At 69.0% G+C, this 57,142-nt stretch carries 48 protein-coding genes and 3 pseudogenes (1 of these 51 cut by a window edge); 27 read left to right on the top strand and 24 right to left on the bottom strand.

Translation table 11 applies throughout. From position 1 onward, the window contains the following. The 3 genes from KIP79_RS34390 to KIP79_RS34380 all read right to left on the bottom strand — a co-directional run. Positions 1-1,179 carry the 5' portion of a lectin gene (locus KIP79_RS34390; RefSeq protein WP_250214306.1) on the bottom strand. It extends 1,689 nt beyond the left edge of the window, so 1,179 of the gene's 2,868 nt are visible here — the first part of the coding sequence; the start codon lies at positions 1,177-1,179; its stop codon lies off the left edge, out of view. Between the two features lie 123 nt (positions 1,180-1,302). After that, a complete protein-coding gene (locus KIP79_RS34385) occupies positions 1,303-2,661 on the bottom strand; it encodes a lectin (protein ID WP_250214305.1) in 1,359 nt (452 codons plus the stop codon). A 514-nt stretch (positions 2,662-3,175) separates the two neighbouring features. Beyond that, a complete protein-coding gene (locus KIP79_RS34380) occupies positions 3,176-3,946 on the bottom strand; it encodes a FadR/GntR family transcriptional regulator (RefSeq protein WP_250214304.1) in 771 nt (256 codons plus the stop codon). A gap of 140 nt (positions 3,947-4,086) precedes the next feature. Here KIP79_RS34380 and KIP79_RS34375 point away from each other — a divergent pair, with 140 nt between their 5' ends. From KIP79_RS34375 to KIP79_RS34360, 4 genes are all read left to right on the top strand, one after another. Beyond that, positions 4,087-5,364, top strand: a complete 1,278-nt coding sequence (locus tag KIP79_RS34375) for an ABC transporter substrate-binding protein (RefSeq protein ID WP_214109147.1) — start codon at positions 4,087-4,089, stop codon at positions 5,362-5,364. A gap of 70 nt (positions 5,365-5,434) precedes the next feature. After that, the gene (locus KIP79_RS34370; protein WP_214109146.1) at positions 5,435-6,355 is read left to right on the top strand and encodes a carbohydrate ABC transporter permease; all 921 of its coding nucleotides are present in this window, start codon (positions 5,435-5,437) and stop codon (positions 6,353-6,355) included. Beyond that, the gene (locus tag KIP79_RS34365) at positions 6,355-7,182 is read left to right on the top strand and encodes a carbohydrate ABC transporter permease (protein ID WP_214109145.1); all 828 of its coding nucleotides are present in this window, start codon (positions 6,355-6,357) and stop codon (positions 7,180-7,182) included. The genes KIP79_RS34370 and KIP79_RS34365 overlap by 1 nt, the downstream gene beginning before the upstream one ends. Position 7,183: 1 nt before the next feature. After that, the gene (locus tag KIP79_RS34360) at positions 7,184-8,347 is read left to right on the top strand and encodes a mandelate racemase/muconate lactonizing enzyme family protein (RefSeq protein ID WP_214109144.1); all 1,164 of its coding nucleotides are present in this window, start codon (positions 7,184-7,186) and stop codon (positions 8,345-8,347) included. Here the strand turns inward: KIP79_RS34360 and KIP79_RS34355 are convergent. Both KIP79_RS34355 and KIP79_RS34350 read right to left on the bottom strand, forming a co-directional pair. Further along, entirely contained in the window at positions 8,338-9,858 is a 1,521-nt protein-coding gene (locus KIP79_RS34355) for an arabinofuranosidase catalytic domain-containing protein (RefSeq protein WP_214109143.1), read from the bottom strand. The two genes, KIP79_RS34360 and KIP79_RS34355, sit on opposite strands and share 10 nt — an antisense overlap. Before the next feature lie 303 nt (positions 9,859-10,161). Further along, positions 10,162-10,899, bottom strand: a complete 738-nt coding sequence (locus KIP79_RS34350; RefSeq protein ID WP_214109142.1) for a FadR/GntR family transcriptional regulator — start codon at positions 10,897-10,899, stop codon at positions 10,162-10,164. Positions 10,900-11,257: 358 nt separating this feature from the next. On the opposite strand from KIP79_RS34350, the gene KIP79_RS49775 reads away from it, so the two are divergent. Next, a complete protein-coding gene (locus KIP79_RS49775) occupies positions 11,258-13,669 on the top strand; it encodes a ricin-type beta-trefoil lectin domain protein (protein WP_308170042.1) in 2,412 nt (803 codons plus the stop codon). A 207-nt stretch (positions 13,670-13,876) separates the two neighbouring features. Further along, positions 13,877-14,947: a lectin gene (locus KIP79_RS47680; RefSeq protein ID WP_250214303.1), complete on the top strand. Its 1,071-nt coding sequence runs from the start codon at positions 13,877-13,879 to the stop codon at positions 14,945-14,947. A gap of 76 nt (positions 14,948-15,023) precedes the next feature. Here the strand turns inward: KIP79_RS47680 and KIP79_RS34330 are convergent, their stop codons facing one another. Genes KIP79_RS34330 through KIP79_RS34310 form a run of 5 tightly spaced genes read right to left on the bottom strand, consistent with a single transcriptional unit; the run spans position 15,024 to position 21,694 of the window. Next, a complete protein-coding gene (locus KIP79_RS34330; protein ID WP_214109141.1) occupies positions 15,024-16,841 on the bottom strand; it encodes an RICIN domain-containing protein in 1,818 nt (605 codons plus the stop codon). A 40-nt stretch (positions 16,842-16,881) separates the two neighbouring features. Beyond that, entirely contained in the window at positions 16,882-18,588 is a 1,707-nt protein-coding gene (locus KIP79_RS34325) for an amylo-alpha-1,6-glucosidase (RefSeq protein ID WP_214109140.1), read from the bottom strand. A gap of 36 nt (positions 18,589-18,624) precedes the next feature. Beyond that, the gene (locus KIP79_RS34320; RefSeq protein ID WP_214109139.1) at positions 18,625-19,443 is read right to left on the bottom strand and encodes a carbohydrate ABC transporter permease; all 819 of its coding nucleotides are present in this window, start codon (positions 19,441-19,443) and stop codon (positions 18,625-18,627) included. Next, on the bottom strand, positions 19,440-20,414 hold the full coding sequence (locus KIP79_RS34315) for a carbohydrate ABC transporter permease (protein ID WP_214109138.1): 975 nt from the start codon (positions 20,412-20,414) through the stop codon (positions 19,440-19,442). The genes KIP79_RS34320 and KIP79_RS34315 overlap by 4 nt, the downstream gene beginning before the upstream one ends. An 11-nt stretch (positions 20,415-20,425) precedes the next feature. Continuing rightward, a complete protein-coding gene (locus KIP79_RS34310; RefSeq protein WP_214109137.1) occupies positions 20,426-21,694 on the bottom strand; it encodes a sugar ABC transporter substrate-binding protein in 1,269 nt (422 codons plus the stop codon). Positions 21,695-22,001: 307 nt separating this feature from the next. On the opposite strand from KIP79_RS34310, the gene KIP79_RS34305 reads away from it, so the two are divergent. Continuing rightward, positions 22,002-23,027, top strand: a complete 1,026-nt coding sequence (locus KIP79_RS34305) for a LacI family DNA-binding transcriptional regulator (RefSeq protein ID WP_214109136.1) — start codon at positions 22,002-22,004, stop codon at positions 23,025-23,027. A gap of 77 nt (positions 23,028-23,104) precedes the next feature. On the opposite strand, the gene KIP79_RS34300 is transcribed toward KIP79_RS34305, so the two are convergent. After that, on the bottom strand, positions 23,105-23,302 hold the full coding sequence (locus KIP79_RS34300; RefSeq protein ID WP_214109135.1) for a tautomerase family protein: 198 nt from the start codon (positions 23,300-23,302) through the stop codon (positions 23,105-23,107). 20 nt (positions 23,303-23,322) lie between these two features. Then, positions 23,323-24,981 (bottom strand): MFS transporter, encoded by a 1,659-nt coding sequence (locus tag KIP79_RS34295; RefSeq protein WP_214109134.1) that lies wholly within the window; start codon positions 24,979-24,981, stop codon positions 23,323-23,325. 158 nt (positions 24,982-25,139) lie between these two features. Between KIP79_RS34295 and KIP79_RS34290 the strand changes: the two genes are divergently transcribed. Continuing rightward, positions 25,140-25,928, top strand: coding sequence for a 2-keto-4-pentenoate hydratase (locus tag KIP79_RS34290; protein WP_214109133.1), 789 nt, complete (start codon positions 25,140-25,142; stop codon positions 25,926-25,928). 35 nt (positions 25,929-25,963) lie between these two features. On the opposite strand, the gene lexA is transcribed toward KIP79_RS34290, so the two are convergent. Continuing rightward, a complete protein-coding gene (lexA, locus tag KIP79_RS34285; protein ID WP_214109132.1) occupies positions 25,964-26,632 on the bottom strand; it encodes a transcriptional repressor LexA in 669 nt (222 codons plus the stop codon). A 376-nt stretch (positions 26,633-27,008) separates the two neighbouring features. Between lexA and KIP79_RS34280 the strand changes: the two genes are divergently transcribed. Then, positions 27,009-27,587, top strand: a complete 579-nt coding sequence (locus tag KIP79_RS34280; protein WP_214109131.1) for a peptidoglycan-binding domain-containing protein — start codon at positions 27,009-27,011, stop codon at positions 27,585-27,587. Positions 27,588-27,664: 77 nt separating this feature from the next. On the opposite strand, the gene KIP79_RS34275 is transcribed toward KIP79_RS34280, so the two are convergent. From KIP79_RS34275 to KIP79_RS34265, 3 genes and pseudogenes are all read right to left on the bottom strand, one after another. Then, entirely contained in the window at positions 27,665-30,001 is a 2,337-nt protein-coding gene (locus KIP79_RS34275; protein ID WP_214109130.1) for a sigma-70 family RNA polymerase sigma factor, read from the bottom strand. Between the two features lie 183 nt (positions 30,002-30,184). After that, positions 30,185-30,286: pseudogene (locus KIP79_RS34270) on the bottom strand (VOC family protein); the annotation flags it as partial. Positions 30,287-30,334: 48 nt separating this feature from the next. Next, complete coding sequence (locus KIP79_RS34265) at positions 30,335-31,030, bottom strand: SAM-dependent methyltransferase (RefSeq protein ID WP_214109129.1); 696 nt, start codon at positions 31,028-31,030, stop codon at positions 30,335-30,337. 282 nt (positions 31,031-31,312) lie between these two features. On the opposite strand from KIP79_RS34265, the gene KIP79_RS34260 reads away from it, so the two are divergent. From KIP79_RS34260 to KIP79_RS34210, 11 genes are all read left to right on the top strand, one after another. Then, on the top strand, positions 31,313-32,350 hold the full coding sequence (locus tag KIP79_RS34260) for an ABC transporter substrate-binding protein (RefSeq protein ID WP_214109128.1): 1,038 nt from the start codon (positions 31,313-31,315) through the stop codon (positions 32,348-32,350). Continuing rightward, entirely contained in the window at positions 32,347-33,180 is an 834-nt protein-coding gene (locus KIP79_RS34255) for an ABC transporter permease (protein WP_214109127.1), read from the top strand. The genes KIP79_RS34260 and KIP79_RS34255 overlap by 4 nt, the downstream gene beginning before the upstream one ends. An 11-nt stretch (positions 33,181-33,191) precedes the next feature. Continuing rightward, the gene (locus KIP79_RS34250; protein ID WP_214109126.1) at positions 33,192-33,932 is read left to right on the top strand and encodes an ABC transporter ATP-binding protein; all 741 of its coding nucleotides are present in this window, start codon (positions 33,192-33,194) and stop codon (positions 33,930-33,932) included. A 28-nt stretch (positions 33,933-33,960) separates the two neighbouring features. Then, positions 33,961-34,794 (top strand): hypothetical protein, encoded by an 834-nt coding sequence (locus KIP79_RS34245; RefSeq protein ID WP_214109125.1) that lies wholly within the window; start codon positions 33,961-33,963, stop codon positions 34,792-34,794. Between the two features lie 25 nt (positions 34,795-34,819). After that, positions 34,820-35,233, top strand: coding sequence for a VOC family protein (locus KIP79_RS34240; RefSeq protein WP_214109124.1), 414 nt, complete (start codon positions 34,820-34,822; stop codon positions 35,231-35,233). A gap of 3 nt (positions 35,234-35,236) precedes the next feature. Beyond that, positions 35,237-36,274 (top strand): LacI family DNA-binding transcriptional regulator, encoded by a 1,038-nt coding sequence (locus tag KIP79_RS34235; protein WP_214109123.1) that lies wholly within the window; start codon positions 35,237-35,239, stop codon positions 36,272-36,274. Continuing rightward, positions 36,271-37,764 (top strand): class I adenylate-forming enzyme family protein, encoded by a 1,494-nt coding sequence (locus KIP79_RS34230; RefSeq protein ID WP_214109122.1) that lies wholly within the window; start codon positions 36,271-36,273, stop codon positions 37,762-37,764. The genes KIP79_RS34235 and KIP79_RS34230 overlap by 4 nt, the downstream gene beginning before the upstream one ends. Continuing rightward, on the top strand, positions 37,761-38,099 hold the full coding sequence (locus tag KIP79_RS48710; RefSeq protein WP_214109121.1) for a Zn-ribbon domain-containing OB-fold protein: 339 nt from the start codon (positions 37,761-37,763) through the stop codon (positions 38,097-38,099). The genes KIP79_RS34230 and KIP79_RS48710 overlap by 4 nt, the downstream gene beginning before the upstream one ends. Next, positions 38,096-39,229: a thiolase family protein gene (locus tag KIP79_RS34220; protein WP_214109120.1), complete on the top strand. Its 1,134-nt coding sequence runs from the start codon at positions 38,096-38,098 to the stop codon at positions 39,227-39,229. The genes KIP79_RS48710 and KIP79_RS34220 overlap by 4 nt, the downstream gene beginning before the upstream one ends. 135 nt (positions 39,230-39,364) lie before the next feature. Further along, on the top strand, positions 39,365-40,546 hold the full coding sequence (locus KIP79_RS34215; RefSeq protein ID WP_214109119.1) for a pectate lyase-like domain-containing protein: 1,182 nt from the start codon (positions 39,365-39,367) through the stop codon (positions 40,544-40,546). 140 nt (positions 40,547-40,686) lie between these two features. After that, the gene (locus KIP79_RS34210) at positions 40,687-42,144 is read left to right on the top strand and encodes a B12-binding domain-containing radical SAM protein (protein WP_214109118.1); all 1,458 of its coding nucleotides are present in this window, start codon (positions 40,687-40,689) and stop codon (positions 42,142-42,144) included. A gap of 30 nt (positions 42,145-42,174) precedes the next feature. Here the strand turns inward: KIP79_RS34210 and KIP79_RS34205 are convergent, their stop codons facing one another. The 4 genes from KIP79_RS34205 to KIP79_RS34190 all read right to left on the bottom strand — a co-directional run bounded on the left by KIP79_RS34205 (position 42,175) and on the right by KIP79_RS34190 (position 45,705). Beyond that, positions 42,175-42,741 (bottom strand): hypothetical protein, encoded by a 567-nt coding sequence (locus tag KIP79_RS34205; RefSeq protein WP_214109117.1) that lies wholly within the window; start codon positions 42,739-42,741, stop codon positions 42,175-42,177. Positions 42,742-42,892: 151 nt separating this feature from the next. Next, positions 42,893-44,410 carry a flavin-containing monooxygenase gene (locus tag KIP79_RS34200; protein ID WP_214109116.1) on the bottom strand — a complete coding sequence of 506 codons (1,518 nt, stop codon included), beginning with the start codon at positions 44,408-44,410 and terminating at the stop codon, positions 42,893-42,895. Next, positions 44,407-44,859 carry a cupin domain-containing protein gene (locus tag KIP79_RS34195; RefSeq protein WP_214109115.1) on the bottom strand — a complete coding sequence of 151 codons (453 nt, stop codon included), beginning with the start codon at positions 44,857-44,859 and terminating at the stop codon, positions 44,407-44,409. Before KIP79_RS34195 ends, KIP79_RS34200 begins: the two co-directional genes overlap by 4 nt. A gap of 84 nt (positions 44,860-44,943) precedes the next feature. Then, positions 44,944-45,705 (bottom strand): IclR family transcriptional regulator, encoded by a 762-nt coding sequence (locus KIP79_RS34190; RefSeq protein WP_214109114.1) that lies wholly within the window; start codon positions 45,703-45,705, stop codon positions 44,944-44,946. A 2-nt stretch (positions 45,706-45,707) separates the two neighbouring features. Here KIP79_RS34190 and KIP79_RS34185 point away from each other — a divergent pair, with 2 nt between their 5' ends. From KIP79_RS34185 to KIP79_RS34170, 4 genes are read left to right on the top strand one after another with little or no spacing between them, the layout of a single operon-like run. Then, positions 45,708-46,511 (top strand): SDR family oxidoreductase, encoded by an 804-nt coding sequence (locus KIP79_RS34185; protein WP_214109113.1) that lies wholly within the window; start codon positions 45,708-45,710, stop codon positions 46,509-46,511. Then, positions 46,511-46,993, top strand: coding sequence for a cupin domain-containing protein (locus KIP79_RS34180; RefSeq protein WP_214109112.1), 483 nt, complete (start codon positions 46,511-46,513; stop codon positions 46,991-46,993). The genes KIP79_RS34185 and KIP79_RS34180 overlap by 1 nt, the downstream gene beginning before the upstream one ends. Then, the gene (locus tag KIP79_RS34175; protein WP_214109111.1) at positions 46,986-47,846 is read left to right on the top strand and encodes an alpha/beta fold hydrolase; all 861 of its coding nucleotides are present in this window, start codon (positions 46,986-46,988) and stop codon (positions 47,844-47,846) included. Before KIP79_RS34180 ends, KIP79_RS34175 begins: the two co-directional genes overlap by 8 nt. After that, complete coding sequence (locus KIP79_RS34170; protein WP_214109110.1) at positions 47,843-48,778, top strand: DODA-type extradiol aromatic ring-opening family dioxygenase; 936 nt, start codon at positions 47,843-47,845, stop codon at positions 48,776-48,778. Before KIP79_RS34175 ends, KIP79_RS34170 begins: the two co-directional genes overlap by 4 nt. Before the next feature lie 161 nt (positions 48,779-48,939). Here the strand turns inward: KIP79_RS34170 and KIP79_RS34165 are convergent, their stop codons facing one another. Together KIP79_RS34165 and KIP79_RS34160 are read right to left on the bottom strand one after the other, a co-directional pair. Continuing rightward, positions 48,940-50,172, bottom strand: a complete 1,233-nt coding sequence (locus tag KIP79_RS34165; protein ID WP_214109109.1) for a cytochrome P450 — start codon at positions 50,170-50,172, stop codon at positions 48,940-48,942. 75 nt (positions 50,173-50,247) lie between these two features. Then, entirely contained in the window at positions 50,248-51,738 is a 1,491-nt protein-coding gene (locus tag KIP79_RS34160) for a purine-cytosine permease family protein (protein ID WP_214109108.1), read from the bottom strand. 190 nt (positions 51,739-51,928) lie between these two features. Between KIP79_RS34160 and KIP79_RS34155 the strand changes: the two genes are divergently transcribed. The 3 genes and pseudogenes from KIP79_RS34155 (at position 51,929) to KIP79_RS34145 (ending at position 54,742) form a co-directional block, all read left to right on the top strand. Beyond that, positions 51,929-53,794, top strand: a complete 1,866-nt coding sequence (locus KIP79_RS34155) for a hypothetical protein (protein ID WP_214109107.1) — start codon at positions 51,929-51,931, stop codon at positions 53,792-53,794. 197 nt (positions 53,795-53,991) lie between these two features. Next, a pseudogene (locus tag KIP79_RS47670) lies at positions 53,992-54,171 on the top strand (DapH/DapD/GlmU-related protein); the annotation flags it as partial. Between the two features lie 64 nt (positions 54,172-54,235). Beyond that, positions 54,236-54,742, top strand: coding sequence for a TetR/AcrR family transcriptional regulator (locus tag KIP79_RS34145; RefSeq protein ID WP_214109106.1), 507 nt, complete (start codon positions 54,236-54,238; stop codon positions 54,740-54,742). Between the two features lie 42 nt (positions 54,743-54,784). Here the strand turns inward: KIP79_RS34145 and KIP79_RS50235 are convergent. Together KIP79_RS50235 and KIP79_RS34135 are read right to left on the bottom strand one after the other, a co-directional pair. Next, positions 54,785-55,475: pseudogene (locus tag KIP79_RS50235) on the bottom strand (alpha/beta fold hydrolase). Positions 55,476-55,565: 90 nt separating this feature from the next. Next, on the bottom strand, positions 55,566-57,142 hold a 1,577-nt coding region (locus KIP79_RS34135; protein ID WP_214109104.1), incomplete at its 5' end, for a helix-turn-helix domain-containing protein.

Here is a 57,142-nt window from a genome sequence, read left to right as displayed (position 1 = left end):
CGGCGACTCGGAACCGCTGCCGAACTCCGGCGGGGAGCCGGAGTCGCCGGCGTACTTGATCCACGCCGGCTTGGCCGCGGGCAGCGTGGTCAGACCGGTGTTGCGGAAGGAGTTGTTGGTCGCTCCGCCCGCGCAGTTGAACTTCGGGCCGGTGCTGTTGGCGGCGAAGTCCCACTCGTTGTAGGTCTCGCTGGTGGTGTTGCCGCCCGTGCAGTACGGCCAGCCGTAGAAACCCGGAGCGGTGATCCGGTCGAACTCCACCTGCCCGTTCGGTCCCCGGTTGGAGTTGGTCACGCCCGCGTCCGGCCCGTAGTCGCCCAGGTAGACGATGCCGGTCGCCTTGTCCACGCTCATCCGGAAGGGGTTGCGGAGTCCCATGGCGTAGATCTCCGGCCGGGTCTTCGCCGTCCCCGGGGCGAACATGTTCCCGGACGGAATCGTGTAGCTGCCGTCCGGCTGCGGCTTGATCCTCAGGAGCTTGCCGCGCAGGTCGTTGGTGTTGGCCGCGGTGCGCTGGGCGTCGTACTGCGGGTTGCGGTTGGTCCGCTCGTCCAGCGGGGAGTAGCCACTCGACTCGAACGGGTTGGTGTCGTCCCCGGTGGTCAGATACAGGTTGCCGGCGGCGTCGAAGTCGATGTCGCCGCCCACGTGACAGCACATGCCGCGGTCGTTGGCGACCCGCAGGACGACCTTCTCGCTCGCCAGGTCGAGCGTGTCATCCGATTTGAGGGTGAACCTGGACAGGTAAAGCTCACCCTTCCACTGGTCGAACTGAGCCTGGGTGCCGGTGGCCGGGGCGTCGCCGCTCGGCGTGCTGAGCCGAGGTGAGTAGTACAGCCAGACGTACCGGTTCGTGGCGAAGTTCGGATCGACCGCCACACCCTGCAGGCCCTCCTCGTCGTGGGTGTAGACGTTGAGCCTGCCGGCCACCTTCGTGTTGCCGTTGACATCGGTGACCCGCACCGTGCCGTCGCGGGCGGTGTGGACGACCGACCGGTTCGGCATCACGGCCAGTGACATCGCCTCACCCAGTTCCGCGCCGCCCGACGCGAGCGACACCTGCTGGTAGTCGGACGCCGAAATGGTCAGTGCGTTCGCCGGGGAGGCGGTGAGCGCGAAGGCTCCTGGAGTGATCAGCGCCATCGTGGTCAGCAGTCTGAGCCACGGACGTCGGGACATGAGTGTTCCTTCCTGACATATGAACTTCAGTCAGGGCAAGGCGCGCGCCGCCGCGCTGTTGCCAGTGCGCGTTCTGTCCAGAGGGGTGCCGTCTCTGGTGACCTCATCGGCCGCTGATACGCCTCAGGCGCGGGTCCATTTCTGGTTGCTGCCGCCGTGGCAGGACCAGATCTGCACCTTGGTGCCGTTGGCGGTGCCGTTCCCTGACACGTCCAGGCACTTGTTCGCGCCGACCGCGGTGATGCTGCCGTCGGAGTTGAACCGCCACTTCTGGTTGTTCTGACCGTTGCAGTCCCAGATGATGACAGCCGTGCCGTCGGCCGTCGCGGCGCCGTTCACGTCCAGGCACTTGTTGCCGTACACGCGCAGCTCACCGGAACCGGTCGAGGTCCACTGCTGGTTGTTCTGACCGTTGCAGTCCCAGATCTGCACCTGGGTGCCGTTGTTCTGGGAGACGCCGGTGACGTCCAGGCACCTGTTCGACCCCACACCCCGCAGCACGCTCGTCCCCGGCGGATTGACCGTGGGAGTCGGCGTCGGCGTCGGAGTCGGGTTGCCGCCCCCGAACTGCGCGAAGAAGTTCCACACCACCTGCCTGGTCCAGGAGTTCTCGCCGGGCTCGAAGTCGCCCGACCTTCCGTCCACGGGATTGGGGGTGTGACCCGCGTCGAACGCCGCCCACGCGACCGGATACCCGGCCCGGCATCCCGAGTAGTAGGTGACGATGTGCGTCAGGCTGCCCTGCGCCGGCTCCGGCGGGTTCTGGGCCGTACAGCCGTTGTTCCTGACGAACCTGTCACGCAGCGACCGGCCCGCGGAGATGTTGAGCACCGGGTCCCTGAGGCCGTGCAGCCCGATGTACGCGATGGGGTCGTTGCCGCCACTGCACCCGCTGAGCTGCCCGCCGGAGTAGACCGCCACCGCGCGGAAGGTCGTCGCCCGGCCACACGCGAGCGCGTAGCTCATGCCGCCGCCGTAGCTGAAGCCCAGGGCGAAGCGCTGGGCGGTGTCGACACAGAGGTCCGCCTCGATCCGCCGGATCATGTCGTCGACGAAGGTGACGTCCTCACCGCCGGAGTTGGCCCAGCCGTTGTTGAAGCCCTGGGGCGAGACAAAGATCGCGGTGTTGTTCGACAATGCCCTGAGCCCGTAGTAGGACCAGACGTACCCGCTGGTTCCGCCGGAATCGACATCATTGGCGGTGCCGCCGTTCCAGTGGAACCCGAAAATCAACCGGTAGGGGGTGTTGTTGTTGTAGTTGTCGGGAATTCTCAGGATGTAGCTGCGATTCTTCCCGCTGGTGGTAATGGACTGCGTACCGCTTCTCAGCGTCGGAGTCTTGCCGCATCCCGCGGTGGGCGCGAGGGCGCTCTTTCTGGTGAGCGACATGGTCGCGCTTTCGCCCAGCGCCGTCTGTGTCGCGGCCAGGACCAGCAGTGCCGTGGTCGCGACAGCGGTGAAGAGGGACCTATACCTCAACATCACGTAGTTCCTTTGCCCTTCTCATGGGACACCCGTAGACGGGGAAGCCGTTTTGCTCACCCCCCTTTCCCGGGGGTGCGAACGTTGGCCGTCGGCGTTTCTTTCTCCGGCCCGAGGAATGCCGGATCGACGCGGCACGGCCGCGTTACGCCGATCGAAACCCGCCGGCCGTGCGCGCATTCGCCGGCCGGTCGAGTGATGGATTGTTAACGCTCACTTAGCGCCGCCGTAAACAGGTTCTCCTTTCTTTCGGATACTGCAGGCGATGGTGCAGCGGAGCAAATATGACTTTGCCGAGGCCTGTCAAGGCCGGGCCTTTCCGATGTTGCGGGCCCTGGGCCGACACGGCCCGCCGCTCCTGCGTCTGGCCAGCGGAAGCGGCCGTGGTCACCGCCGACCTGGCGCGCTGAAACTTTCACCGATCGCTGATCGAACCGTTTCCGGGCAGGAGCAGGCGATCATGGCCACCCCTGTCCTGGCGGGGAGTGACCGTTCTCACGGGGTGACGGCGGTGCTAACGCTGCAGCCGGACGGGATCGGCCGGTCCGCTGCGGCGGACCAGCCAGGCCTCGGTGATGTGGTTGAACATCGCCTCGGCGGCGCCGTCAGGATCGTGGGCGGCGACGCGTTCGTAGATGCGGCGGTGGCCGAGGTTGGACGCCACGCACAGGGCCCGCTCGGTCCGGCCCATGTACCGGGCGGTGTTGATGACCTGGCTCTCCAGCGACCGTACGACGCCACGGGCGATGCGGTTCCCCGACGCCTGCATGATCGTGTCGTGGAAGGCCCGGTCGAAGTCGGCATACGTGACGTGGTCGTCCACGAGCTCGTCCATCTGGTCCACCAGCTCGCGCAGTCGCTGCACGGTGTCCGGCCCGGCCACGCGGGCGGCGACGTTCGCCATGTCGGACTCAAGCACCCGCCGTGTGACGACGAGGTCGTCGAGAATCGCCAGGCTCTCGTCCTCGGCGATGGTCGCGGCGAGAACGAGCTCGTCGAGCATGTCCCACATCGCCGGAGGGGTCACCATGGTGCCGGCGCCCTGGCGGACCTGAACCAGCCCCTTTTCCTGCAGGATTTTCACGGCTTCCCGGACGACGGTGCGGCTCACGGAGAAGGCTTCGCACAGCGCGGGCTCGGGAGGCAGCGGCGTTCCGGGCGGGTGCACGCCGCGAACGATGCGCTCCACCAGCTCGGCCGTCATCGCTCGGGCGAGATTGGCCGGGCGTCGTACCCAGGCCGGTGGTTCCGGGATACCGCCGGCCGTTTCCTGCGATGCCGCCATATCCCCCTCCGGTGGCCTGGCTAGGGCAGCGCCACCGCGTCAGTATACGTCACCCGCTATTGACGTGAGACGTCATACGAGTTACGTTTCGCCGCACAAGATGGCCGGGTCCATCGGCCGCTCTCGGAGAGTGAGCAGCTATGAAGCAGCGAGCGTTGTGGTCGGCCTTGGTGGCCGCGGGACTGGTTTTGGCCGGCTGCGGAAGCGCGGCACGGACGGAGTCCCCGTCCGGAGACTCGCCGCAGAAGCAGCAGAAACTCGTGGTCTGGGACTGGAAGTCCGGTGAACCGGCCGCCGCCGAGTACATCGAGAAGGCGAAGGCCGACTTCGCCAAGCGGCATCCCGATGTCACCGTCGAGTTCGTCGCCCAGCCGTTCGACCAGTACTACACGCTGCTCGGCACGGCGATCCAGTCCAGCAAGGGGCCCGACGTCATGCTCTTCAACGGCGGCGGGCAGATCCGCGACCGGGTCGACGCGCTCCTCCCGCTGGAGGAGTACGTGGCCGAGGACAGGAGCCGGCTGGCGGGCTGGGACGCGTTCACCAAGGACGGCAAGATCTACGCCGCGCCGGTGACCCTGCAGGGGCACCCGATCTACTACAACAAGACGCTCTACGAGAAGGCCGGTCTCGACCCGGCGAACCCGCCGAAGACCTGGGACGAGTTCGTCAGCGGCTGCGCCGCCATCAAGAAGGCGACCGGGGCCACCTGCTTCGCGCTCGGCAACAAGGAAGGCATCGGCATCCAGTTCTTCATGTCGGGCCTGGGATCCGGCATCCTGACCCCCCAGGAGTACGACGACTGGATCGCGGGCAAGCGCGACTGGAACTCCCCCCACGTGCGGCGGATCTTCGAGCTGTGGAAGGACGCCAACGACAAGGGGCTGAACAACGACGGCGCCAACTCCACCGCGATGTTCACCGACATCTTCGCGGTTTTCGAGACCGGCAAGGCCGCCCACATCATCGGGCTGATGTCGGACATCGGGCACTGGAAGGACTTCGGCGAGTTCCTGCCGCCCGACAAGATCGGCGTCATGCCGGCCCCGGTCGTCACCGAGGGGGCCGCCCCGAGCCTCCCGTACGACGGCGGTATCGGCTACGCGGTCGCGAAGTGGACGCAGGACCCGAAGCTGGCCGCCGACCTGGTGCGATCCCTGACCTCTACGGACGCCCTGACCGCGTTCTACGCCAAGGCCGGCGCGATCGCCTCCGACACGACGATCGACGTGTCGCAGGCCGGTCCGGCCGTCGCCGCGATCGTGCCCGAGATCAAGACCGGCAAGCCCGCCCTGCACGTCGCGCTGTCCTCCAAGACCCTGGACCTGATGGGCAGGCTCTCCCAGCAACTCCTGAGCGGGTCGACCACCGTGGACAAGGCTGTGGAGCAGCTGGCCGCCGCCGACCGGGCGCGCTGATCGCGTGCCGATCGGAAATTCGTCGCCGTTGGTCCGCCCGACCGGCTCCGGGCGGGCCCACGGATCGACGATGAAACAGCGGGGGCGCCGCAGGAAGGCTGACACGGCTACCCGGCCGACCTCCCGTGGCGCGCGCGCCGAACGCCTGGCCCCCTACGTCCTGGTGGTCCCGGCCGTACTGATCATCGTGGTGCTGCGGCTGTGGCCGCTCGTCCTTGGGATCAACTTCTCCTTCACGGGCGACGGCGAGCTCAACGGGACCCCGGTCGGCCTGAACAACTACCTGGAACTGGCCGACGATCCGTTGTTCCGCACCTCGCTGCGGAACGTCGGGCTGCTGGTGCTGCTGCTACCCGTGGCGGTGGCGATTCCGGGCCTGCTCGCGACCTTCATCTATCTGCGCGTGCCGGGTCACCGCGTCTACCGCAGCGTCTACTTCTTCCCGGCCGTGCTCTCACCGGTGATCGTCGGCGCGATCTTCAACCTCATGCTCGGGTTCGACGGCCCGCTGAACGCCCTACTCAGGGCGATCGGCGCCGGCCCGGTCGACTGGCTCGGCGATCCCGGCATCGCCATGTTCACGGTCGTCGGCGTGCACATCTGGGCGACGTTCGGCATGGCCCTGGTGGTGTTCCTCGCCGGATTCAGCACCATGGACACCTCGCTGCTGGACGCCGCCCGCGTGGACGGCGCGTCACTCCCCCAGATCATCTGGCACGTGATCATCCCGAGCCTGACACGTACCATTCAGTTCGTCTTCGTGACCACGATGATCGGGATGCTGACGTCCATGTTCGGCCTGCTCTTCGTCATGACCGGCGGTGGCCCGGAGGGGTCGACCTACCTGCCGGAGTACTACATCTGGCACCAACAGGGACAGCTGAACCGGCCGGCGCTCGCCTCGGCCGCCTCGACGGTCCTCTTCGTCGTGATGCTCGTGGTGGGGATCCTGCAGATCACCCTGCTCCGCCGCGCGGGGAGGCGGGACTGATGCCCGGCAGGCGTCTGGCCAGGTGGGTGGCCGCCGTTCCGATGGCCGTTCTGGCGCTGGCGACGATCTATCCTCTGGTGTTCACCGCCAACGTCGCGATGAAGACCCGGCGCGACTACATCCTCCACCGGTTCTCCTGGGCGGGCTCGCCGCGCTGGGACAACCTCGCCGAAGCGTGGGCCGGCGCCGGGATGGCCCGGTACTTCGCCAACTCCTTCATCGTCGTGACATGCGCGGTGGCCCTGCTGCTCCTGCTGGGGTCGATGGCGGGCTTCGCGCTGAGCCAGCTGCGGTTCCGCGGTTCTTCCATGATCTTCCTGGGCTGCCTCGCGGGGCTGTTCGTCCCGTTCCAGGTGATCATGGTGCCGCTCACCAGGGTGATGGCCGACAGCGGGCTCGTCGACACCTACCCGGGACTGATCCTGGCCTACGTCGCACAGTTCCTCCCCTTCACCGTGTTCCTGATGACCAGCCACTACCGGACCATTCCTGCGGAGATCGTCGACGCCGCCAGGATCGACGGGAACACGGTGTACGGCGTGTACCGGCGGATCATGCTCCCGCTGGGCGTTCCCGCGCTGCTGTCGGTCGGCATTCTGGACACCCTGTTCTGCTGGAACGACGTGCTCATCTCGCTGCTGATGATGCCGTCGCCCGAGCATCGCACCCTCATGATCGGGGTCAACTCGCTGCGCGGACAGTACTCCGACGACATCCCCACCTTCGCCTCGGGAGTCCTGATCGCCGCGGTACCCGTGCTGATGATCTATCTGTTCCTCCAGCGCCAGATCGCCGACGGCGTCACCGCCGGTGCCACGAAAGGCTGACATGCGGATCACGGGGTACCGGACCACGACGACGGTCCAGGAATGGGGCCGTCCCGTCGGTGACGCCAACGGCGTCTTCGCCGACGGGGCCGTCTCGGTGCCGATCGTCATGGTGGACACCGACGAGGGGATCACCGGTGTCGGTCTCGGGCCGTACGTGGAGATCGACGCCGTGTTCGCCGCGATCGAGGGCGAGGATCCGCGCGGCGTGACCGCGCTCTACGACCGCATGCTGCGGCAGACCTTCAAGGCGGGGCACGCGGGCACCGTGTTCGGTACGATCGGCGCGCTCGACACCGCCCTGTGGGACATCAAGGCACAGGCGGCCGGTGAACCGCTCTGGCGTCTGCTGGGCGGACGCGACAAGCGGGTCCCCGCCTACGCCTCGGGCCTCGACATCGGCCTGACCGACGACGAACTCGTCTCCGCCTACCAGGTCTACGCCCAGCACGGTCTGCGCGCAGCCAAGATCAAGGGCGGCCTGGACATAGGGCGTGACCGGCACCGCCTCACGCTGGTACGGGACGTCCTGACCGAGGCCGGGCACGGGTCGCGGCCGGGCCTCATGCTCGACGTGAACGAGGCCTGGACGCGCAAGCAGGCGGTCCGGCACGTCGGTGAACTGGAGCGCACCCTGGATCTCACCTGGATCGAAGAGCCGGTCCGGCGGTGGGACGCCGAAGGCCTGGCCGTCGTCGGCCGCGGGATCCGCGCCTCCGTGGCGACCGGGGAGAACCTCAGCGGGCTTGAGCAGTTCCGCCCGCTGCTGGCCGCGGGGGCCGTCGACATCGTGCAGACGGCCGCGGTCTGGGGCGTGTCCCACTTCCTCCGGGTGTCCGCCCTGGCGCACGCCCACGATCTGCCGGTCAGTCCGATCGGCACCACGCCGGTCGGGCTGCTGCACGCCGCGACGTCGGTGCCGAACCATATGGCCAGCGAGTTGCAGGACCTGCACCCGCCGCTCGGAGTATCGCTCGACCTGTACGTCGAGGACGGCGCCTTCATCCTCGGAGACACGCCGGGTCTCGGCCTCACGATCGACGAGCACGCGATCAACACGTTCACCCGCCGGCCGGACGCCAGGGCCGCCGAGGGCCCCAACATCCGGCCGGAACACGCCGGGCGACGACTGCTGGCGGTCGCCGACGGCTTCCGTCAGCGGTAGCCGGCGGCGATGACGTTGGCCTGGACGGCGTTCTCGGTGGCGTCGGTGGGGTAGCCGGCGACCATGGCCCCTTCGTAGAAGGTGCCCGCGCTGAGGTTGGCGCCGCCGTCGGGCTTGCAGCAGTCGCCGCCGCTGCCCAGGATGATGGCCCCCTGCTTTTTCATTGGGCTGTAGCCGTTGGGGAGCGAACCGTCGTACAGGGTGTACAGGCTGCCGGACTGGGCGTTGCTGCCCTTGATGGCGAACCGGGTGGTGCCGTTGTTCTTCAAGGTGGCGGTGACGAACTTGTGGGGGAAGGCCCGCTGGTTGGGGTTCCACGACTGGCTGCCGCCGGGGAACAGGCCCCACTCCAGGTCGGCCTGGACCCAGGGGCCGGTCCCGGAGCAGCCGCCGAACCAGCACTGGGTGCTGAAGTTGATGGCGTCCATGGCGCCGGCGGCGTCGGCCTTCCTGGTGGTCTCGCTGTTGCCGTAGTCGAAGCAGCAGCCGCTGTTGACGTGGGTTCCGCTGGTCACCATGTACATGCCCTCGGGCGCGCTGCCGGTGGGGACGCCGGTCAGGTGGCCGTCCCGCCAGTAGCTGTTGCCGGGGTTGATGTAGAGGGAGTAGGCCTTGCTGCCGCCGACGGTGAGCGATTCGGTGGTCGCGATCGCGGGCCTGCTCTGCGGGGAGCCGGGAACCACGCTGGATCCCTGGTACCACAGGTCGTTGCCTCGCCCGGACTGGTCGTAGACGACCGTGACGACGCACGTGGTGCCGGCGCAGAACGAGTCCTGTGCCGCGGCGTTGGCGACGCCGCCCGCGGCCAGGACGCCGATGTTCCTGGTGGTGTTGTCGGAGGAGCGCCTGACCTGGTACAGGTTGCCGTTGTACGCGCCGTAGAGCGCCCGCGTCGTGCTGTGCGCGGCCACGCACGGCGTGCCGCCCGAGGCATAGATGTCACACGGGCGCGCGCCGGGCGGCTGCGGGCTCGGCGACGAGGTCGGCGTCGGGCTGGGCTGGGCGCCGGTGGTCCATTTCTGGTTGGTGCCACCGTGGCAGGACCAGATCTGCACCTTGGTGCCGTTGGCGGTGCCGTTCCCTGACACGTCCAGGCACTTGTTCGCGCCGACCGCGGTGGTGCTGCCGTCGGAGTTGAACCGCCACTTCTGGTTGTTCTGACCGTTGCAGTCCCAGATGATGACAGCCGTGCCGTCGGCCGTCCCGCCGCCGTTCACGTCCAGGCACTTGCCGCCGTACACCCGCAGCTCACTCGCGGTGGTCGAGGTCCACTGCTGGTTGGCCTGCCCGTTGCAGTCCCAGATCTGCACCTGGGCGCCGTTGGCCTGCGAGGCGCCGTTGACGTCCAGGCACCTGTTCGACCCCACGCCCACCAGCGGCGTGGTCGCCGCCGAGGCCGGCGCCGACCAGGACAGCGCGGTGGCCAGGACGGTCGCCAGCACCGCCACGACAGACGCGACGACGGCCGGCCGCGGCGCGCGGCCTGATAAGGGGACGGATGAAGGCTGCATTGTCGTACTCCTTGGGAACAGGGCGCAAGGGCCGCTGGGGAGCCGGTCGCCGCGATGAATGCGAATCGATTCGCTAACGTGACTGAATCCGCTGAGGAGGGAGGCGGCGGTGTACGGCGAAGCACATACGACGGGCGGACAACCTGTCAAGGGTCCGGCCTGTCCGGCTGCCTGCCGGAAGCTCTTTCCGGCGGCTCTGATCGGCGATGCTCACACTCCGCCGAGATGAAAGATTCATCCGCCCCGGCTTCGTCTGCTCACGTCCCGCCCCTCCCCTGGATCGAACCGGTTCAGGCACCCGCGTCACTGGGAGGAGAAGAGACGCTGCTGGATCTCCCTGCGGTAGTCGTCGAGAGTGTTGTCGATGTGCGTGGCGGCGGCCTGGGCGGCCGCTTCGGGGTCGCCGGCGCGGATGGCCTGGTAGATGGCCTCGTGCTCCTCGACGGCCTTGGCGGCGTGCCCGCCCACCGAGCCCCGCAGCCCGATGAGGCTCGACTGCGCCTGCAGCCGCCTGGCCTCCCGCACGGCGATCTCGAGGAACATGTTGTGCGAGGCTGTGGCGATGGCGGTGTGGAAGGTGTCGTCGCCCTCGTTGAACAGCTCCTCGCGTCCGGTCTCGAAGCCATGGCGGCACACGCGGGCCGCCTCCTCGATCGCCCTCAGCTCGGTGGGGGTGGCACGGCGGGCGGCCAGCCGGCTGGTCTCCATCTCCTGTGCCCGGCGGAACTCGAACAGCATGTAGACGTGGTCCAGGTCAGTCGGAAGGAAGAAGGAGGCCCGGCGCCCAGAACCGAGCATCCCCTCGTCGTCGGCGACATACAGCCCGCGGCCCTTCTGGGCGCGCACCCGGCCGAGCGCGGAGAGTATCTTCACCGCCTCACGTACGACGGTGCGGCTGGTGCCCAACTGCTGGGCCAGCTCGTTCTCGGTCGGCATGCGGTCGCCCGGGCGCAGACGCAGCCGGACGATCAACTCCAGTAGCTGCTCCGCGGCCACCTCGTAGCCCGGCCGGTATCCGCTCTCACGCGGGGTGTCGGTCACCGTGCTTCCTCCTCGCCTTCCCTGCAAGAGTATGACTGATCGCGGTTGTCTTTCCTGAAGGCCGACGACCTCTGATCAGTACGACACATCTGAACGGTTCATACGGTGATGGTCATGCGGGCGGGCACGGTTGTGAACGTCACCACTGGTCAACAGAGCAAAGCGGTTAACTACGACCAGAGTCTCAGTGTGAGCCTGGTGAAATAAGCGTGCTTAAGGTCTTGACGGACATCAGTGTTCCGAACGTAATTGGTAGCGAGGTCCCGAAGGCGCTCCTCCCGGCTCCGTGGCTGGGATCACATGGGCGGGGTGTGAGGAGAGCGTGACCTGCCACACCCCTACCCCGAAGGAACCCACCGTGCAGTCATCTTCGCCCATCACGGCGTTGAGACCGGTCCTGACCGGCATCGTCGCCGCGGCGCTGGCCGCGGCGTTCGCCCTCGTCGCCCCGGCCACCTCGGCCCTCGCGGCCACCACGACCCTGTACGCGTCACCCTCCGGCACCGGCACCGCCTGCACCTCCGCCCAGCCGTGCTCGGTGTCCGCGGCACAGACGGCGGTGCGATCGCTGAACGGCGCCATGTCCGGCGACATCGTCGTGGAACTGGCCGACGGAGTTTACCGGCTCGCCGCGCCGCTCCGGCTGACCGCCGCCGACTCAGGAAACAACGGCTACACCGTCAAATGGCAGGCCGCGGCGGGTGCGCGTCCCGCCATCAGCGGAGCCCGGGCGGTAACCGGATGGTCAGTGGCCGACTCCGCGAAGAACATCTGGCGCGCCAACGTCGGCACCGGGATCGACACCCGGCAGCTGTACGTCAACGGCGCCGTCGCCACGCGCGCCCGCACCCAGGTGAACCGGGCCGACTTCACCGCGACCAGCACCGGTATGCGGTTCAGCAACAGTGCCCTGAGCTACCTGAACAACCTGGCCAACCAGAACCGGGTCGAGATGGAGAGCGTGAACTCCTTCACCGACCGGTACGTGACGGTGCAGAGCATCAGCGGCAACTTCATCACGATGCAGCAGCCCGGCTGGAACAACAACACCTTCGGCTACGACACCTTCACCCAGCCGCACCGGGCGGGCCCGCTGTACCTGGCGAACGCGTACGAGTTCCTGGACGCGCCGGGTGAGTGGTACATCAACCCCGGGACCGGCGTCCTGTACTACATCCCGGCGAACGGGCAGAACATGAGCAACGTCAGCGTGGAGCTGCCCGTGCTGCAGTCCCTGGTGAACATCGGGGGCACCTACGACGCGCCCGCGCACCACATCACGTTCAGCGGGATCACCTTCACCGGCACGACCTGGCTCGGGCCCAGCAGCAACCAGGGCTATGCGGACCAGCAGACCGGCGCCTACATCGCGGGCAACTGGAACTGGCCCGCCGACCGGCTGACCTCCTGCCAGAACGGCTGCACCCAGTTCGAGGCCGCCCGGCCGAACTGGTCCCAGATGCCCGCCGCGGTGCAGGTCTCCGCCGCCGGCAACATCACCTTCACCGACTCCCAGTTCGTCAACCTGGGTCAGACGGCCGTGGGCATCGGCAACGATGCCAACGCGCACGCCAGCGGTGTCGGCCTGGGCGCCGGCGACATCACGATCACCAGGTCCGAGATCGCCCGCAGCTCGGCCGGCGGCATCGTGGTCGGCGGCGTGCGCGCCGACGCACACCACCCCGGTGACCAGCGGATGGTCAACCGAAACATCACCGTCACGAACAACCGGATCCACGACCTCGGCCTGGACTACCGGGGCATCGTCTCGGTCCTGACCACGTACGTCACCAACACCAACGTGTCCCACAACGAGGTCTACAACCTGCCGTACACCGGCATGTCCATCGGCTACGGCTGGGGCGCCAACGACGCCGGCGGCAACAACAACTACGCCGGCCGCGGCCTGTACAACTACCAGCCGCGGTACTCGACGCCCACCACCGCCTCCGGCAACCAGCTCGTCGGCAACTACGTCCACGACGTCATGCAGCAGATGAACGACGGCGGCTGCATCTACACCCTGTCGGCGAACCCGAACGGGATGATCAGAGACAACTACTGCCTGCGGACCAACGGCTACTTCGGCGTCTACTTCGACGAGGGGTCCCGGTACTACACCGTCACCAACAACGTGTTCTCGAACACCGGCACCTGGGCCACCGCCAACTACTGGGGCGGGGAGAACATGGGCAACTGGACCGTCACCAACAACTGGTCGACCAACGGCAGCACCAATGTGAGCAACGGCGACCGCGGCAACGTCGTCTCCGGCAACGTCACCGTCACCAACGGCAACTGGCCTTCCGGCGCCCAGGCCGTGATGGCGTCCGCCGGGCCCCAGACCGGCACGTCACCCTCGCCCTCTCCGTCCCCTTCTGGGAGCACGAGCGCGCTGCGGGGTGTCGGGTCGAACAGATGCCTGGACGTCAACGGCGCCTCGCAGGCCAACGGCGCGCAAGCGCAGATCTGGGACTGCAACGGTCAGAACAACCAGCAGTGGACCTCCACCAGTTCCAGTGAGCTGCGCGTGTACGGCAACAAGTGCCTGGACGTGAACGGCGGCGGCACCGCGGACGGCACGGCCGTGATCATCTGGGACTGCAACGGCCAGAACAACCAGAAGTGGCGCTTCAACTCCGACGGCAGCATCACCGCGGTCGGCGCGAACAAGTGCCTGGACGTGTCAGGGAACGGCACCGCCAACGGCACCAAGGTGCAGATCTGGACCTGCCACGGCGGCACCAACCAGAAATGGACCCGCGCCTGACAACCTGTAACGACGAGCCTTCGCCGGGCGACTCATCCCCCGGCGAAGGCTCACCCCCTTGACAGCGGTAACCGCTCACACCTGTTCATCCGCTTGCGCGTTTTACCCAAAGGAGCTGCACGCGAAATGTTAACGTTAACAGAGGAATCGGGTCGGCACAGCCGGCGAGGCGCGTGGAAACCGTGGCTCGCCGCCGCACTCCTGGCCATGACCATGACCGCGATCAGCCTGGTGACCGGGGCGGGAACCGCCGCCGCCGAATCCAACGGCGGAGTACGCGTGATGCCGCTGGGCGACTCGATCACCGAAGGCACCCAGGTGCCGGGCGGCTACCGCATCGGCCTGTGGCAGCGTCTGGCCTCCGGCCGCTACACCGTCGACTTCGTCGGCTCACAGTTCAACGGACCGGGCGGCTTGGGCGACCACGACCACGAGGGCCATCCCGGCTGGCGCATCGACCAGATCGACGCCAACATCACCGGCTGGCTGCGTACCTACACCCCGCGCACCGTGCTGCTGCACATCGGCACCAACGATGTGCTGCAGAACTTCAACCTCTCCGGTGCGCCGAACCGGCTGTCGACGCTGATCGACCGCATCACCGCGACCGTGCCGAACGCGGACGTGTTCGTGGCGACGATCATCCCGCTCTCCAATTCGGGCCAGGAGTCGGCCGCCCGCACCTTCAACGCGGCGATCCCCGGCATCGTGCAGAGCAAGGTCAACAGCGGCAAGCGGGTCTACCTGGTGGACATGCACAGCAAGCTCACCACATCCGACCTGATCGATGGCATCCACCCCACCGCGGGCGGCTACGACAAGATGGCCGCCGCCTGGTACGCGGCGCTGCAGTCGGTGTCCGGGAGCATCGGCCAGCCCGGCGGCACCTCGTCCGCGGGCGCGATCCGCGGTGTGGCGTCGAACAGGTGCCTGGACGTCACCGGCGTCTCCCAGACCAACGGCGCCCAGCTACAGATCTGGGACTGCAACGGGCAGGCCAACCAGCAGTGGACCTCCACCGGTTCCAGTGAGCTGCGCGTCTACGGCAACAAGTGCCTGGACGTGAACGGCGGCGGCACCGCGGACGGCACGGCCGTCATCATCTGGGACTGCAACGGCCAGAACAACCAGAAGTGGCGCTTCAACTCCGACGGCAGCATCACCGCGGTCGGCGCGAACAAGTGCCTGGACATCTCCGGCTACGGCACCGCCAACGGCACCAAGGTCCAGATCTGGACCTGCCACGGCGGCACCAACCAGAAATGGACCCGAGTCTGACCAGAGGCCCCGCGACGGCGGATTCCTGGTGGAGTGACCAGGAATCCGCCGTCCGGCGTCGGTGGCTACGGGCGCGTCACCGGCCCCACAGCCGCCAGGTCTGGTTGAGCGGGCTGCCCTGGCCTGCGGGGTTGCAGGTCCACTGGTGGATCGGCGCGCGGGCGGCCGTGGAGATCGTGCTCACGTCCACGCACTTGCCGCTGTGCCGGGCCACGAGCTGGTAGTCGTGGGAGTCGTTGCCGCCGTAGGTGACCTTCCGCAGCGTGAACTGCTGGTTCAGCGACCCGCTGACGCAGGTCCACTGGATGACGGCCGCGCCGTCGGCGGTGGAGACGCCGTTGACGTCCAGGCACTTGCCCGAGTGCTGGTTGACGACGGTGTAGGTGTCGGCGACCCCGGCGACCGGGCGGAAGTTCCACAGCTGCTGGTCGCCGCCCTCGCAGTAGAACTGCTGCTGCTGGTTGCCGTCGGCGGTGCTCATGCCGGCGTTGTCCAGGCACTGCTGGGAGTGCTGGGCGACGGCGACGGTCTGGAAACCGCCGTCAGAAGGGGGCAGCAGCGTGACGGTGAAGGTGTCATCGACATTGCCGTGCGGCAGGTTGACCGTCGTGGCGTTGCCGGACAGGGTCACCACGGAGTTCTGAACGGTGATCGGGCCCTGGACCGCGCCGCCACCGTTGTACGGGATGCGCTGGGCGACCACCCGGACCTGGTTGTTCTGCACGATTCCGCTGGTGGTGTCGAGACGCTGCAGGTTGACCGCGATGTTGCCCGTCGTGCCGCCACCGCCGACCAGGACCTTCGCCACCCCGCTCGCCTTGGTGGCGAACGCGTCGTACGACCCGCTGGGGGTGACGGACGCGATCTGACCCGTCTGCGAGCCGTAGAAGCGGTAGACCCACCATTCGCCCTTCGGCAGGTGCTGCCCCGCCGAATTGCGGACGAGCAGGCTGGCCAGATCGTTGTGCAGGTTGCCGCCACCCGCCCAGTTGGCCCGCAGGCCGTCGGCGCCGGCCCGTTCCAGGCGGGCGATGTACCAGGAGCCGTCACCCGGGTTCTGCTCGTTGGGGTTCGCGTACTCGTTGATCTGGTACGGACGGGGATGGGCGATGCCGCGCGAGTTGAGGGTGGTGTTCGCCGTGGCCACGTTCGCTACCGGGTCGCCGGGCAGCGAGTGCCAGCTGACGATGTCGGGGACCACGTTGTTGGCCCTGACGTAGTCGAGGTACTGGGTCCACCAGCCGCTCGTGGACGGCACGCAGGCGCAGCTGGGTCCCACGATCAGGTGCGTCGGGAATTCGGCGCGGACGCGCTGGTAGGTGCGCCGCCACAGTTCGAAGTACTGGGACTGGGGCCGGTTCCAGAACAGCGTGATGTTGGGCTCGTTCCACAGGTCCCACTGGACCGGGGCGCCCGTCGCGCGCACGTCGTCGATCAGGCGGGTGAGGAAGTTGTCGTAGTCGGTCCAGTTGCCGTTGTCGCCGGGAAAGCGGGAGATCGGGTAGCCGTCGGCGCCCCACAGGTCGTGGACGAGCAGGATGAACTCGCCGCCCAGCGCCCGGGTGCGGAGCAACTGGGCGCGGGTCGAGTTCCACCGGCGGTCGTACCGGCCCGACACCCAGCCACCCGGGGAGTCGAGTTGCGCGCCGCCGGCGCGCATGTACCGGAACTTCACGTCCCGGAAGAAGTGGTCCGCGGGCCCCGACGCGTTCTCGGTCATGCCGTAGATCCAGCCGGAGGCCCGGTAGGTCGGGGAGCCGCCTGCCGTGGCGAAGTTGACGGTGATGGACTCGTCGGCGGCCTGGGCCGGCACCGAGGCGGTGACGACGGAGGCGGCGACGAGCGCGCCGATGGAGAGCAGGGCGGCCAGGCGTCTGCTGGGCGGGGTGTGCATTGATGACTCCTTGGACGGACGGGTGTGGGATGTGACCCGGTCAGGTTCCGTACGTATGGGCGGCAGCCAGGATGAGATAGGCGCTGGCCGTCCAGGTGTAGGCACGGTCGCGGAGCCCCGTTCCGGTGCGGGCGTCGAAGTTCTCCGCGAACCCCGACTTCTCGCACAGGGCGCGGAAGCGTGCGCTGATCTCGTCGGCGAGGCCGGTGTAGCCGGTCCGGCGGAGACCGTCCTCGATGAGGACCGTCGAGGGGGCCCAGATCGGGCCGCGCCAGTAGCCGTCGTCCTGGTAGTGCGGCGAGGTGGGCAGTTCGGTGGCGAGTCCGTACTCGGTCAGGTGGGTCTTGATCTTGGCGGCCAGGGTGGCGTGGACCGGTTGGGGCAGCTCCTCCCCCAGCACGATCGGCATCAGGTCGAGCAGACTGGAGCTGGACCAGACCTGGTCAGAACGCGCGCTTCTCGCGACGAAATGGTCGCCCCGCCACAGTTCGGCGAGCATCGCCTCGCGCATCCGGTCGGCCGCCTGCGACCAGCGGGCCACCTCGTCGGTCAGGCCGAGTCCGGTGGCCAGGCGGGCGAGCGCACGCATCTGGATGATCAGGAACGCCGCCAGGTCGGCTGTCTCGACGACACGTTCCGCCGTGAAGGTGGTCGCGTTGTCCCACCCGCTGTCGTTGCCGTGCTGGTAGTGCGCGAGCTCATGGCCGGGGACCCGGCGGGCGGCCAGCCAGAAGGTGGTCCACCGCTCCAGCAGGCGATAGGTCTCGGCCACTTCGTCCCGTGGCACCAGGGGCAGACGCCGCAGAACCCAGCCGTGGATGGGCGGCTTGACGAAGTTATACAGGATCTCGGAGTGGGTGATGGAGTCGGGCAGCGCGCCGGCGGCGTCCTGGTGGTCGAAGGGCAGCCGGAACTGGTCCCAGGCCAGCGCGGGGAGCCCTTCGGCGAGGGCGATCGCGTTGAAGCAGTGGTCCCAGCTCCACACCTTGTCCATCCAGTGCTTGGACATCAGCACCGCCGTACGGGTGACGAAACCCGTGGCGCGTACCGTGGCCGACCAGAGCACGTAGACGGCCAGTTCGGCGGCGGGCGCCCGGTCGTCCCGCCAGGGCGCCACCGCATCGCAGAACTCGTCGAAGTCGCGCCGGGCCGCCGTGACCACCTGCTCGAATCCCCGCTCGCTCGCGTAGGGGGCGCGGGCGGTCTCGTACTCCTCGATGGCGATTTCCCACGCCTCGCCGTCGCCGGTCACCACGACGCCCCGCTCGGTGGTGCCGAGCACCTGCGCCCCCAGGTGTTCGGCGATCCGCCCGTGCAGGAGGGTGACGCGGTAGCGGCGTCCGGTCTGGTAGACGGTGAAGACGGAGGACCCGTCGCGGGGGTCCTGGAAGAAGTACGGTCCGCTGAACGGCGTCAGGACCGGATCGGCGGCCAGCAGCCGCAGGCCGACTCCCCGGCCGCGCACCCGCACGGTGTCCGTGCTCTCGTATGCGAGATCGATCCGCCCGGAGCCGCAACTCCAGGTGAGCTGGTGTGGTGTGGCGGTGACGGCGCTGTCGACGGGCGCGGTCCCGGCCACGGGGGTCAGTCGCAGGATCGGGTGCATGCCGGTCTGGTGCGAGACCAGGTGGACATCCTGGGCGTAGGTGTTCTCCCCGATGACCGGGGAGAAGCCGAACCAGGACCCGCGGAAACTGAACGGGATTTCCCGCACGGAGAACACCGGGCCGGTGGCGGCGACGGTCATGAAGGGATGGTCCTTTCGGTCGGGAGGAGAGCCCGGTCAGTCCTTGACGGCGCCCGCGGTGACACCCGCGGTCACATAGCGCTGCGCGATGACGAGCAGCACGGTGGCCGGTATCGAGGCGACCACCGCGGTGGCCATGATCGCGTTCCACTGCTGGTTGTTGTTGCCGATGTAGTGGTAGATGCCGAGGGTGATCGGCTGATGATCGCCTCCGCTGTCCAGCGTGCTGGCGAAGATGAAGTCCGACCACGCCCAGAGGAACGCGAACAGCGACACGGTGATGATCGCGTTTCGGCTGACCGGCATGATGATCGACCAGAAGGTCCGCAGGGCTCCGGCACCGTCCACCCGGGCGGCGTGCAGGAGTTCCTGGGGAATGCCGGACATGAACGCGGTCAGGATGAGCACCGCGAAGGGGACCGCGAGGGTGGAGTCGGCCACGATCAGCCCGGGGAGCGTGTTGAGCACGCCGAGGTTGAGGTACATGGCGTAGAACCCCATCGCCATGATGATTCCGGGGATCATCTGGGCGATCAGCAGCAGGAAACTCAGCGCCCCGCCGCCGCGCGGGCGCAGCTTGGCCAGCGAGTACGCGGCCGGTGCGGCGACCGCCAGGGTCAGGGCCACGGTGCCCAGCCCGACGACCAGGCTGGCGCCCAGATAGGGAAGCTGCTGGTCGAGGACCGCGCGGTAACCCTCCAGCGTGCCGTCCACGGGAAACCAGGACGGCGGGCTCTTGCGCATGTCCCGGTCCCGGGTGAACGACACGTTGATCATCCAGTAGACCGGGAACAGCATCACGCCGGTCAGCGCCATCCCGATCAGGGTCTTCCACCAGCGGCGCGGGGCGGTCATGCGAGGGCCTGCCTTCGCTGGACGCGGATGTAGAGCAGTCCGAACACGAGCGCCGTCACGATCAGCAGGTTGCCGACCGCGGCCCCCGGACCGAAGGAGGGCACCAGGTTCCCGAACCCCAGCCGGTAGGACCAGGTGGCGAAGGTGGTGGAGGCGCCGCTCGGCCCTCCCCTGGTCATGATCCAGATGATGTCGAACACCTTCAGCGTGTAGACCAGCCCGAGCAGCAGCGTGATCGCCGAGACCGGGCGGAGTAGGGGAAAGGTGACGCTCCAGAACCGTTGCCAGCCTGAGGCGCCGTCCAGCGCGGCCGCCTCGTAGACGGCCGGGCTGATCGCCTGGAGTCCGGAGTAGAGGACCACCAGATTGAACGGGACGCCGATCCAGATGTTGGCCACTGTCACCGACCACAGCGCCCAATCAGGAGAGGTCAGCCAGTTGACCGGGTCGACTCCGACCATGCCGAGCACCGCGTTGACCACGCCGGAGTCGCTGTTGAGCATCCACGCCCAGGTCGAGGACGACACGATCAGCGGCAGCAGCCACGGCACCAGGAACAGCGCGCGCAACGTCGCCGACAGGCGGAAGTTCCTGACGAAGAACAGGGCCAGCGCGAGCCCGATGCCGAACTGGAAGACCAGCGACACCACCGTAAAAACCACCGTGTGCCACAGGGCGGGTCCGAAGGTGGCGTCGTTGATGACCTTGGCGTAGTTGTCGAACCCGATGAAGGGCGCGTCACCCTGGACGAACGAGCGAACCGTGTAGTCGCGCAGGCTCAACTCGAGATTGCGGTAGAGGGGATAGGCGTAGAAGACCACCAGGTAGACGACGATCGGCAGCAGAAAAGCCCACGCCGTCAACTGCTCGGCCCGTGGCCGCCACACCTTCCGGTGGCCCCGCCCGGTCGGGACGGAACCACCGATGGCGGGCGCCGGGCGCCGGTTGGGCGCCTGGGCGATTCGACTCATGGCGAGGCCGCCTACTGGATCGCGGTCTGCGCATCGGTCATCGCCTGCTGCGGGCTCTTGGCCCCGCTCAGCGCCGCCTGCACCGCACCCCACATCGGCTCGGAGATCTTCGGATACTTGGTGCCGAGGTCGTCGCTGGTACGGCCCTTGGCCGCCTTGACCGCCGCGACCCAGACCTCGAGCTCGGGGTTCTCGGTGATCTGCCGGGCCTGGACCTGCTCGGTGGGCGCGATGTACGACAGCGTCGACACCGTGGTGAACGAGTTGTCGGTGCTGGTCAGGCAGGTGACCAGCCGCTGGGAGGTGGCGTAGCGCGCGGCGTCCTGCTGCACGGGGATGCTGACGAACTCGCCGCCCGTGGGCGCCGCCGCGGTGCCGCCGGCCTTGCCGGGGATCGGGATGATGCCGTACTCGAAACCGGCCTGCTTGGCGTTGGCCAGCTGCCAGGTGCCGTTCTCGGCGAAGGCGTAGTCCCCGCTCGCGAACTCCTGCCAGCTGGTGGTCTGCGTGTTGTTGATGACCGAGTTCGGGGCGTACCCCTTCTTCAGCCAGTCGGTCCACAGCGTCACCGCCGACACGCCCTCCGCGGAGTCGAGCTTGGTGAGCTGCGCGCCCGACCCCCAGAACCAGGGCAGGAACTGGAAGCTGCCCTCCTCGGTGCCGATGGCGGAGAAAGTGATGCCCTTCTCGCCCGCCGCCTTGACCTTCTCCAGGGCGGCGGTCAGCGACACCCAGTCCTTGACCGAGGCGATGTCCACCCCGGCCTCGTCCAGCACCGCCTTGTTGTAGTAGAGGGCCAGGGTGTTGGCGCCGATCGGGACGCCGTAGGTCTTGCCCCCGCTCTGCCCGGCCGCGATCAGGTTCGGCGAGATCGCCGAGATGTCGAGCTTGTTCTCCTCGGTGGTGGTGAGGACCCCGGCCTCGGCGAGCGTCGAGATCACCGGGTTGTCGATGACGATCACGTCGGGCGCGTTGCCCTGCTGGGCGGCGAGCAGTGCCTTGTTGGTCAGGTCACTGGTGTCGAAGGCGGTGCGCTCGACCGTCACCCCGGCCTGGGAGCCGCAGCTTTCCAGCAGCTTCACCCATTCGGAGGTCTTGTCGTACTGAGGATAGGGGTCCCAGATGGTGTAGGTCCCGCCTGCCGACGGCTGGCCGGTGGCGGCGGTGCCGTTCTCGGGCGTTGTGGTCGAACACCCGGCCAGGCAGCCCGCGGCGGCCACGACCGCCAGGCCGACGCCGAGCGTGCGCCGGCTCCATCCCGATGATCTCGCTGCTGTCACGGCTCCAGCCGTCCTCTCGGGGTCAGATGACGTGGGTCGCGGTGTGGGTGAGCTCGTTGTTCGCACGGTTCCGGCCTCCGTTGGCCGGCGTTACACGCCTGTTTCCACTCGATGTCGAATCGATTCCTCGAATCGGTTCGACCGAAGATACGTCGCCGCATCGGCCGCGTCAACGGTGCTGCGCAGACATCGCCGATAAGCCTGGTATTTCTGGACCTGATCACCTGGTCGGCATCCGACTCTGCGTCCTGAACCGATTCGACCTACTATGGGGAATCGTCGGGACCGAGCCAGCCGAGGAGTGCCGGTGAACATCGGGGAGATCGCCAAGCGGTCGGGCGTGTCGCGCAGCACGGTGTCGTACACGCTGAGCGGCAAGCGGCCGGTGGCGGAGGAGACCCGGCGGCGCATCCAGGCGGTGATCGACGAGCTCGGCTACCGTCCCAACGCCGCGGCACGGGCGCTCAAGGAGGGCAGGACGCGGACGATCGGCCTGGTCATCCCCCCGGCCAGCCAGCGCCTGACCGACGTGCAGCTGGGCTTCGTGGCCAGCGTCGTGGACGCGGCCGCGCGCGCCGATCTGGACGTGTTGCTCTCACCGTCCGGCGGCGAGCACGACCGCTCGTTCGAGCGGGTCGTGACCGGCAGCCGCGTGGACGGAGTGGTCCTCATGGAGATCCGGCTGGAGGACGACCGGGTAACCCGCCTGCGGCAGAGTGGCCTGCCGTTCGTCGGCATCGGCCACACCAGCCACCCCGAGGAGATGACCTGGGTGGACATCGACTACGAGACGCTGATCGCCCGCTGCGTGCACCACCTCGCCGACCTCGGCCATCGGCAGATCGCCCTGGTCAACCGCTCGGCCGAGCTGGTCGCCGCCGGGTACGGCCCCAGCCATCGGGCCCAGCTCGGCTTCACCCGCGCCGTCGGCGAGCGCGGCCTGACGGGCGTGCAGGTCTGCTGCGCCGACGACGCCCAGGCGGGGACCTCCTGCGTCGAACGGCTGCTGGCCGCGCACCCCGAGCTCACCGCCATCGCCACCGTCAACGAAGCGGCCATCCCCGGGATGTACCGCGCGCTGACCCACGGGCACCTGACCGTGCCGGGCGACTTCTCGATCACCGGAGTCGCCGCCCGGCGCTGGGCCGAGAACCTGCACCCGCCGCTCACCGCGGCCGACATCCTGGCCGACGAACTGGGTGCGCATGCAGTCGAACTGCTCATCCAGCGCATCGCCGACCCCGGTCTCCCGCATCGCCGGCTGCTCGTCGCGCCGCCGATCTCGCTGCGCGACACGACGGGGCCGGCGCGGCCCCGCGCCCGCCACGGCTGACCCGCCAACGGCCTCGTTCGCCCGCGCGGGACCAGGTGTGAGAGGGGGACGGGCGACCCGTCCCCCCACTCGATTTCCTAGGAGCGCGCCCTGCGCTCCGCGATGGTCTCGCCGTCCGCGGCCCAGTGGGTCGGCGGCAGCTCACGCACCAGGATCCGCACCGACTCGGACGGGACCCCGAGGCTGCGCACCACCGCGTCGTGGACGGCCGCGATCATCTCGCGCAGTTCGGACTCGGTACGGCCGGTCAGCAGTGAGACATCGATGATCGGCATGATGCCCTTCCCTTTCTGGGTCAGCTGTCCTGGCGTACGACGGATTCCTCGGCCGTGTCACCCTCCAGGCGCACCTCGGCGAGGTCCACGCCCTTGGTCTCCGGCAGGGTGAACACCAGGATCACCAGGCCCAGCGCCAGGGCGCCGACCGGGTACCACAGAGCGGTGGTGGTGCTGCCCACCTCGGCCCCGATCGCGACCATCGTCGCCGGCAGCAGCCCGCCGAACATGCCGACGCCGAGCTGGTAGGGGATCGAGAGCGCGGTGGCCCGGACGCGGGTCGGGAACACCTCGGCCATCGCCGTCGCGGCCGGTCCCTGGGCCATCTGCGCGAACGCGACCAGTGCGAGGAGCAGCAGCGCGACGGTGAGGACGGGCCCGGTGAAGAAGTCCCCGACACTGGTGATCTTGATCGTGCCGTCCGATCCGTCGACCGGGTACCCGGTCGTCCTGAGCGCCGCCAGCAGTTCGTCGGTCAGCTGCGGACCACCGGAGACCTGGGTGTCGTTCACGAGGACCTTGGTGGGGCCGGTGCTGTCCTGCCGCTCGAAGGTGACCGAGTTGGCCTGGAGCACGTTCCGCGCCCGGTCACAGTCGGAGGTGAATTTGGCGGTGCCCGCGGGGTTGAACTGGAAGGAACACTCGGCCGGGTCGGCCTGGATGGTGACCGACACGCTCTCCTGCGCCCGGGCGAGATCCGGGTTCGTGGTCGAGACGATGCCACCGGTGACCGGGAACGCGAGCAGCGCGGCCAGGCCCAGCCCCGCGAACAGCACCGGCCGGCGCCCGATCCGGTCGGACACCCAGCAGGCGAGCACGCACAGGAAGAACCCGATCAGCATGACCACCATGAAGATCGCGTTGACCGTGAACGAGTCGGCCTTGAGGTAGGTCTTCATCGTGGTCAGCATGTACACGGTGGACAGGTAGCCGATGAACGACTGCGTCGCGGCCATCACGAACACGATCGCGATCATGCGCACCCGGGCCCGCGAGCCGAACGCCTCGCGCAGCGGCGCCTTGGCCTGGGTGCCGCCCTCCTTCATCCGCAGGAACAGCGGGCTCTCGTTCAGCTTGCTGCGGATCCACACCGAGAGCGCGAGCGGCAGGACGGAGATGAGGAACGGCACCCGCCAGCCCCACTCCTCGAAGGCGTCCGCGCCCACGATGGCCTGCACCAGCAGTTGCACGCCCAGCGACAGGCTGAAGGCGAGCGCCGTGGTGCCGGTCAGCCAGCCGACGAAGAACGCGCGTTGCCGCGAGGGGGCGTACTCGGAGACGTAGGTGACCGCGGCGCCGAACTCTCCGCTGACCGCCAGGCCCTGCAGGATGCGGCAGGTCACCAGCAGGATCGGGGACAGGATGCCGATCTGGTCCGCGGTGGGCAGCAGCCCGACGGCAACCGTCGAGAGGCCCATCAGCACCAGCGTCATCATGAACACGATCTTGCGGCCGACCAGGTCGGTGATCCGTGCGAACACCAGCGCGCCGATCGGGCGGACGACGAATCCGGCGGCGAAGGTCAGCAGTGCGAACACGGTCTGCGCCGCCGAGCCGTAGCCGCTGAAGAACTTGCTGCCGATCACGGGGACGAGTGCGCCGTAGAGGAAGAAGTCGTACCACTCGAACGCCGTACCGACGGCCGACGCGCCGACGACCCTGAGTTCCTGTTTGTTCATCGCCGGTTTCCTCCAGCTTGGAATGCTTCCCGCCTCGGGGGGATGATGGCGGGTGGGAGTGACCGTAGGACCGTCGGGGGCGGAAGCAACTACCCGATTTCCGGTATATGGGAATGCCAGGTGGAAGCCGTGCCCGCCGCCGTCCATGGTTGGCCACCATGACGGCGAACACATGGACGGTCGATCGGGCCGTCGAGGCCCTGCGCGCGGCGGAGTCGACCCGTACCGCGCGCCACCCCATCACCGAGGACTGGCCCGAACTCGACCTCGGCACCGCCTACCAGGTGCAGTCCGAGCTGGTGACCAACCGGGTCGCCGGCGGCGAGAGGATCGTCGGTGTCAAGCTCGGCCTCACCTCGCAAGCCAAGCAGCGGCGGATGGGCGTGGCCGCGCCGCTGACCGGCTGGCTCACCGACGGCATGGTGCTCGACGCCGGCGCGCCCGTTCCGGTCGAGCGGCTCATCCACCCGCGGGTGGAGCCCGAGATCGTCTTCACGCTCGGGCGGCGACTGGAGGGCCCCGGGGTCACCCCGGCCTCGGCCATGGCCGCGGTGCGGAGCGTGTCCGCGGGCCTCGAAGTGATCGACAGCCGCTACCGCGACTTCCGGTTCACCCTCGCCGACGTGGTCGCCGACAACGCGTCGTCGGCCCGGTTCGTGGTGGGTGACGTGGAAGTGGACCCCGCCGGCCTGGACCTCGCGCTTGAGGCGTGCGCGCTGAGCGTAGGGGGCACGGTGGTGGACACCGCGACGGGCGCGGCCGTACAGGGCCACCCGGCGCGGGCGCTCGCACTCGCCGCGAACTCCCTCGCCGAGCGGGGGCTGGCCCTGGAGGAGGGCTGGATCGTCCTCACCGGCGGAATGACCGACGCCGTCCCCCTGGAACCGGGCCGCCCGATCACCGCCGAGTTCACCCACCTGGGCACACTCACGGTGCACTGCGACTGACCGCTTCGCACAGCGGGGCGACGCCGGACGGGTCCTCACACGTTGCGCAGGACCGACACCACGATGCCCAGCACCACGGCGCCGTCACCGTCGATGTCGTCGTAGGCGGGGTTGCGTGGTTCGAGAACGACATGCTCGCCGCGTCGGCGGTACACCTTGACGGTCGCCTCGCCGTCGATCATCGCGGCGACGATCTGCCCCGAGTACGCCTCGGGCTGCTGCCGGACCACGACGATGTCGCCGTCGCAGATCGCCGCGTCGATCATCGAATCGCCCCGCACCCGCAGGCCGAACACGGTGCCCCGGCCGGTGAGGTCGCGGGGCAGGGTCAGCGTGTCGTCCGCGTACTGCTCGGCCAGGATGGGCGTGCCCGCGGCGATGTCACCGACCACGGGCACGCTCACCAGGTCGACGGCAGGTTGCGGCGCCGAGGCGCCCAGGAACAGCCGCACGTCGATCGGCCTGGTCATCGCCGTACCCCGGCGGAGAAAGCCCTGCTCTTCCAGGATTTTGAGGTGTTTCGACACCGACGAGGGCGAGCGCAGCCCGACCGCGTGGCCGATCTCGCGGGTACTCGGCGGGTATCCGTACCTGACCACCCAGTCCCGGATCGTGGCCAGGATCCGCCGCCGGCGCTCCGACAAGGCTGAGGAGTCCAGGTATTCGAGCATGTCAGGATCGTCGTAGGCGGTCACCTGCGACATGCTAAAGCCCAGCACTCACCACGCAGCCATCGAGCCGAGGAAGCGCTCCGTGTCGCGCTCTCCCTCCGGGACTCAACACGGTTTTCGCGCAGCTCAGCTGAATTTCAAATGACAAGGTCCATGAATTCGGATCTTGTCCGGAAATTGTTTCAAGATTTTTTCGCTCCGAGGGGGAGATTCGGGGTCCGTCTCGCACCTGTTGGCGAGTGGCGCCGGGGATGGGCGCCGTGGTCGAGTCGGAGGCCTCGCCATGCGGGTGTTAGGGGTGTTCATCTGGATAGCGGGAATCGCGATCCTTTGTGCTTTTCTCATCGGTTCGGGGAACGTCACTCTGCCGCCGGTTGACGGTGGGCTGAGCGACTGCCCGGAGCTGCGAATGGGCGACGTCGACCCGATCGACGGCAAGGACTGCGTGCGTCTGCTTCAGCGGGCACTGCGGGACAACGGCTTTCCGGGGCAGCGGTTGAACGGCCGGTTCGGCCCGCAGACCCACGCGAACGTCAAGGCCTACCAGGGGGACCACGGGCTGCTGCGGGATGGCAAGGTCGGCCGGCAGACCCGTGCGGCGCTGACCGGCGGTGCTACGCCCACGATCTCCATGCGGCTCGACCTGGGGCTGCCGGTCTGCGCGGACGGCGTCTGCGTCTTTTCCATGCGTCGAGGTCTCACGCGTCAGGTGGGGGGCCGCCTGGCGGCGAATCCGCGGCTGGTCAACGAGATGGTCACCAGTCTGCTCGCCTATGGGGTGTGCGGCGCGGCCAGGATCAAGGCAGTGATCGCCAGGATCGGGTGCGAGCAGGTGGTGGGAAAGGTCATCGGCGACTTCGCCGACGCGCTTGAGACAGCCGCCGCGCGGAACGCCTGTGTGCGGATCTCCGCTGGCCTGCGCGCCGACGGCACAAGCCTGCGGTTCCTCAGATTCACGCCCGACTCCTCCGCACGATGCCAGAACTGAGGGCATGCCCCGGCGAGTACGCCGGGGTCCGCCCGTACGTGGCGGACCCCGGCACTTCCGCGAAGGACGGCGGTGGCTCAGTGGAGCCGTGGATAGTAGCGGGGTACCACGATGCGGGCCTCCTCACAGCCGCTGGCGGAGGCTACGAACGTATCGGGGGACGATGGTGTGTCGATCGAGGCGTTGCCGTTCTGGTCTGCGGTCACCGTTCTGATGGTGGACTTCGTGCCGTCGCCCGCGATGCCGCTGAACGTCACCGCCGCGCCCGCCGGGAAGCCCGTGGCGGACAGGACGCTTATCGTCTCGTCGTAGGCGGCGAACAGACCCGACGCGGGATGTCTGACCGTGCGGGTTGTCAAGGTCAGGGTGGGCCTGCAGGCGGGGGGATGCACGGTGACCCGCGCCTGCGCGGAGAAGCCCGCTCCCGTCGCGGTGATCGTGTAGGTGCCGGGGGCGGTGAGCGGGGGCGAGTCGACTCGGAAGCTTTCGGAACAGCAGTCGGTGGCAACTGTTCTGCTCTGGTCGCCGGGACTGAACGTGAGTGTGATCGTCGTGCTGGGCGGGAAACCCGTACCGGTGACCGTCACGGTCTCGCCTGGCGCGATCCCATCTGGCGGCGCCGTCAGTGCCGGTACCAAGACGGTGACGGTCCCTTTCGCGACGGTGCCTGACTGCCGCCCTCTGGCGGTGACGTCGTACTTCTTCGCGGCGGCCTCCTGCCCCACCGCGAGACGGATCGTGCCGCTTCCGGCCGAGTCCGTCCGTCCCGTGGGCGTGTCCGTTGAGGGAGCGCCTTCGATGACGATGTCCTCGCTCGCCCCGAACCCGGCCAGAGTGACGTCGTATGACTGGCCCCGGCCGAGGAGGGGCGCCGAGAACGAGATCGTGCCAACGGTCGGCGTCTTTCCGGCGGGTGTGGCCACGACGGCGACGGTTCCCGTCGCGGTGGTGCCCGTACCTCGCCCCTTGGCGGTGACTGTGTAGTTCTTTGCCTGGACGTCCGATCCGACGGTGAGATGGGCGACGGCCCTGCCCGACCGGTCGGCTGTCACGTCGGGAGCCGTGGCGCGGGAGGGGTCACCAGATATGCCGATTTTTTCACCCGCGCCGAACCCGTCCATCGTGATGTCGTACTGCTGGCCCAGCTGGAGAAGTTTCCCGGAGAAGGTCAGTCGCCCCGGCCCCGGCTGTGGCGGGTTGGGCTCCTGCCCGGGGTCTCCCGGCTGGGTGGGGTCGCTCGGCGGCACGGATTCGCTGGGCACGTCGCTCGGTCGCCCCGGATCGCCCGGCTGGGTGGGGTCGGCCGCCGTGCCGCCGCTGGGCGGGGCATCCGCATCCGGGGCGAGGGGCGTCTCGTTCGCCGCTGCCGACGGGCTGGGGGGCGGCGCCGTCCCCATCCACGCCAGCACGCCGCCGATGAGAAGCACCACGATGGCGGCCGCGGCCAGTCCGGCGCCCAGCGACCGGTTCGTCCGTCTGGCGCGCGGCCGGGGCCGGCGCCCGCGCGGTGCGCGTGGGGGTGCCTCCCTCTGACCGTGCTCGTGCCATGGGAACCGGTTCGGCGCCGTTTGCTGATCGCCCTGCCGAAGCGGGTCTTCGGCCGAGACCCGCGCGAACAGTTCCCGCATCCGCTCGGACAACGCCGGGAGAAACAGCACCGGAATGAGCCCGGGCAGGTACGGCCGGACCACACGGCGGCGTCCGTCCGAGCAGGCCGCGCAGTCCCGCACATGCTGGGAGACCTGCTGCCGCAGCAGGGCGGGAAAGGTTTTCCCGGTCCACAGGCCGTGCTCCAGGCTCCACGCCCGGATGACCTGCAGGAGTCCCTGGCAGGTCGCCGCGGCCTGGCCGTACCGCCACTGGAACTGGGTGTAGTCCGCGAGCAGGAAACAGCCGAACCCGTCGGTCATCAGCTTCCTGACCTCGCTGTTCAGCCGGTTGGCTTCAGCGGGGGCGACGTCCAGGGCGTTGGCGAGCGCCTGCCCCCGCAGTTCCTCCCGCACCGTCAGCCAGTAGATTCGCCGCTGCCGTTCGGTGAGACCCGACGCCACGATGTCCAGCAGGCGCAGCACCTCCGCCCGTCGCCGGGCCTCGCTGGCCTGGTCGTCGGCCGCGCCGATCCATTCGGGGACCGTGTCCGCCTCCTCGGGCAGTTCGATCACGGTCACCCGCCGGTCGCGGTAGGTCTCCCGCACCTTGTTCCGCGCGACCCCGTAGAGCCACGGCCCGAGCTTGCCCGGCTCCGGCCCGCCGTTACGCGCCAGGGCGTCCATCAGGACCAGAAACGACTCCTGCGCCGCGTCCTGCGCCCGCTCCGGATCGAGGTGAGCCAGGCACACCGCCAGAACCCGTTTTCCGTACCGCGCGTAAATCCGTTCGTGCGCGTCTCGCCGCGTTTTTGTGGATCTCGCCATTTCCACAAGCTCGGCGTCCGAATAATCCCCCTGCGCCGCCATCCAATCCACCCTCCCTGGATTGTCAACGCGCGTCTGCACCAATGAGTGCCGATCCCCGGGCCCACCCGAATCCCCCTGCCGCCAGCATGACGCCCGAACTCGATTTCGTCGATGGCGGTTCCCGGAAATTAACGCACGTGGTCAGAGGGGCTGGAGCCGGGTGCGCAGGAGGCAGAATTCGTTGCCTTCCGGGTCGGTCAGGACGTGCCAGTTCTCGGCGCCGGTCTGGCCGACGTCGGCGCGGCATGCCATGCCCGTCAGTGTACGTAGGGGGCCGCGACCAGCAGTCGATCAGATGGAGATCTTGAGACCGACCAGATGGGGAGCTCCCGCCACGACGGAAACCTTGAAATCGGCCATGTTCTTGAGAAGCCGTTCGGTTATCTCCGCGACGCGACCCGCGGGCGGTTCATAGCCCAGGAAGAACACACCCCCGGGGTTCAACAGCGAGCGGATCACACTCATTTCCGTGACCGGATTCCGCACCCAGAACACGTTCACGTTCACGGCGAAAATCTTGTCATAGCGTTCGCCGTCGAATTCGGCATCCTGGAACTCCCCCGTACGGAAGCTCGCCTTCCCCGAAGCCACGGCATCCCGGTTCCGCTGCTCGGCCAGAGCGATCATCTTCGCCGACCGGTCAATGGCCACGACCTTGCCCGTGGTCAGCTTGGCACAGACCAACTCAACGGCAACCCCTCGGCCGCAGCCGATCTCCAGGACATGATCCTCCGGAGCGATGGCACAAGCGTCGACAGTCCAGTCGTTTCGAGTGGTCATATGCCCGTCCCCGTTAACCCCATTCGGCACGTTCGTCACCCAAGCTAGTCCTTGTCGGCCGACCAGGCGCACCAGCGGGGCGGCCTGCTGGAGATCGTCGGCTCGCGGGGAGCGCATCCGCACGACGCTCTGAGCCGCGCCCATGCCATGCCTGGGTGGGGCGATGAAGGTGGCCGGCGGCTGGTGATCGAGCCTGCGAGCACGCATGACGGTGCTACTTGTGTCCAATATCGGTAACGCTCCGTGAGATCACATCGCCAGGTCAATCGTTTGGGTCAAACGATTGACTTCCTCTTTAAGCGCATGCTTCACTTCTGATCAGCTCAAGGTGAGCATGGCGTAACCCGCCCGAAACCACCGTGCCAACTGCGGAAACGGTCCAGGCTGTGGCGGGTTGCGTGATGTGCCGCCGGCTCTATACCAGGCGGCTCGGTATCGACTCAGTGTGACGAGATCGGGGGCCGATCACTCGAACGTGGAGGCGGAACTGTGATATTCGGACAAGTGCGCCTGAGCGCCGCGGCGCTCGCTGTCATCGCGCTGGCCACGGCATGTGGCGGCGGCACCGACGACAGCGGGACCACCGCGGACGGCAAACAGACCCTCAGGGTCGCATACCAGAAGTCAGCGATCCTGAGCCTGATGGACTGGGTCGCCCAGGAGCAGGGATTCTTCTCCGGCCGAGGACTCTCGGTCACCCTCATGCCCAGCGCGTCCGGACAGGCCGCGGTGGCCACCGCGCTGAACGGCGGTGTGGACATCCTGTACGGCCCGCAGAGCAACACCGTGCAGGCGGCCTCGCAGGGCGAGTGCTTCAAGTACCTCACGTCCGGCCACTCGAACACGGTCAACGTGATCGCCCGCCCCGACCTCGCGCTGCCGAGCAAGAAGTCCGACGCCTTCCCCGGCGGCCTGGCCGACCTGAAGGGCAAGAAGATCGGCGTACCGAACCTGGGAAGCGCGACCGACCGCAACACCCGCACCGTGCTCGCCGCCGCGGGGCTGGACGTCACCAAGGACGTGACCTTCGTGGCCATCGGGGTCGGCAGCACGGCGGTGGCCGCGCTGGAGAAGGGCTCGGTCGACGCGCTGGCCGCGTTCCCGCCCGACTCGACGAACTTCCCGGCGGGGTCCTACCAGACCGTGGTCGACCTGGTCGGCCACCCGGAAAGCAGCCCGCTCAGGGACGTCATCGTCTCGCACACCGTCACCACCTGCGACTATCTCGACAAGCATCCCGACACGGTGCTGAACTACTGCCGGGCCTACTACGACGCCCGCGACTGGGCGCTGGACCCCAAGAACCTCGACGCCCTCTCCACAATCCTCGCCAAGTACCTCGACATGAGCCAGGACGCGGCCAAGGGGATGTGGACCCGGTACGGCGACGTGTGGCGGCAGCACCCCACGCTCACCCCCGAACTGTGGGCGGCGCAGTCCAAGTTCAACCCGCCGGACCAGCAAACCGTCCCTGACTACGCGACCTGGGTCTACGCGCCGTGCGCCGCCAAGGACCCGCGGGCATGACGTCCGTCGTCGGCTCAGCCGTCGAGGCCGTCGAGCCCGCCGAGGTCACCCAGGCCGGGCCGGCGAGGGACCGGCGCGGTCGCGCGGTCACCCTGCTCTGGCAGGTGCTGCTGTTCCTCGCGTTCCTCGGCCTGTGGCAGGTCGCGCACTGGCTGAAGCTGGTCCGCCCGATCGTCCTGCGTAGCCCCGGCGAGGTCTGGCAGGCGGCCGTGGACCTGGTGAGCGCCGGCCAGTTGTGGCCCAACCTGTGGGCCACGCTGCAGGCGACGCTCATCGCGCTCACGCTGGGCGCGGTCACCGGCGTCCTGATCGGCCTCGGCCTGGCCCTGTCACCCCGGGTTGAGCGGATAGTCGACCCGTACCTCAGCGCCCTCAACAGCGCCCCGCGGATCGCGTTCGCCCCGGTCTTCATCGTCGCCTTCGGGATCACCACCACCGCCAAGGTCGCGCTGGCCTTCTCCGTCGTGGTCTTCGTGGTGATTCTCAACTCGCGGGCCGGAGTGCACGCCGCCGACCCCGACGTCATCCGGCTGATGGAGGTGATGGGCGCGAGAAAGTCACAGATCTTCCGCAAGCTGTTGTTCCCCGTGGCGGTCCCGTCGATCTTCGCGGGGCTGCGGCTGGGCCTCATCTACAGCCTGCTGGGCGTGGTGACCTCGGAGATGATCGCCGCCAAGGACGGCTTGGGCCAGCTGGTGGCGACCTTCTCCGGAAACTTCGAGCTCGATCGGGTGTACGCCGTGATCGCCGTGCTGATCATTGCCGCCACGCTGCTCAACTCGATCGCCGGACTGATCGAACGGCGGCTGCTGTGGTGGAAACCGCGATGAGAGAAGGCCAGATGGCAGCTGTACGGCTGGACAGGGTGACCGTCCGCTTCCCCGGCACCGCTCAGCCGGCCGTGACGAACGTCTCGCTGTCCTGCGCGCCTGGCGAGTTCGTCGTCCTGGTGGGACGTAGCGGATCAGGCAAAACGACGATTCTCAACATGCTGGCCGGCCTGCTGCCGCCCGACGAGGGCGAGGTGCGGGTGCTCGACCGGCCGCCGGTGGCGGCCAGGGCCGACCTGGGCTACATGTTCGCGCGGGACGCGCTGATGCCCTGGCGGACCGCGCGCCGCAACGTGGAACTCGGGCTGGAGATCCTCGGGCGTTCCAAACAGGAGCGGCACGAGGTCTCCGAGCGGATGCTGCGCAAGGTCGGCCTGGAGCACGCGGCGGGACGGCTGCCCTGGCAGCTCTCCCAGGGCATGCGTCAACGGGTCGCCCTGGCCCGTACCTGGGCCCGCGAGCCGAAGCTGCTGCTCATGGACGAGCCGTTCTCCGCGCTGGACGCGCAGACCAGGCAGGAGGCGCAGAGCGGCTTCCTGGAGACGTGGGCCGGCACGGGCGCCACCGTGGTCCTGGTCACCCATGACCTCCGCGAAGCCCTGCTGCTGGGCGACCGGGTGGTGCTGCTGGCCGGCGGCCGGGTCATCCGTGAGGTACGGGTCCCGTTCGCCCGCCCCCGCGACCTGGAGGAACTGGCCGTCGACCCCCGGGTGCACGCGCTGGAACACGAGCTGCGTGACCTACTGCGATGACCTGAAGAACGAAAGCTAGGAGGAACCAATGGCAGTGACGACCAAGGATCCCAAGACCGACGGCTGGGTGAACGCCTCGGAGCACCGCACCCCCGGTATCACGATCAAACCGCTGGTGAACCGGGACGGGCAGGGACGCAGCTTCGAGTTCAACATCGTGCAGTTCGGCGGCGGCGACTTCTTCAGCCCTCGGCACCGGCACAACTTCGACCAGATCCGCATCGGCCTGGAAGGGGAGACCAGCTACGGGGAGAAGCATCTCATCCGGGCCCGGACCGTCGGCTACTTCCCCGAGGGGGCCTGGTACGGGCCGCTGCAGGTGAACCAGCCGTCCGTCCAGGCCATCCTGCAGTTCGACGGCGCCAGCCACTGCGGCTATGTCAGCTACGAGCACCTCGACCGGGCCACCGCCGAGCTGCGTACTGAAGGAACGTTCGCCGGAGGCTTCTTCGAGCCGGCCAACGGCGACTCCAGGATCGACGCCTACCAGGCGTCCTGGGAGCGGGTCACCGGCCAGTCCATGGTCTATCCGGAACGCCGTTTCACCACGCCCATCTACATGAACATCGACGCGTTCGCCTGGGTCGGCGCGGCGGGATCGGTGCGGCGCAAGACCCTCGGCGTCTTCGGCGAGCGGCAGACCACCATCTCCATGCTGGAGGTGCCGGCCGGGGCACAGGCCCAGATCAGCGAGCCCGGCCGCACCGTCGTCGGTTTCGTGCTGACCGGCGCGGTCGACTGCGACGGCAGCGCGCTCGGCGCATGGTCGGCGGTGCGCACCGAGGAGACCGACCAGGTGAGTGTCACCGGCGCTGCCCCCGTTTCCGAAGTCATCCTGCTCCACCTGCCGACCTTTGAATAATCGGTACACCCAGGAAAGGACCGCAATGAGCTGGAAGCTCCATCACGTCAATATTCCCGCCCGCTTCGTACGCGAGACTGCTGACTTCTACGTGCAGGTGCTCGGCATGACCGAGTCCTCCCCCACGTTCAAGGACCGGGACCGGGGCGTCTTCCACACCGACGAACAGAATGTCGCGTGGTTCGACAACGGCGTCAGCCAACTGCACATCGCACGCCCCACCCACCACTTCTGCGCGGACAACAACTTCCATATGGACCCGCTGGTGAACGGGCATGTCGCCATAGAGGTGGACGATCTCGACGCGGTACGGGCCCGGCTGCGGGAGCGTGGGATCTACTTCGCCGACCCCGGCAACTGGGCGCTCAACGGATACCAGCAGATCTACTGCCTGGACCCCGCCATGAACGCCGTCGAAATCAACCAGCGGATGAGCTGATCCGTGGCCGAGCCCAAGCCCCCTGCCGCGAAACGGCCGACCATGAAGCAGGTGGCCGCGCGCGCGGGCGTGGATGTGAGCCTGGTGTCGCGGCTGCTCAACGACGACCCGCGACTGAGCATCGCACCCGATACCAGGCGGCGGGTCATGGACGCCGTACGCGAGCTGGGTTACCGGCGGAACCTGACGGCCCGCTCACTGCGCACCTCACGCGGCCTGATGGTGGCGTTCCTGCTACCGGAGTTCACCAACCCGGTCTACTCCCGCATCGTGGCGGGGGCGCACCGCCGGGCGGCGAGCCTGGGTTACGCCGTCATGCTGAGCGAGTTGGACGACACCGACGCCGAGGACATGCGCGGGCACCAGGCGCGAGGCGTGGACGGCGTCCTGCTGGCCGCCGGCAACCTGGAGGACGCGCGGATCGCCGAGCTGTGCGGTGGCGACCTGCCGGTGATCGCGGTGAACCGGCAGATCCCGGGATCGCGGCGGTGGGCGGTCGTGGACTACGGTCTCGGCGGCCGGCTGGCGGCCGAGCACCTGCGCGAGCTAGGACACCGTCGCGTCGGCGTGCTGACCGGTCCTGGCCGGTTCGACTCCGACGGGAGCCGCGTGCGCGGCTTCGCCGACGCCCTGGGAGACGCCGTGGGTGGAGAGGACCCGCCCGTGGTGGTCGCGGACGGCCTGACCCCCGATGACGGGCTGCGGGCCGGCGCCGAGTTGCTGGCCCGTCATCCCGAGGTGACCGCGGTGTTCGCGACCACGCTGATGCTGGGCGTCGGGCTGCTGCGCGCGGCGAGTGAGGCGGGGATCGCGGTCCCCGGCGAGCTGTCCATCGTCTCGCTGCACGACGTGGATCTGGCCAGGTTCATGTCACCACCGCTGACCACGGTCGCGATGCCGATGGTCGAGCTCGGCGCGGCGGCCTTCGACCAGCTCCTGGCCGTGATCGACGGGCAGGACCCGGAGCCGACGGTGATGACGCAGCCACCGGTGCTGGTTCGCCGGGCGTCGACCGCACCACCCCGGAAGGAGAGACGATGAGAGACGGCGCCGCGACCTTGTGGCCGGTCTTCCGCGGCTCGCTGCTGCGCAACGGCGACCGGCCCGCGTTGGCGTTCGGCACGCGGACCTGGACCTATGACCAGCTGTCGCGAACCGTGGCCGGCGCGGTCGGCGTCCTGGACGGGGCTGGAGTCCGTCCCGGGGATCGAGTGGTCCTGCTGACCGGGAACCACCCCGCGTTCCCCGTCTACGATCTCGCCACCATGGCCGTCGGCGGCGTGAAGGTTCCGCTCAGCCCCGCGCTGACCGCCGACGAGGTCTCCGGCATCGTGGCGCGGGTCCGGCCGCGGGCGATCGTGGTCAGCCCGGAGCTGCGCGACCGATACGCCGGGCTCGACCTGACCGCCGTCGAGCGGCTCGCGGAGGCGCCCGCGCAGGACCTGCCGAGGGAGGCGGGGACCAGCCCGGACGACCCGGCGGTGATCTACTTCACGGGCGGCACGACCGGTCAGCCCAAAGGGGTGGTGCACACCCAGGCGGCCACCGTGACCAACCTGTGGGCGCACCTTCTCGACGGCGGGATCGGGCGTGACGAGCGGCTGCTGCTGACCACCCCGCTGGCGCACGCCGCCGGGCTGTTCACGCTGGCCGCCCTGCTGCGCGGCGCCTACGCCAGGGTGGAGCCGGGGTTCGACACGGCCGCGGCGCTGGACCGGATCGACACCGACAGAGCGACCTGGATGTTCGCGGTGCCAACCATGATCTACCGGCTGCTCGATCTGGCGGCGGAGCGCGGCTGGCGCCCGGCCACGCTGCGTACCCTCCAGTACGGCGCCGCGCCGATCTCGGCCGCCCGGCTGCGGCAGGCGCTGGGCCGGTTCGGGCCCGTCCTGCAGCAGCTCTACGCGCAGACGGAGTGCCCGAACTACGCGGCCGTGCTGCACAAGGAGGACCATCTGCGGGCGTTGACCGAGCCCGAGCTGATGGGCTCGGCGGGACGGGCGTCCATCATGTGCGAGCTGTCCATCCGCGACGACGCCGGCGCCGAGACGGAGCCAGGGACGCCAGGGGAGGTCTGCGTCAGGTCCCCCTACACCATGCGGGGCTACTGGGACGGCGAGTCCGGCGACCGTTTCCACGGTTCCTGGTTGCGTACCGGGGACATCGGCTACCTGGACGCGGAGGGCTTCCTGTTCCTGGTGGACCGGCGCAACGACATGATCGTGTCGGGCGGGATGAACGTTTACTCGATCGAGGTCGAGCAGGCGCTGCTCACCCATCCCCAGGTCACCGCCGCGGCCGTGGTGGGCGTCCCGCACGAGGACTGGGGTGAGGCGGTTCACGCCGTCATCGTGGGCGACGCCGAGCCCGGCGAACTGGCCGAGCACTGCCGTGCGGCGCTGGCCTCCTACAAGCGGCCCAAGAGCTACGAGTTCGCCGCCGAACTTCCGCTGACCCGGTACGGAAAGATCGACAAACGCGCGCTGCGGCTCCCGCACTGGGCAGATCATCACCGGGGGATCTCGTGAGCCCGCCACTGCTGGTCTCCGGCGGTGTCGCGGGCAGCCGCTGCGCGTCCTGCTCCTACCCTGCCGCCCCTGCGTGTCCCCGCTGCCCCGCCTGTGGCGGCCCGTCCAGTGAGACCGTCTTCAGCCCGCGAGGCACCGTCTGGGCATCGACCCTGCTGCATATCGGGGTGGCCGGTCGGCAGCCCCCCTTCGCCTTCGCTTACGTGGACCTGGACGACGGGCCTCGCGTCCTGGCCCCCCTGGAGGAGGCCCGCGTGGCGGACGTGGGGGCTCCCGTCGTGCTCATCCCGTCCGCCGACCACTGGTGCCTGGCCGTCCTTGAGGAGAACAAATGACCGGAGCCGCCGTCTGGGGGGTCGGCACCTCGGAGTTCGGCAGGTTTCCCGGGCGGAGCCCGGAGGATCTCGTCGCGGAGGCGACGGCGGAGGCGCTGACCGCCGCCGGGGTGGAGCCCGCCGAGATCGAAGCCGTCGTGGTCGGAAACGTCTTCGGACCGTCGGGGGTGGCCGCCCGGGCGGCCCGCGCCGCCGGGGTCTCCCATGGGCCGGTCATCCGGGTGGAGGCCGCCTGCGCCAGCGGCACCCTGGCCGTGCACAGCGCCGCCCAGGCGGTCGCGGAGGGCCGGTACGGCCGGGTGCTGGCGGTCGGCGTCGAGCACCTGTCGGCCAGGTTCGACGGGGCCATCGAGCCGGAACGGTCGGACGCGGAAGGCGGCCAGGGGCTTCCGCTGCCGGGCCTCTACGCTCTCCAGGCCCACCGCTACCTGCACGTGCACCGGCGCGACCCGGCCGAGCTGGCCGCCGTCGCGGTGAAGAACCGCGCGCAGGGCTCCCTCAATGACCGGGCTCACCGCCGTCACCCGGTGACCACGGAGGAAGTCCTCGGTTCGCGTATGATCGCTGACCCGCTCACCGTCCTGCAGTGCTGCCCGCTCAGCGACGGCGCCGCCGCCGCGGTGCTCGGCCCGCCCCGGGCCGGCCGCCCCGACGTGCCGGTCCTGGCCTCGGTCTACGTGGGCGGCCAAGCATGGCCCGCCGCGCCCGACGAGCCGTGGAGCGTCGCCTGCATACGGCGGGCCGCGCGGGAAGCCGAGGCCGGGGCGGGTCTGCGGCTCGCCGAGGCCGACCTGTTCGAGGTGCACGACGCCTTCACCATCGGCGAGGTCCTCAGCCTGGAGGCACTTGGCCTCTGCCGCCCCGGCGAGTCGCTGGACCTCCTCCACGACGGCGTCTTCTCCAGCGGTGGGCGCCGGCCGGTCAACCTCAGCGGCGGACTGCTCGCCCGCGGCCACGCGCTCGGCGCCACCGGCGTGGCTCAGGTGGCCGAAGTCGTCTGGCAGCTCACCGGCAAGGCCGGGGCCCGCCAGCTCGGAGCCCCCAAGCTCGGCGTGGTGGAGACCATGGGCGGCGGAGCCGCCGGTCTCGACGGCAACGCCGCCGCGGTCCTGGTCCTCGGCCACGCCTGACCTGCGAGGCGGTCCGAGGCGGCGTGCGGCCCGCCGGGCCCGTGGCGCCCGCCCTCAGCACCGAAGCCGTTCAACCGTTCCAAAGCCGTGCTTGTGCTACGGCTGGTTCACGCGGTAGAAACGTGACTTCAGTTCTTGATCAAGCCTCGGACTCCGGGAGGTGGAACCAGGTTCTCCGGCGTCGTCGGCGCACCGGCCGACTCCTCGTTCCCGGGCTCGCCGTACACCACGCTCGACACCACTCCCCTCAGCCGGGAGAAGCCCTACCTGTACGTCGACGCGCAGGGCAAGTACAACGTCCGGGTGCCCGCCGCGCAGCGGGGCACGCGTGGCATCACCTGGGCCAACGGCGTGACCCCCGGCCGTACGCTGCCGATCGGCGACTTCTTCGTCGCCAAGCCGTCGGATTCGGTGCAGGTCATCAACAACCAGCTCGCCAGAGGCAAGCATCTGCTGCTCACGCCCGGCGTGTACAACGTCGCGCGGAGCATCGAGGTCAAGCGCCCGAACACGGTCGTCCTCGGTCTCGGGCACGCCACGCTCACCGCCGTCAACGGTTCGACCCCGCTGGACATCGCCGACGTCTCCGGCGTCATCGTGGCCGGGGTGACCGTCGACGCGGGTCTGAAGAAGTCGAACGTCCTGCTCAGGGTGGGCAAGAAGCAGGGCTGCGGATGCGGGAGCCGCGGTTCGGCGACCAACCCGACGACGCTGTCCGACGTGTACTTCCGCGTGGGCGGGCCGCACATCGGCAAGACCGAGACCGCGCTTGAGGTCAACAGCGGCAACGTGCTCATCGACCACACCTGGGTGTGGCGCGCCGACCACGGGGTCGAGGGCTTCACCGACGCCCAGCGCTGGAACACCAACATCGGCCGCTTCGGCGCCGTCATCAACGGTGCCAACGTGACCGCGACCGGCCTGTTCGTGGAACACTTCCAGCGGTACAACACCGTCTGGAACGGCGACAACGGCACCACGATCCTGTACCAGAACGAGCTGCCGTACGACCCGCCGACCCAGGCCGACTGGATGAACGGCAAGGTCAAGGGCTACGCCGGGTACAAGGTCGGCAACCGCGTGAAGACCCACAAGCTCTACGGCGGTGGGGTTTACGTGTTCAACCAGCACAACCCGTCGATCCACACCGAGAACGGCTTCGAGGTTCCGAAGACCCCGGGCGTGAAGCTGCACCACATCATGACCGTCAACCTCGGCGCCGGAACGATCGACCACGTCGTCAACGGCGTGGGCGACGCGGCCGACACCACCAAGAACGGTGCACCGGTCTACATCACGGACTACCCGGCTCCGTAATCTTCCCCCCGGTAGGGCCGGGCTCCGCGGAACCCGACCCCACCCTCCCTCAATCCCAACTGGTGACAGCAGCGAAATCTCCACAGAACAGGCACACGACCTCGGCAGCGGTTCCACATCCGCTTTCTAACATCCGGGGCATGCGTGTCACGATGGTGCTCCCGGCGCTGACCGAAGCGACCAGCCCGCTGTTCCGGCCGGTCAAGTACGCACTGTTCCCGCCGCTGGGGCTCGCCACCCTGGCCGGCTACCTGCGCGACGACGACGAGGTGCGGATCTGGGACGAGCACGTCCAGCGGCTGCGCCTCGACGATGACCGCCCCGATCTGGCAGTGATCCAGCCTTACATCACCTCGGCGCGACGGGCCTACGAGCTGGCGGACGCCTACCGGGCCCGGGGCGTGTACGTGGTGATGGGCGGACTGCACGTCACCTCCCTGCCCGACGAGGCCGCCGCACACGCGGACACCGTCGTCACCGGACCGGGAGAGGACACCTGGCCCGAGTTCCTGGCCGACTTCCGCCGAGGCAGACCCCGAGCCCGCTACCACTCCACCCAGCGGACACTGACCGGCCTTCCGCCGGTGCGACGGGACCTGATCGATCGGCGCCGTTATCTGGTGCCCAACTCGATCGTCGTCTCCCGTGGCTGCCCGCACCACTGCGACTTCTGCTACAAGGACGCCTTCTTCACCGGCGGCCGGTCCTTCTACACCCAGACGGTGGACGCGGCGCTGGCCGAGATCGATCGGCTGCCCGGGCGGCACCTGTACTTCCTCGACGACCACCTACTGGGCAACCGGCGCTTCGCCGAGGCCCTCTTCGCGGGCATGGCCGGGATGGGGCGGCTGTGGCAGGCCGCCGGCACGGTCGACTCGGTGCTGGCCCCCGGGCTGTTGGAACAGGCGGTCGCGGCGGGGCTGCGCAGCCTGTTCGTCGGCTTCGAGACCATCAACGGCGGCAACCTGGCCGCGCAGCGCAAGCGCCAGAACATCGGGCGCGACTACGCCGCGGTGGTACGGCGCCTGCACGACCTGGGCGTGATGGTGAACGCCAGCTTCGTCTTCGGCATGGACGGGGACGGCCCCGACGTGTTCGACCGTACCGTCGCCTGGGCGGTCGAACAGGGGATCGAGACCGCCACCTTCCACATCATGACCCCCTATCCCGGTACGGCGCTGTACCAGCGGATGGCGGCCGCAGGGCGGCTCCTGCACCAGGACTGGGACCTGTACGACACACGGCACGTCGTGTACCGGCCGGTGGGAATGACCGCCCGGCAGCTCGAAGACGGGTATTGGCGGGCCTACCGGGACTTCTACCGATGGAACGCGATCTGGCGCGGCGCCGCCACCAAGCCACTCCTTGGCGACCGCCTGCGCCACCTCGCCTACGCGGGCGGATGGAAGAAGTTCGAACCGCTGTGGGACCTGGCCATCCGGGCACGACAGGTGTCAGACGCCCTGCCACTACTGGAAACACTTCTGGCCAGCTTCGGCACCCGCCGCCCGCTCCCCGCCGAGCGCGGCGGCCCCCGTGTCAACTACGGGCCCACCGGCGAGGAGATCATGGTCCAAACGAAGATCCCAAGGCGCTAATCGTCTCCCCCGCTTGGGCTTCGTAGCTCCTTACAGGTCTGCGCACTCTTTCGTATGCGTATCGTCAGGCGCGCATAGCCGGACGTCCAAGTCGAAGTCGACGGTACGCCGTCGGGCCTGTGAAGAGTAGGTGAGGCGAACTCCCTCGGCGTGCGCGGTGGCGTCGCCGGTTTTTCCGTACTGCAGACCGAGCTCGGTGAGGAGACCGTCCCGGTCCTTCTCCTTGCAGGCCGTGGTCACGGCGGGGCTGCGGGCCGGGAAGCCGAGTTCGGTCAGCGGCTGCTCGGCGTTGCCGAGCATGGTCCGGGTACGGCTCTGCAGCCGGGACGAGAACGCCTGCAGAACGATGCCGCCACTCGGCCTGATCAGGTCGATCTCGTCGATGGTGACCGAACCGGGCCCATCCAGACACATCACCCAGCCGCCCAGTGAATAGGGGCGGTGGGCCACGGTGTCAGGCAGGACCACACCGATCCAGACGGTCTCGCCGGTGTCGGCGTCCTCACCAAGGAGCAGCCGCGGGCCCTCACCCGCGCTACCGGACGTCACGGCCACGACCATGGCGGTCATCAGGATCAGGCGAATGAGCGTACGCATGGCGAAAAGCTCCCTACCCCGACCTAGTCGACATCAGTCCTTGTGGGCTTCGGCGATACGCGAGCCGGGGTTGAGGTCGAGGGAAAGAGCGGCAGGGCCGCAGCCTGGCGCGGACGTCCTGAGGTGGACGCCCGCGGCAGGCCGAGCCCTCCTAGCGAGGGTCCGGGACCGGGTGTTCGGCGACCAGTCGGGGTGCGGTGGTCGGGGGGCTGGTGGAGAGGCGTTTGAGGAGGGTCGGGGTGAGGTGGCGGTAGGCGGTGGGGTTGATGGGGTTGAGCCAGTGGGAGGCGCGGACGAGGGGGCTGATGTTGAGGGCGAGGTCGCCGAGGACTTCGTCGACGTTGTGCATGGAGAACGGGATGATTTTTGTGCCGCGGCAGTGGTGGGTGTTGGTGGCGATGTCCATGAAAGCGAGCTGGTCGACGACCAGCTGACGCATGGTGGCCGGGTCCGGAAGCGGCACAGTCCCCGCGAGGTCGGCGGCGATCCATAATGCGGCCATCTCGGCGTTGAGGGGGCTGAAGAACGAGGAGTTGTAGCCGTTGAAGTACAGCCCGGGCACCTCGACGGGCCGGATCTGCCGGTAGAGCATGAAGTTGCCGCGCTCGTCGAACAGCCGCTCCTGGACGTCGCCGGGAAGGAACGGCACGCCCTGGGTGAAGCCGGTGGCGCAGATGACGAGGTCGGCCCGGAGCGTCGTGCCGTCGTCGAGTTCCGCGTACGGACCGTCGTCGCCGGCGTGCAGCCGGGCGATGGTCCGGCCGTGGCGCACGTTGATGCCGCCGTCGGCGACCGCTTCGAAGAAGCCCTCGGTCGCCAGGCCGATGGCGCCCTTGACGATGTCCTCCATCTGCCCTGGGGGGACCAGCCCGTGCTTGTCGAGACGGAACTGGCGCACCGACACCGACCCGATCGAGTTGATCATCCGGGCCCGCATGCCGTTCCCCGGCCCGTGCAGGAACTTCTCGACGCCGCGCAACCGCAGGTAGCGGAAGAGCGCCTCCCCCATCCGGGTCAGCAGCAGCAACTTGAAGTTGAGCACGCCGGCGATCTTGCGAGGCACCTTCCAGAGCAGGTGGCGGGCGATCACGTCGGTGCTCGCGGCGACCCGGCTGATCGGCACCGTGATGTCGCACGCGGATTTTCCGTACCCGACGACCAGCACGTGCTTGCCCCGGGCCTGCTCGGCGTCGTGCACGTCGGTGCCCGCGCGGAGCAGGCCGCCCGCCGCCGTGAACTCGGCCAGACCGGGGTAGCTCGGGACGGCGGGCTCGCAGAACACGCCGTTGGCCACGACGAGCCGGTCGAAGGTCTCGGCCGTGTCGCGCGTGGTGACCGTCCAGCCGGCCTCGTCCGGTTCGGCCGAGGTCACCTCGGTGTTCAGCCGCACGGCGGAGGTGAGCCCGAACTTCTCGGCGTACGCGGCGAGGTAGGCCTGGACCTGCTCGCCGCTGGGCCACTGCGGGTAGTCCCTGGGCATCGGGAAGTCCGACAGCGAGTACTGCGCCTTGGGGCTCTGCGTGCACAGACCCGGGTAGCGCCGGGTGCGGCTCCACACGCCGCCGACGTCCGGGGCCTTCTCGAACACCACCACGTCGTGACCGGCCTGGGTGAGCACCTTGGCGGTGCTGAGGCCGGCCACCCCGGCCCCGATGATCGCGACTCTCATGGCAGCCGCAACTCCAGCCCGAACTCGGCCATGATCTTCTCGATCAGCCGGATGTCCTTCGGGCCGGGCGGCATCTCCGCGAGCGCCTGGTAGTAGCGCTCCAGGCCGGCCGGCGAGACCACCGAGATGACCCTGGCCTCCTCCTGGTACGGGTTGCGGAAGGTGTGCACCACATCGCGGGGCAGGTAGAGGTAGTCGCCGTGCTCCAGGGTGAAGTCCTGGCCGCCCAGGTGGACGTCGAGCCGCCCGGCCAGGCAGATGAACGACTCGTCCTCCCGGGTGTGCACGTGCGGCGGCGGCCCGTCGGTCTCCGCCGGAACGGCGTACTCGAACAGCGAGTACGCGTCGCGGGTCGAACCGCCGTCGGTCTTCATCGTGATGCCCAGGCCGATCGCCGCGATCTTGTGTCCGTCGCGGGACGGCAGCATGTATCCACCACCGAGGGTCACCGTGTCCTCCTTCGCCGTGTGTCTGATGTCACAGCGTGCGGGGGCTTGGTGTGATCCGCAATCAGATGTCCCACTGGCTGGGACTCAGCGTCGGGTGGAGTAGGCCCTGGAGGCGGCCGAGGCGGCCATCCGCACTGCCGGCCCGATCCGGTCGGCCCGGACGAGCTGGCTGGGCCCGGTGACCGACAGCGCCGCCACCACCTCGCCCAGCGGCCCGAAGATCGCCGCGGCGACGCAGCTGACGCCGATGACCCCCTCCTCACGGTCGATCGCCCAGCCGCGCTCCGGGACGGCGGCCAGTTCCCGCCTGATGGCGACCGGGCTGGTCAGCGTGCGGGGCGTGCGGGCGTTGAGCGGGGCGCCGAGGACCGCCTCGATGACCGAGGGTTGCGAGTAGGCGAGTATGGCCCGGCCCAGCGCCGAGCAGTACGCCGGGATGATGCCGCCCACCTGGGACAACATCGGCATCGCCCGATGGCCGGTGATCTTCTCCACGACCAGGATCTGGCCGCCCTCCAGCACGCCGAGCTGCGCTGTGATCTTGGTGGCGTGATGCAGGTCCTGCAGGAACGGCAGCACCGCCTCCCGGAGCTCCATCCGGATCGGGGCGAGGCTGGCGATCTCGAAGAGCCGGTTGCCGATCCGGTACCGGCTCCTGGGCTTGTCCAGCCAGCCGAGCTGGAGCATCCGGCCGGCGGTGCGGTGCGCGGTCGAACGTGGCAGGCCGCTCCGCGCGACCAGGGCGGCGAGGGTGAGCTCACGGTGCGTCGCGTCGAACGCGCCGAGGATGGCGGCCGCCCTGTCCAGCCCGCCCATCGCCGATTCGTCCCGCTCAGCGGGACTCATCGTTGGTTCCCGAGTGCATACGAGTCAGGCTAAACCTCGTCTCGATCCCCTGGGAGGCCGTCATTCGTACCGCACTCGTCGGCGGCGGAGCCACCGGCATCGGCTACGCGATCGCCGAGCGGCTGGCCCGTTCCGGGCACCGCGTCGTGATCACCGGACGCACCGGCGACACCCTCGACGCCGCCGCGCGCCGGCTCAAGGAGAACACCGGCGCCGCGGTGGCGACGCTGGTCAACGACATCTCAGGCGAGGACGCCGCCGCCGTCGACACCGTGGACATCCTCGTCCTCAATGCCGGAGGTCCCCCGCCGGGCCGCATCCTGGACGTAGGCGACGAGGTCTGGCGGGCGGGCACCGAACTGCTGCTGCTCGGCCCGCTACGGCTGGCGCGGCTCGCGCTGCCCGCGATGGCCGGGCGCGGCTTCGGCCGGGTGGTCTTCGTCACCACGGGCGCCGTCCGCCAGCCGCAACCCGACCTGGCCGTCTCGGTGGTGCTCAGGTCGGCGGTCACGGCCGCCGCCAAACTGCTCTCCCGCGAGTACGCGGCGGACGGCGTCACCGTCAACTGCGTGGCCCCCGGCGCCACCGACACCGAGCGCCGCCGGAGCATCCTGGCCGCGCGGGCAGGCCGTACCGGACGCTCGGCAGCGGAGCTGGACGCCGAGGACGTGAGCGGCATCCCGGCCGGGCGGCCGGGACGGCCCGACGAGATCGCCGCGGCGGTCGAGTTCCTGGTCTCGGCGGACGCGGGATACATCAACGGGACTGTGCTGACAGTCGACGGTGGAAGGACGGAAACGATCTGATGACGGAATTCGTGATGGCTGATTTCCTGGGCGCGATCAGTGACGTCGTACGGCCAAGCCCGGCGCGTCCCGTGGTCGTGCGCGCGGCCGAGCTGGAGCCGTTGCCGGCCGACCAGGTGCACAACCCGACGGCGCTGTCGATCGCGGGCAAGCTGCCGACCACCACGTTCGAGATCTTCCGGCAGACGATCCCGCCCGGCCTCAGCTCCGACATGCAGCGGCACCACCACGAGACGGTGCATTTCGTGATCTCCGGGCGCGGGCACAGCGAGATCGAGGACGAGACCGCCGAGTGGGCCACCGGGGATTTCATCTACACCCCGCCGTGGACCTGGCACCGCCACTACAACGACTCGGCCGAGGAGCCCGTCGAGTTCCTGACCATCGAGAACTCCCGCCTGCTCGCCCTGCTGGGCGTCGGGCGGCGGCAGAGCGCGGGCCTGACCACCGTCGAGGAGGCCAGGAGGACCTGCCGTGACTGAGCATCTCAGCATCTGGGGCGAACTCGCCGACGTCGATCACGAGCTGCGCCACGTGGACGTCGGCGGCGTGCGCACCCGCGTGCTGCGCGCGGGGTCGGGCCCGGACCTGATCCTGCTGCACGGCACCGGCGGGCACCTGGAGGCGTACGCGCGGGACATCGCCGGGCTGGCCGCCGGGTTCCGGGTCACCGCGTACGACATGGTGGGGCACGGCTGGTCGGATCTGCCGGACCGGCCGTACACGATCGACGTGCTGTCCGACCACCTGATCGGCCTGATGGACGCGCTGGGCGTGGAGTCGGCCCACCTGTCCGGCGAGTCGCTCGGCGGCTGGGTGGCCGCCTGGACCGCCGCGCATCACCCCGGCAGGGTGGGGCGGATGGTGCTCAACACCCCCGGCAACATCGCCAACAAGCCGGAGGTGATGGTCCGGCTGCGGGAGAGCACCATGGCCGCGGTGACCGACCCGAGCGAGGCGAACGTGCGCAGACGGGTGGAGTTCCTCTTCCACCACAAGGAGATGGTCACCGACGAGCTGGTCGCCCTCCGCCGCGCGGTCTACAGCCGTCCGGGCTTCGTCCGGGCCATCACCAACACGCTCGTGCTCCAGGATCCCGAGGTGCGGAAGGACTTCGCCTGGGATCCCACCTGGGTGGGCAAGATCACCACTCCGACGCTGCTGCTGTGGACCGACCACGATCCGACCGGCGGGCTCGACGAGGCGGAACTGCTGCTCGGGTGGCTGCCCGACGCCCGGCTGCACGTGATCGCCGACGCGGGGCACTGGCCGCAGTGGGAGAAACCCGAGGAGTACCTCCAGGTCCACCACGAGTTCCTGCGGGGCACGGCATGAGCGAGATCATCGGCATGGTGGGGATGTCGCACTCCCCGTTCGCGACCCTGCTGCCGCCGTCCGGCCCTGAGCAGCCAGGATGGCGGTTCATGGCCGACACCCGGCGCGTCGCCGAGGCCGTGGCCGCGCTCGCGCCCGACGCGCTCGTGGTCATCGGCCCCGACCACTTCCACGCCAACTTCTACGACGCCATGCCCCCCTTCATCCTCGGCGTCGAACAGGCCGAGGGCTTCGGCGACTTCGGGAGCAAGGCGGGCCCGCTGCCGGTCGCCTCGGCACTGGCCTGGTCGGTCCGCGACGCCCTCGCCGACGACGGCTTCGACCTGACCCTGTCGTACGCGCTGACCGTCGACCACGGCATCGTGCAGAGCTACGACATGATCCGGGGAGACGCCGAACTGCCCCTGGTCCCGCTGGTCGTGAACACCGCCGCGCCTCCCCTGCCGAGCATGCCGCGCTGCGTCCAGCTGGGCCGCTCGCTCGGCGCGGCGATCCGGGGCTCGGCGTACGCGGGACGGGTGCTGCTGGTGGCCAGCGGCGGGCTGTCGCACTGGCTGCCGTCCAACGACCCGCGCGACCCGCGCATCGCCGCCGACCGGCGCGAGGCGGTGATCCGCGGGCGGCAGGACACCCGGGCCTTCGCCGCCGCCCGCGAGCCGCGGGTGCTGGCCATGGCCGGCAACCCGGACGCTCCGGTCAACGCCGGGTGGGACACCTGGTTCCTCGACCAGCTGCGCACCGGCGATCTCGGGCCGGTGACCGACCTCGGCGACAAGGGCCTGGAGGAGCGCGCGGGCACCGGCGGGCACGAGATCAGGACCTGGCTGATCGCGCTGGCCGCGCTGGGCCGGCCGCTGGTGTGGACCGGTTACGAGCCGGTGCCGGAATGGATCACCGGCATGGGCGTCGGCACCACCTTCGAGGTGAGCTGAGGTGCCTCGACCATCTGATGGCAGCCCGTGCGTTCCAGCCCAGACAAGATCGGCGTGAATCCCCCCTTAACACTCACGGGTGGTTATAACGACTTTGGAGTGGCCCCACCCGGGCGGCTTGGGGGCGTGTTGAGGCTGATCAGTGAGGATGTCCCTGGAGCCTACGCGGGGCTCACCGGCAGGCAGACAACATCCCACGACATGCCGGTGACCTCACGAAGCACCTCCCCACCGTGGTCCAGACGGACCTGCGAGGGCAGTGTTTCCAACGTGGCCAGCAGCACGTCCGCTACGAACTGCTCTGCGCCCACCTCGCCCTGACAGCGGTGCACACCCTCGCCGAAGGCCAGATGCGGTGGCCGCTGCGGGCGCGGGTCGAAACCGGAGGGGGCCAGGCCGAAGCGTTCCGGGTCCATGTTCGCGGCAGCGTAGGAGATCAGCACCGGCTCCCCGGCCGGGAGCTCGCGCCCGCCCAGGGTTACGTCGGCCCTGGGGGTGATGAGGTTGATAGGGAACGAGAGCCCGCGTCTGCCGCCCTCGGCCACCATTCTGCGCACGAGTTCCGGCTGTCCTGCCGCCTTGACGGCGTAGCCGTACAAGTCGTGTTCCAGCAGCATGGCGATCAGGCTCGCCGCGGTGGCCGTCTGCGATTCGTGGCTGAGGACGAGCATCCCGAGCTGGCTGATGAGCTGGCTGCTGGTCATGTTCCCGGAACGGTGCAGGCTCACCAGATGACGGGCCAGGCCGTCTGGCAACTTGTGGTAGCTCGCGGGTACGCACTCCATGATGTCCTCGAACTCCGGCTGCCGGACCGAGCCGAAGTAGTCCAAGCCGCTGCCCGAGCCGTCTGGCCTGGGAGGCGGAACGCGCAACCGCTGGAGCTCGCGCAGCCGGGCCACGTGCTCCAGCAGCGGCGGGGCCTGCAGGGTGTGCTCGACGATGACCCGCAGCGAGGCTTCGTAGATGGCCCGGGACAGGTTCCACGGTGGCTCCTCGTCCATGAGCAGGCGCAGGAGCTGCCGCATGAGCGTGCGGGTGAATTCGCGCGCCTCAACGGTCGAGCCGCGGTTGATGCCCCGCAGCGAGCGACGCAGTGCCCGGTGCGTCTCGCCGTCCATCAGCCAGGACGCGTCGAGGATGCAGTGGCGCTCCTCGCGGGGGACGACATCGAGCGGTATTTCCCGGCGCCAGGCTCCGTCAGAATCCAGCACTACCGCAAGCACGTCCTCGTACCTGCTGACGACCGTCGGCGCGGCGGTGGTGTCGACGGGTCTGGGCCGGAAGAGATAGTCGGCGTCGCGCGGCCACTGCGACGGCGGGAGCCAGACCGCCCCGGCTGTCGGCTGCATCTCGCCCAGGCTGACGCCCGGGAGCAGGAGCGTAGACGCGGTCATGTTCCCCTCCCTCAGTTCACATTGGTAGCCCGGCAGCGGCACCGCCACCGTGGCGTCTCCCTGACGCCGGCTTCCTCAGCTGCCTTCAGGGGCAGTTACGACCGGACGCGAGACCCGCGCCAGCAGGGCCTCCAGGATCGGGTACAGGACGCCGGCGATGACGAACGATCCCGCGAAGCTCACGTCGACGCCACCGGCGATGTTGGCGAGCGGCCCGACATAGAGCGTGGTCTGCACAGCCAGCAGACCGAAGGTGCACCCGGACACCCACGCGGCAACCGCGGCCAGGTTCCAGCCGCCGGTGTACCAGTACCTGCCGCCCCGCTCCCGCCGGTTGAACACCTGCAGGTCGTCCTGGAGGTACTGGCCGCGGTGGCGAAGGTAGCCGACACCGATGATCGCCGCCCACGGCGCGCTCACGGCGAGCAGGATCAATGAAATCGCGCTCAGCGCGTCGCTGGCGTTCCAGAGCAGCGAGCCGCCCAGGACGATCACCAGGCCCACGACGCTCATGATCGTGGTGGAGCCGGCCCGGGTCAGCCTCGTGGCGATGGCGCTCAGGTCAAGTCCCGCGCTGTAGACCATGCCCGCGCTCCAGCCCAGCCCGCCGAGAAGTGCCATGGGAAGCAGGAGGACCGCGTACCACCCGGGGACCGCAGTGATCAGGCTCTGCGGGAACGGCGCGTCCGGGTGCGCGAACGCCGTCGTGACCAACGTGCCGATCCCCATCGGAATCACGTAGCTGACGACCACTGCCAGCAGTGCGATCGGCAGGAACCGGCGCGGAGGGTACCTGCGGGATGAGACGTAGCGGGACCAGTCGCCCACCACGGTAGCCGCCGTCATCACCCCACCGACGCCGACGGAGAGCGCCGACAGCAGCCAGGTGGCGGTGAAGCTCCCGAGAATGTAGTTCCCGCCTTGGTAGCCCACGTTAAGATCCCCGGCAACCGCCAGCGGCATCAGCAGCACGGTGATCGTTCCAAAGACCGTGAGCACCAGGGTCGTGCGCACCAGCAGGTGATACCCATACACGCCGATCAGTGCGGACAGGGCAGTGAGGGCGAGATAGGCCAGCGCGAGAGCGCCGTTGCCCGTCGGGGTGTCGAACAGCCTGCTCGCACCGGCGACGAGAACCTGACCGCTGGACCAGATCGTGATCACCATCCCCAGCAGCACCAGGGCCAGGCCGATCCCGGAGCCTATGAGCCGGCCGCGCACCCCGAAGTGGGCACCGCTGGAGGTGGAGTTGTTGGTGGCGGTCCGCGAGCCGATGACGATGAGCGGCGCGATCGGAATGAGGCCGACAAATATGCCCGCCGTCATCGAGGTGATCGACGCCCAGAATCCCAACCCGAACGCGATCGGCAGCCATCCGTAGACGACGCTGCCGAGCGTGAAGCTGCTCCCGGCGCAGATAATGAACCACGTCCACGGTGTGCTATTCCGCTTTTCCTCCGGGATGCGGTCGATTCCGTGACGCTCGAAGGACAGCGGCTGGCTGAGCTCGTTGTGACCCTGACCAACGCCAGTCAACGGATCGAGACCCTCGGGGCGAACGTCCATTTCGGGTCAGCCTCCTCAGCAATTTGCACCCGCCCACATGGCTAACAGCCCGGAGACCTGTTTTCAAGAGTGTGGGTGCCGAATACTTTGTCCTCCTTTGAGGAGGCTGAGTATCGATCGTGATCGCGGGCTTTACGCGTCCGGGGGGCCGCGTTACGGTCAGGGCTGTCCCCGAGGAAGGGAACGTTCCATGCATTCAGCGGTTTCCGCGGAGCAGCAGGTGCTGGAGCCGATCCTGGCGGCGGTTCGCGCCGTACGCGACGGAAGTCTGCGGACCAGCGCGCAGCGCCTGGCGCATGTGGCTGAACTGCGGAAACACCTGGCCAAGGTGAAGGAGGCCTTGGCTGCCGACGCGGCTGCGGGCAGTTACTTCAAGTGCCTCGCGGTCTGGATCGAGGCATCTCCCGTGACCTCGGCCGCGCTGGCGGGGGTGGCCCTGGACCGGGACGATGTTCAGTCGCTCGGTCCCGCGTGGGTGGAGGCGTATGTCGAGTATCTGACCGCGGTGGTGACGCGGCTGAAGAAGGCGCCGGCCCCGGTGAGCGAGGCCATGATCCCCTTCCGGGAGCGGATTCTCCAGGGGATCCGGCGGGCCGGGGTGACCGTTGGGGCGGACCGGCGGCTGTGCGCGATCAGCGATGTGAAGGTGCGCCGGCTGCGGCGCGCGGCGGTGCATCTGCTGCTCCTGGGGGAGAACGGACCGCAGCTGGAGCTGAGGCAGAACCTGCTGACCTACCAGCCGACCGGGCAGATCGAGCCCGAGGACCTGAAGGCCGTCCCCCTCCAGGTGGACTTCGGCAACGTTCCCGGCGCGGAGCGGCAGGCGGTCGCCGAGGCCGTTTTCCAGGCCGTGGCCACCGGAGGGCCGAAAGAGATTCCGGGCCGGTTCATCTGGCCGCTGACCATTCGGGCGCAAGGCGGGCGGGTGCGGTACGAACTGGTCTTCGCGGCCGTGGACGGGGACCAGCCCCGGCAGATCCGCCCGGAACGGCTGGGTGAGGCGACAGGCTGGGCGGTTCCGGGCTACGTGGGCGACCAGAACGGTGTGGACGCGCGCAGGAACGCGCTCATCAGGAGGTTCGCCCTCGGTGGCGTGGAGGACCGGCGGACGGCGCGGTGGTCGGCGGACGAGCTCGGCCTGGTCGCCGCGGCCTTCGAGCGGCTGCCGCCCTCCGGCGCGGAGGCGCTGCGCGGGGTCGTGCTGGTCCGCGACGGGGTGACGGCGGAGCTGGACGCCGGGGTCACCAGGGCCGGGTTCACGCATATCAACAGGCACGACGTCGACGCCGGGGACCAGTTGAGGCCGCCGCCGCATGTGCACTACTACAACGTGACCTTCGACGAGCGCAACGGGCGGGCCACCGGGTCGCCCGGCGATGCCGGAGGCGGTGCGGACTTCACGCTGCTGCACGAGGCGGGCCATGTGGTGATCAGCTGTCCCAGAGCGTGGTATTTCGTCAGCCGCAACTCCCTGGTCAGGTCCTATCAGGAGACCCGCGATCAGTTCGTCGCTCGGATCGTCAAGCAGGTGGCGACGGACGATCGCCCGATTCTGGTGGAGTGGAATCGGTTGTCCAATCCGTACACGCTGGCGGTGGCGGAGCAGTTCGCGGCGGCGGACGCGTTGTGTACCGCCTACTACTCCTGCGACCCCGAGCGGGTCAACGCAGCCCTGCGGGAGTACCAGGCCAAGAGGACGGTGGCGGAGACGGCCAAGAAAGCGCTGCTCGATTCGGCCGCGCTGCTGGACCCGGTCCTGCCCGAGGGGGAGCGGCTGGCGGTCCAGATCACCACCGAACAGACGAGGCAGAGCGAGATCTCCGATGCCACGGCCACGGACGGCCGCCGCCTCTATTACTTCAAACAATATGCGGAGAAGGTGAGATTCGTTCCTTTCACCGCCTATGGCCGGACGGCCGTGGACGAGTTCTTCGCCGAGACCTACGCCTTGTTCCTTGCCGACCGCGAGCGCCTGTACGAGTACAACTGGCGCATGTGCTGCTGGCTGGAAGCGGACTTCCCGGACCCGGACACGTTCGTCCCGAACGCGTTCTGATCCCCAGCGGAGCAGAAGTGTACGATCGTACACTTCCATCCGCGATCTTCGAGCTGCAGCAGCGTGCCGCGCGCCTGTCGGCCCAGTTCCTGACGGCGTACGGTGAGGACGGGTTCGCCGCGCAGGAGATCGCGCGCGAGCTGTTCGGCGACCTCGACGAGACCGCGTTCGTGCCGCAGTCGCGCCGCGACAAGCTGGAGGCGGCCAAACCGATCACGATCGGCGACAACGTCTGGCTCGGCGGCGGCGTCATCGTCCTTCCCGGAGTCACCATCGGCGAGAACTCGGTGATCGGAGCAGGGGCCGTCGTCACCAAGGACATCCCCGCGAACTGTGTCGCGGTCGGCAACCCGGCGCGGGTCATCAAATCCATCTAGTCAACAGGAGGCCACGTGCGGGCCCGTCGAACCGAACCCGATCGGCGAAGCCTGGCTGATCGACGTGACCTTGGAGCTGATCGCCGAGGCCGGGGTGGCGGGCACATCGCATCGGAAGATCGCCGCACGCGCCGGCGTACCGCTGGGCTCGATGACCTACCACTTCAACGGCATGGACGAGCTGCTGTTCGAGGCGTTCACCCGGTTCGCCGAGACGATCATCACGCAGTTCGAGAAGCGGCTCAGCGCGGCCACCACGATCGACGAGGCCAAAGAAGCGATCGTCGGCCTCATCCACCAGGACCTCACCGGGCCGCAGACGGCCCGCGACGGCGTCCTCGCCTTCGAGCTCTACACCCTGGCCGCCCGCGAACCACGCTTCCGCGCGATCACCCGCGAGTGGATGCGCCGCAGCCGCGTCGAGCTCGAACGCCACTTCGACCCCGACACCGCACGCCAGGTCGACGCCCTCATCGAAGGGCTCTGGATTCACCGCAGCCTCGACCCCGAACCCCTGGACCGCGGTATCACCAAGGACGCGATCACCAGGATCACCACCCGGCAATCGTGATCTGGCCCGCGCGACAGGACATCCCGGAGCGCGGGCCATATCTCAGCCGCCGGTGGCCGCCTGCTTGATCAGATCGGCGACGGCTTGCGGCTGGGAGACGTAGACGGCGTGGCTGCCGGCGGCCTCGACCACGGTGGCGCCCGCGCGTTCGGACATCGCTCGCTGGGCCGGTGGCGGGATCATGCGGTCGTCGGTGGCGACCAGGTACCAGCTGGGCTTGGTGCGCCAGGCGGGTTCGGTGACCGCGCCGCTGAGCGCGCCGACGCCCCACGGGACCTGGGAGTCGGCGATGAACTCGGCCTGCGCGAGCGGAAGGTCGCCCGCGAAGGAGGCGGGGAACTTGTCGCGGTCGAGGAAGAGGAAACCGTTGACGGGAGGCAGGATCGGCGGCACGGGCGCGCCCGGCGGCGGGTCGGCGATGAGGGTGTTCACGGACTCGCCCTTGTCGGGGGCGAACGCGGCGATGAAGACCAGCGCCGACACCTTCGGGTGGTTGCCTGGCCTCGCTGATCACCGCACCGCCGTACGAGTGGCCGACGAGCACCGTCGGACCGTCCTGGCGGTCCAGGATCAGGCGGGTCGCCTCGGCGTCCCCTTCCAGCGACAGGGTGGGGTTCTGGACGACGCTCACCCGGTAGCCGTCCCGCCTGAGCAGGTCGTAGACGGGCTGCCAGCCCGACCCGTCGACGAAGCCGCCGTGCACGAGCACGACGTTGGTCGCGGTGGAACTCATGTGCTCACTCCTCGCGTACTGGTTGGTCCAGACGTGAAGAACGGTAGGCAGCAGGGGGGCGCGGTCGATTGCGTCAAATGACTGGCGCCGTCACCCGCTCTCCGGCGGGGCCTCGCGGTCGAGGTCGGCCAGCGCGTCGCGCAGGGCGGCGCGCGAGGTGACGCCCAACTTCGGGAAGAGCTGGTAGAGGTGGGTGCCGACGGTCCGGGGCGACAGGAAGAGTCGTTCGCCGATCTGCTTGTTGGTCAGGCCCGCGGCGGCGAGTTCGGCGATCTCGCGCTGCTGCGGGGTGAGGGAGGCTGGGCCGGACAGGGCGAGGTGGCCGATGGTCTGCCCGGTCGCGCGCAGCTCGCCGGCGGCCCGCGCGGCCCACGGCCGGGCCCCCAGCCGATGGAAGGTGTCCAGAGCGGCGGTCAGGTGACGGCGGGCCTCGGTGGTGGCCTTGGTGCGTCGCAGCCGTTCACCGTACGCGAGGGCGATCCGCGCGCGGTCGAACGGCCAGCGGTCGCCGCCGGTCACGGCGAGCGCCCGCTCGAACAGGCCGGCCGCGTCGTCGTCGGAGGCCACCAGGGCGGCCGCGGCGTCCACGGTCATGGCCAGCCGCGGCGACAGCGCGGCCACCCCGCAGGCGCGTGCCGCCGCGACGTGCGCGGCGGCCTCGGCCAGGCGGCCGCTGCGCACCGCCGCCTCCACCACGTCCATGATCACCCAGAGCGCGTGCGGCACGTGCTCGGCCAGCTCATGGGCAGGTGTGATCGTCCTGCCGTGCCGGTGGGCGTCCTCGAAGTCGCCACGGCCGAGAGCGTCGAGCATCAGCGCCTGGGCCGCGATGCGCAGGACCAGACCGGCCCTGCGCGGCGTCGCCCACACCGTCATCCGGTCGGTCAGCGCCTTCGTGGCGTCGTGGTCGCCGTGGGCGGCGGCCAGCATCGCCAGCAGGTACAGGCCCAGGCATTCCAGCAGCCGGTAGTTGTGCGCCCGGCAGAGCGTGACGTGTTCCTCGGCGAGGGCGCGCAGCTCGTCCCACTCGCCGGTCATCAACTGATCGAGCCCGATCAAGGACCGGGCGTGCAGGGAAAGCGTCACCGCGGGGCCGCCGCCCTTGTCGCTCAGGATGCGCCACAGGGCCGCCCGGCAGGAGGTCAGGCGGTCGACGAACATCCCGGCGAGTCCGACCCGGACGCTCCAGACCGGGTCGGCCTGCTCGTCCAGGTCGGCGATGGCCGTGTCGATCCGGTCCAGCAGGGCGCCTGCTGTACGGGCCGGGTCGTCGAAGGTGCCGACGAGCAGCGCGAGCAACTCCGGTACGGGCCCGGTCAGCCGGGCGAACGCCGCGTGGAACGGCGCCCACAGCTGGGCCCGCCCGCCGAAGTAGCAGACCCAGCCAAGGGTGTAGAACGCCTCGACGAGCGTGTCGTTCCCGCTGTCGTAGGGCGTGGGCTGCATCTCGACGGCCCCGACCAGCAGCCGGTGCGCGGTGTCCACGTCGCCCTCGCCGCTGAGCAGCAGGTGGTGGGCGGCCGCGACGGCCGAGACCAGCGGCTGGGCGAGGCCGGTCGCCCCCTGCCGGGCGTCGGCGAGCAGGCGCGGCACGTCGCGCAGGTCCCCGGCGATCACCGCCCCGAAGTACGCCGCCTCGGCGAGCCGCCGGCTCCGGTCGGGGCCGC

Origin of the sequence: Acrocarpospora catenulata, assembly GCF_018476525.1 — a bacterium.
Lineage (GTDB): Bacteria > Actinomycetota > Actinomycetes > Streptosporangiales > Streptosporangiaceae > Acrocarpospora > Acrocarpospora catenulata.
The sequence above is the reverse complement of the archived record's forward strand: the minus strand, read 5'-3'. Positions and strand labels throughout refer to the sequence as shown.

Bases quoted from the DNA above. Each gene is read 5' to 3' on its own strand.
- KIP79_RS34280 (WP_214109131.1), top strand. From the start codon at position 27,009: ATGGGCGACGTCGACCCGATCGACGGCAAGGACTGCGTGCGTCTGCTT.
- KIP79_RS34380 (WP_250214304.1), bottom strand. From the start codon at position 3,946: ATGGCGGCATCGCAGGAAACGGCCGGCGGTATCCCGGAACCACCGGCC.
- KIP79_RS34165 (WP_214109109.1), bottom strand. From the start codon at position 50,172: ATGACCGCGTCTACGCTCCTGCTCCCGGGCGTCAGCCTGGGCGAGATG.
- KIP79_RS47680 (WP_250214303.1), top strand. From the start codon at position 13,877: ATGACCATGACCGCGATCAGCCTGGTGACCGGGGCGGGAACCGCCGCC.
- KIP79_RS34170 (WP_214109110.1), top strand. From the start codon at position 47,843: ATGAGCGAGATCATCGGCATGGTGGGGATGTCGCACTCCCCGTTCGCG.
- KIP79_RS34355 (WP_214109143.1), bottom strand. From the start codon at position 9,858: ATGCAGCCTTCATCCGTCCCCTTATCAGGCCGCGCGCCGCGGCCGGCC.
- KIP79_RS34240 (WP_214109124.1), top strand. From the start codon at position 34,820: ATGAGCTGGAAGCTCCATCACGTCAATATTCCCGCCCGCTTCGTACGC.
- lexA (WP_214109132.1), bottom strand. From the start codon at position 26,632: ATGTCGCAGGTGACCGCCTACGACGATCCTGACATGCTCGAATACCTG.
- KIP79_RS34210 (WP_214109118.1), top strand. From the start codon at position 40,687: ATGCGTGTCACGATGGTGCTCCCGGCGCTGACCGAAGCGACCAGCCCG.
- KIP79_RS34325 (WP_214109140.1), bottom strand. From the start codon at position 18,588: ATGACCGTCGCCGCCACCGGCCCGGTGTTCTCCGTGCGGGAAATCCCG.
- KIP79_RS34220 (WP_214109120.1), top strand. From the start codon at position 38,096: ATGACCGGAGCCGCCGTCTGGGGGGTCGGCACCTCGGAGTTCGGCAGG.
- KIP79_RS34360 (WP_214109144.1), top strand. From the start codon at position 7,184: ATGCGGATCACGGGGTACCGGACCACGACGACGGTCCAGGAATGGGGC.
- KIP79_RS34300 (WP_214109135.1), bottom strand. From the start codon at position 23,302: ATGCCGATCATCGATGTCTCACTGCTGACCGGCCGTACCGAGTCCGAA.
- KIP79_RS34330 (WP_214109141.1), bottom strand. From the start codon at position 16,841: ATGCACACCCCGCCCAGCAGACGCCTGGCCGCCCTGCTCTCCATCGGC.
- KIP79_RS34365 (WP_214109145.1), top strand. From the start codon at position 6,355: ATGCCCGGCAGGCGTCTGGCCAGGTGGGTGGCCGCCGTTCCGATGGCC.
- KIP79_RS34265 (WP_214109129.1), bottom strand. From the start codon at position 31,030: ATGCGTGCTCGCAGGCTCGATCACCAGCCGCCGGCCACCTTCATCGCC.
- KIP79_RS34315 (WP_214109138.1), bottom strand. From the start codon at position 20,414: ATGAGTCGAATCGCCCAGGCGCCCAACCGGCGCCCGGCGCCCGCCATC.
- KIP79_RS34190 (WP_214109114.1), bottom strand. From the start codon at position 45,705: ATGAGTCCCGCTGAGCGGGACGAATCGGCGATGGGCGGGCTGGACAGG.
- KIP79_RS34295 (WP_214109134.1), bottom strand. From the start codon at position 24,981: ATGAACAAACAGGAACTCAGGGTCGTCGGCGCGTCGGCCGTCGGTACG.
- KIP79_RS34290 (WP_214109133.1), top strand. From the start codon at position 25,140: ATGACGGCGAACACATGGACGGTCGATCGGGCCGTCGAGGCCCTGCGC.
- KIP79_RS34155 (WP_214109107.1), top strand. From the start codon at position 51,929: ATGCATTCAGCGGTTTCCGCGGAGCAGCAGGTGCTGGAGCCGATCCTG.
- KIP79_RS34275 (WP_214109130.1), bottom strand. From the start codon at position 30,001: ATGGCGAGATCCACAAAAACGCGGCGAGACGCGCACGAACGGATTTAC.
- KIP79_RS34250 (WP_214109126.1), top strand. From the start codon at position 33,192: ATGGCAGCTGTACGGCTGGACAGGGTGACCGTCCGCTTCCCCGGCACC.
- KIP79_RS34205 (WP_214109117.1), bottom strand. From the start codon at position 42,741: ATGCGTACGCTCATTCGCCTGATCCTGATGACCGCCATGGTCGTGGCC.
- KIP79_RS34375 (WP_214109147.1), top strand. From the start codon at position 4,087: ATGAAGCAGCGAGCGTTGTGGTCGGCCTTGGTGGCCGCGGGACTGGTT.
- KIP79_RS34385 (WP_250214305.1), bottom strand. From the start codon at position 2,661: ATGTTGAGGTATAGGTCCCTCTTCACCGCTGTCGCGACCACGGCACTG.
- KIP79_RS34255 (WP_214109127.1), top strand. From the start codon at position 32,347: ATGACGTCCGTCGTCGGCTCAGCCGTCGAGGCCGTCGAGCCCGCCGAG.
- KIP79_RS34200 (WP_214109116.1), bottom strand. From the start codon at position 44,410: ATGAGAGTCGCGATCATCGGGGCCGGGGTGGCCGGCCTCAGCACCGCC.
- KIP79_RS34245 (WP_214109125.1), top strand. From the start codon at position 33,961: ATGGCAGTGACGACCAAGGATCCCAAGACCGACGGCTGGGTGAACGCC.
- KIP79_RS34370 (WP_214109146.1), top strand. From the start codon at position 5,435: ATGAAACAGCGGGGGCGCCGCAGGAAGGCTGACACGGCTACCCGGCCG.
- KIP79_RS34160 (WP_214109108.1), bottom strand. From the start codon at position 51,738: ATGGACGTTCGCCCCGAGGGTCTCGATCCGTTGACTGGCGTTGGTCAG.
- KIP79_RS34320 (WP_214109139.1), bottom strand. From the start codon at position 19,443: ATGACCGCCCCGCGCCGCTGGTGGAAGACCCTGATCGGGATGGCGCTG.
- KIP79_RS34230 (WP_214109122.1), top strand. From the start codon at position 36,271: ATGAGAGACGGCGCCGCGACCTTGTGGCCGGTCTTCCGCGGCTCGCTG.
- KIP79_RS34180 (WP_214109112.1), top strand. From the start codon at position 46,511: ATGACGGAATTCGTGATGGCTGATTTCCTGGGCGCGATCAGTGACGTC.